General features: G+C 67.4%; 54 protein-coding genes, 1 pseudogene and 1 riboswitch (2 of these 56 cut by a window edge). Of the genes and pseudogenes, 28 read left to right on the top strand and 27 right to left on the bottom strand.

Annotated elements, in window-relative coordinates:
• Positions 1 to 815: the 3' portion of a hypothetical protein gene (locus tag ACIOHC_RS06630; RefSeq protein ID WP_351076286.1), read on the top strand. 10 nt of this gene lie to the left of the window's left edge; 815 of the gene's 825 nt are visible here — the last part of the coding sequence; its start codon lies beyond the left edge, outside the window; the stop codon is at positions 813 to 815.
• Between the two features lie 237 nt (positions 816 to 1052).
• Here ACIOHC_RS06630 and thiC read toward each other — a convergent pair whose 3' ends face one another.
• Complete coding sequence (gene thiC, locus ACIOHC_RS06625) at positions 1053 to 2828, bottom strand: phosphomethylpyrimidine synthase ThiC (protein ID WP_389636010.1); 1776 nt, start codon at positions 2826 to 2828, stop codon at positions 1053 to 1055.
• Positions 2821 to 2954: riboswitch (TPP riboswitch) on the bottom strand. Its footprint overlaps the gene before it by 8 nt.
• Positions 2955 to 3024: 70 nt before the next feature.
• Between thiC and ACIOHC_RS06620 the strand changes: the two genes are divergently transcribed.
• Positions 3025 to 4347 carry a YibE/F family protein gene (locus tag ACIOHC_RS06620; RefSeq protein WP_351076296.1) on the top strand — a complete coding sequence of 441 codons (1323 nt, stop codon included), beginning with the start codon at positions 3025 to 3027 and terminating at the stop codon, positions 4345 to 4347.
• An 80-nt stretch (positions 4348 to 4427) separates the two neighbouring features.
• Here ACIOHC_RS06620 and ACIOHC_RS06615 read toward each other — a convergent pair whose 3' ends face one another.
• From ACIOHC_RS06615 to ACIOHC_RS06600, 4 genes are all read right to left on the bottom strand, one after another.
• Complete coding sequence (locus tag ACIOHC_RS06615; protein ID WP_351076299.1) at positions 4428 to 4865, bottom strand: SsgA family sporulation/cell division regulator; 438 nt, start codon at positions 4863 to 4865, stop codon at positions 4428 to 4430.
• A 101-nt stretch (positions 4866 to 4966) separates the two neighbouring features.
• Positions 4967 to 5737 carry a helix-turn-helix domain-containing protein gene (locus ACIOHC_RS06610; protein WP_351076302.1) on the bottom strand — a complete coding sequence of 257 codons (771 nt, stop codon included), beginning with the start codon at positions 5735 to 5737 and terminating at the stop codon, positions 4967 to 4969.
• Between the two features lie 243 nt (positions 5738 to 5980).
• Positions 5981 to 6193, bottom strand: coding sequence for a DUF5326 family protein (locus ACIOHC_RS06605; protein WP_114249160.1), 213 nt, complete (start codon positions 6191 to 6193; stop codon positions 5981 to 5983).
• Between the two features lie 150 nt (positions 6194 to 6343).
• Positions 6344 to 6661: a cupin domain-containing protein gene (locus ACIOHC_RS06600; protein WP_351076305.1), complete on the bottom strand. Its 318-nt coding sequence runs from the start codon at positions 6659 to 6661 to the stop codon at positions 6344 to 6346.
• A 68-nt stretch (positions 6662 to 6729) separates the two neighbouring features.
• Here ACIOHC_RS06600 and ACIOHC_RS06595 point away from each other — a divergent pair, with 68 nt between their 5' ends.
• The 4 genes from ACIOHC_RS06595 (at position 6730) to ACIOHC_RS06580 (ending at position 9935) form a co-directional block, all read left to right on the top strand.
• Positions 6730 to 7107: a phage holin family protein gene (locus ACIOHC_RS06595; RefSeq protein ID WP_351076307.1), complete on the top strand. Its 378-nt coding sequence runs from the start codon at positions 6730 to 6732 to the stop codon at positions 7105 to 7107.
• A 65-nt stretch (positions 7108 to 7172) separates the two neighbouring features.
• A complete protein-coding gene (locus ACIOHC_RS06590; RefSeq protein WP_351076309.1) occupies positions 7173 to 8303 on the top strand; it encodes a cystathionine gamma-lyase in 1131 nt (376 codons plus the stop codon).
• Positions 8304 to 8495: 192 nt separating this feature from the next.
• Positions 8496 to 9392 (top strand): LysR family transcriptional regulator, encoded by an 897-nt coding sequence (locus ACIOHC_RS06585; RefSeq protein ID WP_351076312.1) that lies wholly within the window; start codon positions 8496 to 8498, stop codon positions 9390 to 9392.
• Positions 9393 to 9455: 63 nt separating this feature from the next.
• Positions 9456 to 9935 carry an NUDIX hydrolase gene (locus ACIOHC_RS06580; RefSeq protein WP_351076314.1) on the top strand — a complete coding sequence of 160 codons (480 nt, stop codon included), beginning with the start codon at positions 9456 to 9458 and terminating at the stop codon, positions 9933 to 9935.
• A 76-nt stretch (positions 9936 to 10011) separates the two neighbouring features.
• Here ACIOHC_RS06580 and ACIOHC_RS06575 read toward each other — a convergent pair whose 3' ends face one another.
• On the bottom strand, positions 10012 to 11190 hold the full coding sequence (locus tag ACIOHC_RS06575; RefSeq protein WP_401841696.1) for an FAD-binding oxidoreductase: 1179 nt from the start codon (positions 11188 to 11190) through the stop codon (positions 10012 to 10014).
• A 421-nt stretch (positions 11191 to 11611) separates the two neighbouring features.
• Between ACIOHC_RS06575 and ACIOHC_RS06570 the strand changes: the two genes are divergently transcribed.
• From ACIOHC_RS06570 to ACIOHC_RS06550, 5 genes are all read left to right on the top strand, one after another.
• Entirely contained in the window at positions 11612 to 12133 is a 522-nt protein-coding gene (locus ACIOHC_RS06570) for a DUF2269 domain-containing protein (protein WP_401841693.1), read from the top strand.
• A 5-nt stretch (positions 12134 to 12138) separates the two neighbouring features.
• Positions 12139 to 13008, top strand: coding sequence for a GNAT family N-acetyltransferase (locus tag ACIOHC_RS06565; protein ID WP_351076323.1), 870 nt, complete (start codon positions 12139 to 12141; stop codon positions 13006 to 13008).
• Between the two features lie 173 nt (positions 13009 to 13181).
• Complete coding sequence (locus ACIOHC_RS06560) at positions 13182 to 13649, top strand: MarR family transcriptional regulator (protein ID WP_351076325.1); 468 nt, start codon at positions 13182 to 13184, stop codon at positions 13647 to 13649.
• An 82-nt stretch (positions 13650 to 13731) separates the two neighbouring features.
• On the top strand, positions 13732 to 14184 hold the full coding sequence (locus ACIOHC_RS06555; protein ID WP_351076328.1) for a GNAT family N-acetyltransferase: 453 nt from the start codon (positions 13732 to 13734) through the stop codon (positions 14182 to 14184).
• A 28-nt stretch (positions 14185 to 14212) separates the two neighbouring features.
• Positions 14213 to 15376, top strand: a complete 1164-nt coding sequence (locus ACIOHC_RS06550; RefSeq protein ID WP_351076331.1) for a winged helix DNA-binding domain-containing protein — start codon at positions 14213 to 14215, stop codon at positions 15374 to 15376.
• Between the two features lie 38 nt (positions 15377 to 15414).
• On the opposite strand, the gene ACIOHC_RS06545 is transcribed toward ACIOHC_RS06550, so the two are convergent.
• Entirely contained in the window at positions 15415 to 16797 is a 1383-nt protein-coding gene (locus ACIOHC_RS06545) for a serine hydrolase domain-containing protein (RefSeq protein ID WP_351076334.1), read from the bottom strand.
• Positions 16798 to 17107: 310 nt separating this feature from the next.
• Here ACIOHC_RS06545 and ACIOHC_RS06540 point away from each other — a divergent pair.
• Positions 17108 to 17835: pseudogene (locus ACIOHC_RS06540) on the top strand (dienelactone hydrolase family protein).
• Positions 17836 to 18156: 321 nt separating this feature from the next.
• On the opposite strand, the gene ACIOHC_RS06535 reads toward ACIOHC_RS06540, so the two are convergent.
• Complete coding sequence (locus ACIOHC_RS06535) at positions 18157 to 18642, bottom strand: carboxymuconolactone decarboxylase family protein (protein WP_351076337.1); 486 nt, start codon at positions 18640 to 18642, stop codon at positions 18157 to 18159.
• A 199-nt stretch (positions 18643 to 18841) separates the two neighbouring features.
• Between ACIOHC_RS06535 and ACIOHC_RS06530 the strand changes: the two genes are divergently transcribed.
• Positions 18842 to 19765, top strand: a complete 924-nt coding sequence (locus ACIOHC_RS06530) for an RNA polymerase sigma-70 factor (protein WP_351076339.1) — start codon at positions 18842 to 18844, stop codon at positions 19763 to 19765.
• Positions 19766 to 19926: 161 nt separating this feature from the next.
• Here ACIOHC_RS06530 and dnaB read toward each other — a convergent pair whose 3' ends face one another.
• The gene (gene dnaB, locus ACIOHC_RS06525) at positions 19927 to 21405 is read right to left on the bottom strand and encodes a replicative DNA helicase (RefSeq protein ID WP_351076342.1); all 1479 of its coding nucleotides are present in this window, start codon (positions 21403 to 21405) and stop codon (positions 19927 to 19929) included.
• Between the two features lie 458 nt (positions 21406 to 21863).
• On the opposite strand from dnaB, the gene ACIOHC_RS06520 reads away from it, so the two are divergent.
• A complete protein-coding gene (locus ACIOHC_RS06520; RefSeq protein WP_401841689.1) occupies positions 21864 to 23198 on the top strand; it encodes an MATE family efflux transporter in 1335 nt (444 codons plus the stop codon).
• A gap of 154 nt (positions 23199 to 23352) precedes the next feature.
• On the opposite strand, the gene rplI is transcribed toward ACIOHC_RS06520, so the two are convergent.
• From rplI to rpsF, 4 genes are all read right to left on the bottom strand, one after another.
• Positions 23353 to 23799, bottom strand: a complete 447-nt coding sequence (rplI, locus tag ACIOHC_RS06515; protein WP_351076346.1) for a 50S ribosomal protein L9 — start codon at positions 23797 to 23799, stop codon at positions 23353 to 23355.
• A gap of 18 nt (positions 23800 to 23817) precedes the next feature.
• On the bottom strand, positions 23818 to 24054 hold the full coding sequence (gene rpsR, locus ACIOHC_RS06510) for a 30S ribosomal protein S18 (protein WP_003967857.1): 237 nt from the start codon (positions 24052 to 24054) through the stop codon (positions 23818 to 23820).
• A gap of 43 nt (positions 24055 to 24097) precedes the next feature.
• Positions 24098 to 24697: a single-stranded DNA-binding protein gene (locus ACIOHC_RS06505; RefSeq protein WP_351076348.1), complete on the bottom strand. Its 600-nt coding sequence runs from the start codon at positions 24695 to 24697 to the stop codon at positions 24098 to 24100.
• Between the two features lie 74 nt (positions 24698 to 24771).
• Positions 24772 to 25062 carry a 30S ribosomal protein S6 gene (rpsF, locus tag ACIOHC_RS06500; protein ID WP_015609864.1) on the bottom strand — a complete coding sequence of 97 codons (291 nt, stop codon included), beginning with the start codon at positions 25060 to 25062 and terminating at the stop codon, positions 24772 to 24774.
• A 278-nt stretch (positions 25063 to 25340) separates the two neighbouring features.
• Between rpsF and ACIOHC_RS06495 the strand changes: the two genes are divergently transcribed.
• From ACIOHC_RS06495 to ACIOHC_RS06485, 3 genes are all read left to right on the top strand, one after another.
• A complete protein-coding gene (locus ACIOHC_RS06495; protein WP_351076352.1) occupies positions 25341 to 25655 on the top strand; it encodes a hypothetical protein in 315 nt (104 codons plus the stop codon).
• Between the two features lie 237 nt (positions 25656 to 25892).
• Positions 25893 to 27011, top strand: coding sequence for a peptidoglycan bridge formation glycyltransferase FemA/FemB family protein (locus ACIOHC_RS06490; RefSeq protein ID WP_351076355.1), 1119 nt, complete (start codon positions 25893 to 25895; stop codon positions 27009 to 27011).
• Positions 27012 to 27137: 126 nt separating this feature from the next.
• Positions 27138 to 28169 (top strand): alanine racemase, encoded by a 1032-nt coding sequence (locus ACIOHC_RS06485; RefSeq protein WP_351076358.1) that lies wholly within the window; start codon positions 27138 to 27140, stop codon positions 28167 to 28169.
• 51 nt (positions 28170 to 28220) lie between these two features.
• On the opposite strand, the gene ACIOHC_RS06480 is transcribed toward ACIOHC_RS06485, so the two are convergent.
• The gene (locus ACIOHC_RS06480) at positions 28221 to 29714 is read right to left on the bottom strand and encodes a glycosyltransferase family 87 protein (protein WP_401841684.1); all 1494 of its coding nucleotides are present in this window, start codon (positions 29712 to 29714) and stop codon (positions 28221 to 28223) included.
• A gap of 119 nt (positions 29715 to 29833) precedes the next feature.
• Positions 29834 to 32182 (bottom strand): transglycosylase domain-containing protein, encoded by a 2349-nt coding sequence (locus ACIOHC_RS06475; protein WP_351072314.1) that lies wholly within the window; start codon positions 32180 to 32182, stop codon positions 29834 to 29836.
• Positions 32183 to 32281: 99 nt separating this feature from the next.
• On the opposite strand from ACIOHC_RS06475, the gene ACIOHC_RS06470 reads away from it, so the two are divergent.
• The 4 genes from ACIOHC_RS06470 (at position 32282) to ACIOHC_RS06455 (ending at position 36201) form a co-directional block, all read left to right on the top strand.
• Entirely contained in the window at positions 32282 to 32413 is a 132-nt protein-coding gene (locus tag ACIOHC_RS06470; protein WP_351072312.1) for a hypothetical protein, read from the top strand.
• A gap of 544 nt (positions 32414 to 32957) precedes the next feature.
• Positions 32958 to 33665, top strand: a complete 708-nt coding sequence (locus ACIOHC_RS06465; RefSeq protein WP_351072310.1) for a helix-turn-helix transcriptional regulator — start codon at positions 32958 to 32960, stop codon at positions 33663 to 33665.
• A gap of 61 nt (positions 33666 to 33726) precedes the next feature.
• Positions 33727 to 34809, top strand: a complete 1083-nt coding sequence (locus ACIOHC_RS06460; RefSeq protein ID WP_351072308.1) for an inositol-3-phosphate synthase — start codon at positions 33727 to 33729, stop codon at positions 34807 to 34809.
• Positions 34810 to 34932: 123 nt separating this feature from the next.
• Positions 34933 to 36201, top strand: coding sequence for an MFS transporter (locus tag ACIOHC_RS06455; protein WP_351072306.1), 1269 nt, complete (start codon positions 34933 to 34935; stop codon positions 36199 to 36201).
• Between the two features lie 161 nt (positions 36202 to 36362).
• Here ACIOHC_RS06455 and ACIOHC_RS06450 read toward each other — a convergent pair whose 3' ends face one another.
• On the bottom strand, positions 36363 to 37805 hold the full coding sequence (locus tag ACIOHC_RS06450) for a CCA tRNA nucleotidyltransferase (protein WP_401841681.1): 1443 nt from the start codon (positions 37803 to 37805) through the stop codon (positions 36363 to 36365).
• 183 nt (positions 37806 to 37988) lie between these two features.
• On the opposite strand from ACIOHC_RS06450, the gene ACIOHC_RS06445 reads away from it, so the two are divergent.
• The 3 genes from ACIOHC_RS06445 (at position 37989) to ACIOHC_RS06435 (ending at position 44344) form a co-directional block, all read left to right on the top strand.
• Positions 37989 to 40286: a DUF6049 family protein gene (locus tag ACIOHC_RS06445; RefSeq protein ID WP_401841678.1), complete on the top strand. Its 2298-nt coding sequence runs from the start codon at positions 37989 to 37991 to the stop codon at positions 40284 to 40286.
• 49 nt (positions 40287 to 40335) lie between these two features.
• Positions 40336 to 42495 (top strand): murein biosynthesis integral membrane protein MurJ, encoded by a 2160-nt coding sequence (gene murJ / locus ACIOHC_RS06440; protein WP_401841676.1) that lies wholly within the window; start codon positions 40336 to 40338, stop codon positions 42493 to 42495.
• A 127-nt stretch (positions 42496 to 42622) separates the two neighbouring features.
• The gene (locus ACIOHC_RS06435) at positions 42623 to 44344 is read left to right on the top strand and encodes a protein kinase family protein (RefSeq protein ID WP_401841674.1); all 1722 of its coding nucleotides are present in this window, start codon (positions 42623 to 42625) and stop codon (positions 44342 to 44344) included.
• A gap of 436 nt (positions 44345 to 44780) precedes the next feature.
• Here ACIOHC_RS06435 and ACIOHC_RS06430 read toward each other — a convergent pair whose 3' ends face one another.
• From ACIOHC_RS06430 to ACIOHC_RS06420, 3 genes are all read right to left on the bottom strand, one after another.
• Positions 44781 to 45698 carry a hypothetical protein gene (locus ACIOHC_RS06430; RefSeq protein WP_401841672.1) on the bottom strand — a complete coding sequence of 306 codons (918 nt, stop codon included), beginning with the start codon at positions 45696 to 45698 and terminating at the stop codon, positions 44781 to 44783.
• A 72-nt stretch (positions 45699 to 45770) separates the two neighbouring features.
• A complete protein-coding gene (locus ACIOHC_RS06425; protein WP_351072294.1) occupies positions 45771 to 46253 on the bottom strand; it encodes a hypothetical protein in 483 nt (160 codons plus the stop codon).
• A gap of 190 nt (positions 46254 to 46443) precedes the next feature.
• Entirely contained in the window at positions 46444 to 46617 is a 174-nt protein-coding gene (locus tag ACIOHC_RS06420; protein ID WP_365689433.1) for a hypothetical protein, read from the bottom strand.
• Positions 46618 to 47147: 530 nt separating this feature from the next.
• On the opposite strand from ACIOHC_RS06420, the gene sigM reads away from it, so the two are divergent.
• The 4 genes from sigM to trxA all read left to right on the top strand — a co-directional run bounded on the left by sigM (position 47148) and on the right by trxA (position 50282).
• A complete protein-coding gene (sigM, locus tag ACIOHC_RS06415) occupies positions 47148 to 47852 on the top strand; it encodes an RNA polymerase sigma factor SigM (protein WP_351072293.1) in 705 nt (234 codons plus the stop codon).
• Positions 47849 to 48805, top strand: a complete 957-nt coding sequence (locus tag ACIOHC_RS06410; protein WP_401841670.1) for a hypothetical protein — start codon at positions 47849 to 47851, stop codon at positions 48803 to 48805. The genes sigM and ACIOHC_RS06410 overlap by 4 nt, the downstream gene beginning before the upstream one ends.
• A gap of 132 nt (positions 48806 to 48937) precedes the next feature.
• Positions 48938 to 49900: a thioredoxin-disulfide reductase gene (gene trxB, locus ACIOHC_RS06405; protein WP_365689435.1), complete on the top strand. Its 963-nt coding sequence runs from the start codon at positions 48938 to 48940 to the stop codon at positions 49898 to 49900.
• 49 nt (positions 49901 to 49949) lie between these two features.
• Positions 49950 to 50282, top strand: coding sequence for a thioredoxin (trxA, locus tag ACIOHC_RS06400; RefSeq protein ID WP_351072285.1), 333 nt, complete (start codon positions 49950 to 49952; stop codon positions 50280 to 50282).
• A 75-nt stretch (positions 50283 to 50357) separates the two neighbouring features.
• Here the strand turns inward: trxA and ACIOHC_RS06395 are convergent, their stop codons facing one another.
• The 8 genes from ACIOHC_RS06395 to rnpA form a co-directional block, all read right to left on the bottom strand.
• Entirely contained in the window at positions 50358 to 50975 is a 618-nt protein-coding gene (locus ACIOHC_RS06395) for a GNAT family N-acetyltransferase (RefSeq protein ID WP_351072282.1), read from the bottom strand.
• A 303-nt stretch (positions 50976 to 51278) separates the two neighbouring features.
• Complete coding sequence (locus ACIOHC_RS06390) at positions 51279 to 52379, bottom strand: ParB/RepB/Spo0J family partition protein (RefSeq protein ID WP_351072279.1); 1101 nt, start codon at positions 52377 to 52379, stop codon at positions 51279 to 51281.
• Positions 52376 to 53452 (bottom strand): ParA family protein, encoded by a 1077-nt coding sequence (locus ACIOHC_RS06385; RefSeq protein WP_351072340.1) that lies wholly within the window; start codon positions 53450 to 53452, stop codon positions 52376 to 52378. The genes ACIOHC_RS06390 and ACIOHC_RS06385 overlap by 4 nt, the downstream gene beginning before the upstream one ends.
• A gap of 292 nt (positions 53453 to 53744) precedes the next feature.
• The gene (gene rsmG / locus ACIOHC_RS06380; RefSeq protein WP_351072276.1) at positions 53745 to 54461 is read right to left on the bottom strand and encodes a 16S rRNA (guanine(527)-N(7))-methyltransferase RsmG; all 717 of its coding nucleotides are present in this window, start codon (positions 54459 to 54461) and stop codon (positions 53745 to 53747) included.
• A gap of 109 nt (positions 54462 to 54570) precedes the next feature.
• Positions 54571 to 55080, bottom strand: coding sequence for a R3H domain-containing nucleic acid-binding protein (locus tag ACIOHC_RS06375; RefSeq protein WP_114245516.1), 510 nt, complete (start codon positions 55078 to 55080; stop codon positions 54571 to 54573).
• A 14-nt stretch (positions 55081 to 55094) separates the two neighbouring features.
• A complete protein-coding gene (gene yidC / locus ACIOHC_RS06370) occupies positions 55095 to 56345 on the bottom strand; it encodes a membrane protein insertase YidC (protein ID WP_365689436.1) in 1251 nt (416 codons plus the stop codon).
• A 3-nt stretch (positions 56346 to 56348) separates the two neighbouring features.
• Positions 56349 to 56708, bottom strand: coding sequence for a membrane protein insertion efficiency factor YidD (yidD, locus tag ACIOHC_RS06365; RefSeq protein WP_351072271.1), 360 nt, complete (start codon positions 56706 to 56708; stop codon positions 56349 to 56351).
• Positions 56705 to 56761 carry the final stretch of a ribonuclease P protein component gene (gene rnpA, locus ACIOHC_RS06360; protein ID WP_351072269.1) on the bottom strand. The gene runs 315 nt beyond the window's last position, so only the last 57 of its 372 coding nucleotides appear in the window; its start codon lies off the right edge, out of view; it ends in the stop codon at positions 56705 to 56707. The genes yidD and rnpA overlap by 4 nt, the downstream gene beginning before the upstream one ends.

The following is a 56761-nucleotide window of genomic DNA, read 5'->3' as shown; positions in this document are numbered from 1 at the left end:
AAAGCGCTCCGCACCTGCTGACCGAGGACCGCCCCGAGTACGAGCGGATCCTCGACGACGCACTGCGCCACGCACATGAACGACCGGATCTGGCCGCGGTCGGCGAGCGGCTCAATGCCGTCCAGTTGCGCACCATGGCGCTGGACGCCACGGCGCTGATCACGGCCACGGCCGCCACCGAGTACGAGCACTATGTGAAGGCCCGGCAAGAGCTGCGTGGACCGGTCGAAGGAGCGGGCGAGGATTCGGGTGTCGGTCCCGGCACGGGCCGTCAGAACCGGTCGGGCGCCGGCATAGGGGCTGTCATAACGGTTCTGGCGCCTGTGCTCGCCGGCACCGCCGCCTTCATATTCCTGCTGGCCGGCTATCTGCTGAAACTGCTCAGCCCGCCGCCGTCCTTCGCCTCCACCATGGTCACCGCGGGCTGGTTCTTCGCGGCGGTGATGGCCGCCGCGATCCTCGCCGCCGCCGTCGGACTGCTCATCACCGCGCTGCGCAACGGCTCGACGTCGCAGCCCTCCGAGGACGCCGAGGACGAGCTGCCGGAGGATGTGGCACGCGCCCGGGAGGCATGGCGCCACGCGCTGCTGGAACGCGGCATCCTGCCGTTCCTCAGGGACGCGCTCGCCGACCCCGAGGCCGGCCGCGCGTCGCGCACACCGCATCGCTCGGCGAACCGCATCCCGAAGATCGGCTACAGCAGACCGGACTTCACGAGCCCGGACGAGGGCCCGGCGGCAGGCCCACGCCCGACGTTCACCAGCCCGGACTTCACCAGCCCCGACTTCGGCGGGCCCGAGCACGAACCGGACTGACCGGGTCCGGTCGTATCGACGACCACCGGTAACGGCCTGATCGACCCTCTATCGTGCACCAGGCCGTAAGTCCCTTACTACAGCGCGATCCTGATGATCAGTCGCCTCCTGCGCCGCCCCGTTCGCCGACTCTCCGACGCCACCGCGCCCCGGTCCCGCCGCGCGCCCGGAGAGCGGCGGACGGGTGGCGAAAGTCCGCGAGAAGACCTTCGCCACCCCCGGCGCCGTGCGACGGGCTCAGTCCGCGATCGGCAGATAGACGCGGTTGCCCGCCGCCGCGAATTCCCTGGACTTCTCCGCCATGCCCGCGTCGATCTCGGCCTGGGAACCGCCGTGTTCACGACGGATGTCCTGGGAGATCTTCATCGAGCAGAACTTCGGGCCGCACATCGAGCAGAAGTGCGCCGTCTTCGCAGGCTCGGCCGGCAGCGTCTCGTCATGGAACTCCCTTGCCGTGACCGGGTCGAGAGCCAGGTTGAACTGGTCCTCCCAGCGGAATTCGAAGCGGGCGTCGGAGAGCGCGTCGTCCCAGTCCTGCGCCCCCGGATGCCCCTTGGCGAGGTCCGCCGCATGGGCCGCGATCTTGTACGTGATGACGCCGGTCTTCACATCGTCCCGGTTGGGCAGGCCCAGGTGCTCCTTGGGCGTGACGCAGCAGAGCATCGCCGTGCCCCACCAGGCGATCATCGCCGCGCCGATGCCCGAGGTGATGTGGTCGTACGCCGGAGCGACATCGGTGGTCAGCGGGCCGAGCGTGTAGAACGGCGCCTCCTCGCAGATCTCCTGCTGCAGGTCGATGTTCTCCTTGATCTTGTGCATCGGGACATGGCCCGGCCCCTCGATCATGGTCTGCACGCCGAACCGCTTGGCGATCGTGTTCAGCTCACCGAGCGTGCGCAGTTCGGCGAACTGGGCCTCGTCGTTGGCGTCGGCGATCGACCCGGGGCGCAGCCCGTCGCCCAGCGAGTACGTCACGTCGTACGTGGCGAGGATCTCGCAGAGCTCCTCGAAGTGCTCGTACAGGAACGACTCCTTGTGGTGCGCGAGGCACCACGCCGCCATGATCGAGCCGCCGCGGGAGACGATGCCGGTCTTGCGGCGGGCGGTCAGCGGAACGTACAGCAGGCGCACGCCGGCGTGGACCGTCATGTAGTCGACGCCCTGCTCGGCCTGCTCGATGACAGTGTCCTTGTAGATCTCCCAGGTCAGCTCCTCGGCCCTGCCGTCGACCTTTTCGAGGGCCTGGTAGAGGGGGACGGTGCCGATCGGCACGGGGGAGTTGCGCAGAACCCACTCACGGGTGGTGTGAATGTTGCGTCCGGTGGAAAGGTCCATGACCGTGTCGGCGCCCCAACGCGTCGCCCATGTCATCTTCTCCACCTCCTCCTCGATGGAGGACGTCACCGCGGAGTTGCCGATGTTTGCATTGACCTTCACCAGGAACCGCTTGCCGATGATCATCGGCTCGGTCTCGGGATGGTTGACATTGGCCGGCAGCACGGCCCGGCCCGCGGCGATCTCTTCGCGCACCACCTCTGGTTCGACGTCCTCCCGGATCGCCACGTACTCCATCTCCGGAGTGATCTCGCCCCGGCGGGCGTACGCGAGCTGGGTGACCGGCCGGCCGTCCCGGCTGCGGCGGGGCAGCCGCGGGCGGCCGGGGAAGACGGCGTCGAGGTTGCGCAGCCCGCCACGCGGCGAGGTGTGCTTGAGCCCGTCGTCCTCGGGGCGGGCCGGGCGGCCCGGGTACTCCTCGGTGTCGCCGCGCGCGATGATCCAGTTCTCCCGCAGCGGTGCGAGACCGCGACGGACATCGGTCTCGGTGGTGGGATCGGTGTACGGCCCCGACGTGTCGTACAACGTCACGTCCTTGCCGTTGGTGAGGTGCACCTGACGGACCGGCACCCGGAGGTCCGGGCGTGAGCCCTGGACGTACCCCTTGTGCCAGCCGATGGACTTCCCGGCCTCGTCGCTCTGGTTCGAGGCAGGCGTGCGTGCGTCCGATGTGGTCATGAGACCTACTCCCTACGCCGGCATTACCCGGTAACAGGTTCGGCGGTCGGCGCAGCCTGTCCCGTACAGATGTACGGATATCAGCGCCCTCTCAGCCCGGTGCTCCGAGCTCCCGCGTGTGCAAAGGTCCCCCCACGCTAGCGCCCTGTCCGGCGGAATGAACAGAGGGCCCTTTCCTTCTTGCGATGATCGGCCGGTGACGTCCCCCCAGCACGACCCCGACCCGCAGGGCCATCAGCACGGCCATTCCCACGGCCACGGCCCTGCAGCGCCCGTCTCCAAGCATCTGCGCAAGGTCATCGCCGCCGTACTGATCCCGTTCGCCACCGCGGTCGTCGTCGGCCTGGTGGCGCTCTGGCCGGGAGGTGCGCCCTCGCACGAGCGGACCGGTGTCGGTTTCGACCGGCAGACCCAGCAGGCCAAGGTGGTGAGGATCGACAAGGTGGACTGCAAGGAAGTGAACGCCGCCCAGATGCCCACCAGTGGCGACACCACGACGCCGCCGGGGAACGGGGCGGGGTTGTGCGAGAAAGCCACCGTCGAAGTGACGACCGGTCATGACACGGGCCGGACTTTCCTCGAGATCGTCCAGCCCGACGCACCGCGTCAGTTGCGCGAGGGACAGGGAGTGGTCGTGGCGTACGCCCCCGACGCCCCCCGTGATCTGCAGTACTCGGTGACGGATGTGAACCGGAAGTTCCCGATGACGCTGCTGGCCGGGATCTTCGCCCTGGTGGTGGTCGCGGTGGGCAGGATGCGCGGCGTGATGGCACTGGTCGCGCTCGCCGTGTCGTTCGCCGTGCTGACCCTGTTCATCCTCCCGGCCGTCCTCCAGGGCTCGAATCCACTGCTCGTCGCAGTGATCGGGGCCAGTGCGATCATGCTGATCGCGCTCTACATGTGCCACGGCCTGACCGCCCGCACCTCGGTCGCCGTCATCGGCACCCTGATCTCCCTGCTGCTGATCGGGCTGCTCGGATCACTCTTCATCGGCTGGGCCGCCCTGACCGGCAACACCGATGACAGCACCGGCCTCATCCACGGCCTGTACCCGCACATCGACATGAGCGGTCTACTGCTGGCCGGTGTGATCATCGGCTCGCTCGGGGTGCTCGACGATGTGACGGTCACCCAGACATCAGCGGTCTGGGAACTGCACCAGGCGAACCCGACGATGGGTGCGCGGGGTCTCTACCGGGCAGGGATCAGGATCGGGCGCGATCACATCGCCTCGGTCGTCAATACGCTGGTGCTGGCCTACGCGGGTGCCGCGCTGCCGCTGCTGCTGCTGTTCTCGATCGCCCGGAGCAGCGTGGGGACGGTGGCCAACAGCGAACTGGTGGCGGAGGAGATCGTACGAACGCTGGTCGGCTCGATCGGACTGGTCGCCTCGGTACCGGTGACGACCGTGCTCGCCGCGCTGGTCGTCTCCGCGGACCGCACGGGGCTCGGCGCGGAAGCCGTAGCTCCAGCACCCGTACGGACCGGGAAGGGCCGCCGTCGAAGGGCGAGGGCTTGAACGCCTCCACACGGAGAGCGATTCACCCATTCGGCGGGTGTCGTGTTCGACCGGCGGGCCGACCTGCGGCGCCGCGCTCTTCAGCCGGCGTTCTGTTCCTCAGTGAGGATCCGGCCCAGAGCCTCTTCCAGATTGCCCTCGAAGTCACCCAGCGTGCACTCCTGCCCGAGAGGCACGAGTTTGTCGGTGCGGTCGAGAAAGGCCACGAGCGGCGCCGTACCGGCCCTGAAGAGGGCGCGATCCGTGCCCACCTGGAGACGGATGTGTACATCGGACAACCCTTCGGGCTCCGTGGGCCCGATGTGCACATCGCCGTCCCCACTGGGGCTGTTGAGGCCGTCGAGCAGCAGCTCACGGCCGAATGCCCAGGTGACGGGGGCGTCGCCGGGCAGATGGAAGGTCATCCGGATCGCATATGGATCGCAGACTTCGTACCGGAGCTCCACCGGGATCCTAAAAGAGAGCTCCTCGGAAACGAGGAAGCTCATCATGACCTCAGCTTGAACCGACTCGCGCATCGTTCAACCCCGCAGTAGATGAATCTGGCCAGGAATGATCCCCCGTGGCCCTATTGACGCCATCGTGGTGCACGCGATAGCAGATCACAAGGAGTGATTTTTCAGATACTGATAGAGAACACGAACGAGCGCAAGAGGCTGGCCACTTCGCAACGTAGTTGTTCGACTGCGGGGAGCAACCGATCTTCTTGCTCCAGGGGTACGGAAATCGCCATCGCTGCGGCGGTGAAACCGGCGGCGATCGGGATGGCCGCACAGACCGTCCCCAGGGCGTACTCCTGTCGTTCGATGACAGGTTCCATTCGTTCCAACGACCGCAAGCGCTCCAGAAGCGCCGCGCGGTCCCGCACCGAATAGCGGGTCAGCGGCCGCACCGGGTGCCGGTCCAGATGATCCTCGCGGGCCCTCTCGTCGAGCCGGCTCAGCAGACACTGGCCGATCGCATGGGCGTGGCCGGTCTCCCGGAAGGATGCCCACTCGTCCACCGCGGGTGTGGCGGGGTCGTCGGCGACCGCGACGAGTTCGATCTCGCCCTCGCGGTAGACGGCGCAGTACACCGGTGCGCCGATGGTGTCGCGCCAGCGGCTCAGCGACTCCGTCATCCGGCTGCGACGATTCCGCAGCGCTCCCCGGCCGACCAGGCGCTCCGCGGCGGCGCCGAAGAGGAAGACGCCGCTCTCCCGGCGCAGATAGCCCTCATGGGTCAGGGTGCGCAGCAGGTGGTAGGCGGTGGGAAGGGGAAGACCCGCTTCCCTGGCCAGCTGCTTCGCGGGCGCCCCGTCTCGATGGGCGCCCACAGCTTCCAGCAGCCTCAGCGCTCGCTGTACCGAACCGATCAGCGTCGGGACAGCAGTGCTCGATGCCGTGGTCAACGGTCACCCCCAGGCATGGTGACGGACTGTCAGCCCGCCTGTGGGGGCCGCCCCCACGAACCGCCGCATGTCTGGGGTCCGGAGACCGAACGCCGTACAAACCACTGGCCAGAGTGGTGACGAACAGTCAATTCCCAGGTGGCGGCAGCGGATTTCCACCATATCCGCCGTATCCGCCAGAAGTGTCGTTTCGTCTTGTACTTAGCTCAGCTGGGCTAATCCTCCGCCCGGTTTCCGATCTTCCTACCAGTCGCCGCGCGAGGAGGAGGACGACATGAACTTGCGTACGACGAAGACGAGTCCTCCGACCAGGATCACGAAGACCAGAACCTTGAAGAGCAGGCCGATCACGAACCCGACCACGCTGGCGATCAGACCGCCGAACACGACGATCGCGATGACCGGCACCGCGATCCACTTCACCCACCAGGGCATCCCAGCGAATATCTCCCGCACCGCCATCGTCCTTACCTCGTCTCTGTGAGTTCCTGCTTTCGATGCTAGAGGCGCGGAGGGGGCCGGCGGGGGTTCCGCAGCCCTTGAAGTCCCCTGATCGACCCCCTAGGGACCCCTGAGACCGGAGTCCGGCCCTCCGTAGGAGCGGGCTCAGCTCTCCGGCGGGGAGAAGACAACCATGACCCGCAGGTCCTCGGTGATGTGGTGGAACTTGTGGGCCACACCGGCGGGCACGTACACCACGCTTCCTCTGCCCACCTGCGTGGTTTCCATGCCGACCGTGATCGAGGCGCGGCCACTGACGACGAAGTAGACCTCGTCCTCCTTGTGCGGCTGCTGCGTGTCCAGTTCACCGGCGTCCAGCGCATACAGGCCGACGGACATGTTGCGTTCCTTCACGAACTGCAGGTACGCGCCGTTGTTGGCGGCCCGCTCCGCCTCCAGTTCGTCCAGTCTGAATGCCTTCATGGCCCGTCCGCCCCTTGCCTCTGCTCTGCCGGTGTCAGCCACCGATCGTGTCTGCCACGATCAGACACATGAAGAATTTCGTAGTCAAGACGATCGCCAACGCAGGTGCGCTGGCCGTGGCCATCTGGTTGCTCCAGGACATCACGCTGAACGGCGGCGGCACCGGGCGCAAGGCGCTCACACTAATCCTGGTCGCCCTGCTCTTCGGCCTGGTGAACTTCGTGGTCAAGCCGATAGTGAAACTGCTCACCTTCCCGCTCTTCATCCTCACGCTGGGTCTGATCACCCTGGTGGTCAACGCGCTCATGCTGCTGCTGACCTCCTGGCTGGCCGGTCTGTTCGATCTCAGCTTCCATGTCCATGGCTTCTGGACCGCCGTACTCGGCGGCCTGATCATCTCGATCGTGTCGTGGGCGCTGAACGTGGTCCTGCCCGACGAGGACTGACCCGACACCTACTGAGACAGTGCAGGTCGGACCGGTGGCACACCGGGGGAGAAGCAAGGAGCGGTATGAGCACCATGGGTGACGGGACCCGGGCGGTACGGGCGGGGCTGCCCGAGCCGGAGCAGTTCGAGCCCACCCTGCCCGGGCCGGTCTTCGCCGCACATTTCCACCTCTCCGGTGAACCGGCCGGCCCGTACACCTACGGTCGGGACACCAATCCGACCTGGACCCATCTGGAACGCGCCATCGGCGAGCTGGAGGCGCCGGGGGAGCAGGTCGAGACCACCGTCTTCGCCTCCGGAATGGCGGCGATCTCGGCGGTTCTGCTGTCCCAGGCGCGCACGGGCGATGTGGTCGTGCTCCCCGACGACGGATACCAGGCGCTGCCGCTGGTGCGCGAGCAGTTGGAGGCGTACGGCGTCGAGGTGCGGACCGCGCCGACCGGCGGCGATGCCCAGTTGGCGGTCCTGGAGGGTGCCAGGCTGCTGTGGATCGAGACCCCGTCCAACCCGGGGCTCGATGTCTGCGACGTGCGCCGACTCGTCGGGGCCGCTCACGCGGCCGGCACCCTGGTGGCCGTCGACAACACTCTCGCCACGCCTCTCGGCCAGCGCCCGCTGGAACTGGGGGCCGACTTCTCGGTGGCCAGTGACACGAAGGGCATGACCGGGCACGGCGACATCCTGCTCGGCCATGTGACCTGCCGCGATCCCGAGCTGGCAGCGGGCGTGCGGCGCTGGCGCAAGGTCGTCGGCGCGATTCCCGGACCGATGGAGGCCTGGCTCGCACACCGTTCGCTGGCCACTCTGGAGCTGCGGCTCGACCGGCAGTGCGCCACCGCCCTGACCCTGGCCGAGGCGCTGGGCAGGCGCGAGGAGGTGACCGGGGTTCGGTATCCCGGCCTGCCCACCGATCCTTCGTATCCGAACGCCGTACGGCAGATGCGGCGCTTCGGCTCCGTGGTGTCGTTCGTGCTGCCCGACCGCGAGCGGGCCGAGCGCTTCCTCACCGAGCTGCGGCTGGTCGACGACGCGACGAGCTTCGGCGGCGTGCGCTCCACCGCCGAGCGGCGGGCACGTTGGGGCGGTGACGCCGTACCGGAGGGCTTCATCCGTTTCTCGGTCGGCGCCGAGAGCCCGGACGACCTGGTGGCCGATGTCGAACGGGCACTGGACGCCGCGCTGCGCAAGAGCTGAGCCGGCCAGTGGGACGGACGGTCCGAGCCTCCCCCCTCGTGGCTCGGACCGTCCCGGTTCCGGGTGTGAAGAACCGTCTGAACAAGGCTAATTGACTCTCTGTCAGAGTCCAATCACGCTAGCGACAGCGACCTATCGACATATTTATAGTTGTACGGTTCGAAGCATCGCGAGTGTGGGAGGCGGCGGGACATGGACCTGGCCCTGCTGCGTACATTCGTCACGGTGCACCGGGCCGGCTCCTTCACCCGGGCCGCTGCCCTGCTCGGCCTCTCCCAGCCCGCGGTGACCTCGCAGATCCGCACCCTGGAACGGCAGCTGGGTCGTCCGCTCTTCCTGCGCAGGGCCCGTGGTGTGACCCCGACGACCATCGGCGACGAACTCGCGCACCGGGCGGCGCCCCATCTGGACGCACTGGTCGAGATCGCCGAGACCGAGCTCGACGAGGAGTCGGGCGTCCGGACACTGCATCTGGCCGGGCCGCCCGAATTCACGTCGATGCGGGCCCTGCCCGCGCTCACCCCTCTCATCGCCCAGGGCCTGGCTGTGCGCAGTTCGTTCTTCGCAGGCGCCGAGAAGACTCTGGAGGGGCTGGCCGCCGGACATCACGATCTGGCCCTTGCGACGGCCCGTCCGCGCGGCGGGCTGCTCACCGCGACCCCGCTCTGCGACGAAGAGCACGTCCTGATCGCCGCACCGCGCTGGGCCGGGCGCCTGGGGCCCGGGGCCTTGCGGCACAAAGGGCCCGTGGTGCTGAACGAGCTTCCGGTCGTGGAGGTCCACGAGAGCCTGCCGCTCGTCTCGCGCTACTGGGCCGCCGTCTTCGACCGCCGGCCCGCCGTTGCGGGAACGGTCATTGCACCGGATCTCCGGGCGGTCCTGGAGTGCGCGGTGGCGGGTGCCGGGCTCGCCGTACTGCCGCGCTATCTGTGTGAGGCCGCACTGGAAAGGGGCGAGGTGGTAGCACTTCTCGACCCTCCCGTACCTCCCCTGCGCACCTATTTCCTGGCCGTGCGGACCGGCACCCTCGCGCTGCCCCACATCGCGCGGGCGCACGAGTGGCTGCTGCGCGCCGCCGCCGACTGGTGAGCGCAGGACGGCCCGGCACCGCTCCGGTGTTTCAGAACCGGTTCGGTGGGCCACGCTCTTGCCATGACCGAACGTCCTGTGGTCAAGCGCACCGCACGCGCCATCCTGCTCGACGGCGACGACCTCGTCCTCATCAAGCGCACCAAGCCCGGAGTGGATCCCTACTGGCTCACACCGGGCGGCGGGGTCGAGCCCGAGGACGCGACGGTCGTCGACGCCCTGCACCGCGAGCTGGACGAGGAGCTGGGCGCCAAGATCACCGATGTGGTCCCCTGCTTCGTCGACACCGTGGAGCACATCGAGGGCGGCGGGGTGAAGGGCGTCAAAGTCCAGCACTTCTTCGTCTGCCGACTGGAGTCGATGGACCTGTCCCGGCGCCACGGGCCCGAGATCGACGACCCCTGTGGGGAGTACGACGTCGTTCGGGTGCCGTTCAGCCGGATGGGGATCGCTGCGGTCCATCTCGTACCGCTGTCGCTGCGGCACTACCTGGACGGCAACATCGAGGGTGTACGGGCGATGCACGCACCCGACCTGGGCTGACCCCGCCGCTCCCGCGGGGCAGGGCTCAGCCGTCGTTGCTCCTGCGGGGCAGGCCCTGCCGGCAGCACGCCCGCGATCAGGCGGGGCCGGTGGCCGCCAGTTCCTCGACGGCATCGTGTCGGATGTTCTCGGCGGGCATGCCGATGCCCCTGAGTACGTCCACGCCGCTGCGGATCATGCCGGGCGGGCCCGAGAGATAGGCGTCGTATTCGTACCACGGGCCGCACTCGCGCACAGCCTCGGGCAGCAGTCCCTTCAGACCGCCCTCCGTTCCCGGGCCGGTGGAGACCACTGGCCGCACCGCGAGCCAGGGATAGGTCCGCTGGAGCCGCATCATCGTGTCGATGTCGTACAGGTCGTGACCGCTGCGTGCCCCGTAGAAGACCTCCACCGGACGCCGGTCGCCGTGCTCGGCGACATCCTCGACGAGCGCCTTGATGGGCGCGATGCCCGTGCCACCGCCCAGGCAGAGCAGACTGCTGTGGGTGGAGTGGTCGACCGTCATCGAGCCGGTGGGCGGGCCGAGGCGCAGGATGTCACCGGGCCGGGCCCGGTGCACCAGGGCGTTGGAGACCCAGCCCGCCGGGACCGCCTTGATGTGGAAGGTGAGCAGACCGTCCGGACGGGGCGCCGAGGCGAAGGAGTAGTGGCGCCAGTTCCGGGGCCACCACGGGGTCTCCATCGCCGCGTACTGGCCTGCGCGGAAGGGGTAGGCCTGGTCGGGACGGACCGTGAGGACCACTATGTCGCGGGTCCTGAGGTCGTGGGAGACGACCTCCGCGTGCCACCGGGCGGGGGTCCGCACCTCGTCCTCGGCGGCAGCATCGATCATGATCTGCGACATCGCGGTGTAGGCACGGACCCACGCCGCTTCGGTCCCGGTGTCCCAGGTGCTGTTCGCGTAACGGCTCAGCGCACCGAGGAGCGCCTCCCCCACGGCGGGATAGTGCGTGGGCAGCGTGCCGTACTTGCGGTGTCCCCGGCCCAGTCCGCCGAGGTACTCGGCCAGCGCACGAGGGTCGTCCAGCCGGTCGGCCGCGGTGAGGATCGCGCGGAAGAGAAGGTCGCGCTGAACATCCATGGCGACCGGGAACAGATCACGCAGGTCGGGGTGCCGGATGAAGAGCAGGGCGTAGAAGTACGAGGTCGCTTGGTCTGCGACCGGCGAGATCTCGGTCAGAGTGCGGTGGATCAGAATCGCGTCGGGGGATCTTCCCGTTCCGTCTTCGGTCCGCCCGGTGGCCGGAGCATCCATACTGTGCCTCGCCTAGAACGTCTTCTGGTCGCCTTGTGCACCCGCACGGCTGCGGCCCCCGTCCACGGACGCAGTCGGGTCCCCCCTGCGGTCGCCGACCGGTTCCTGCTCGCGGTTCCCTGCCCAGCATGCCCTGCCGTGGACGCAGGCCGGACAGACAGCGGGAACCCCGAGTATCCGAACCGGCTCGGCCATGACGTTCCATTGCCCCATGTCCGAGCCGTGAATCCACGGTCGTCCGCCTCCCGCGTCCACGCGGGACCGCGTACCGGCCGGCCCACCGAGAAAGCCGCCGCGGGGTGCTTCCCAACGAGTCCGGCCCACAAAGCCGCTGGAGCGCGCGTCGTACGCCGAGGCTAGTACGTGCGATTACTCCCGCTGTCAGACGCTCGACTTCCTCGTTCCCGGCACCGTGTTTCACGTGAAACCACTCAACCGCTCCGCCCGCCGCGGCCTCCTCGTCGCGCATGTTTCGATATCCGTGAGCTGGCTGGGACTGACCGTCGGCCTGCTGGCGCTCGGAATCACAGCCTTCCTCACCGACGACCCCGCCACCGCACAGGCCACCACCCGCGCCATGAAGGTTTTCGGAGACTGGCTGCTCGTACCCGTCGCCCTTCTCTCCCTGTCCAGCGGACTCGTGCTGGCGCTCGGCACGCCCTGGGGGTTGGCCAGACACCGGTGGGTCTGGACGAAGTACTGGCTCACCCTGATCACCACGGCGCTGTCGATCTTCTCGTTGCGCCCCGGCATCAACGAGGCGGCGCTGCGCGGCTCCCTCGACATCGACTTGGTGGTCGCTCCGTCGGTGGCGACGGCGACGTATCTGTTCATCACCGCGATATCGGTACTGAAGCCCTGGGGACCGACCCGGCGCGGCCGGAGGTTGCGAGTCTCGGTCGGTAAAGGGGTGGACGAGCGATCGCCGCGTCGGACAGCCTGACCCTCATGTCCTCCCCACTGCCCCGTCCGCTCACCGATCTGCCTGTCCGACGCCTCACCCTGGGCGACCTGGTCGCCTGCGCCGACCTCTGCGAGGACCGCGGCTGGCCACGCGACGAGCACAGATGGGGACTGCTCCTCGCCGCGGGAACGGGCTACGGCGTGGACGACCCCGAGGGCAAGGGACTGATGGCAGCCTGTGTGGTGACCTCCTACGGTCCGAGCCTGGCTGCCATCGGCATGCTGCTCGTCGCCGAACGGCATGCGCGACAGGGAGTCGCCCGGCGTCTGATGCGTCATGTCATGGCCGAGGCCGACGGGACGCCCCTCAGTCTGTACGCGACCTCCGCGGGACGACCACTCTATGAGCAGCTCGGTTTCGCGGTCGTGGGCCGCGTCGAGCGGGTCACCGGGTTCTTCCGGCCGACCGGTGAGAGAGCGTCCGCCGTGACCGTTCGTCCGGCCGCGGCAGAGGACCTGCGATCCATCGTCCGGCTGGACTCGGACGTCTTCGGCTCCGACCGGACACACGTCCTTGCCCGGCTGCCCGCGTACGCCGACCACATCCGGGTCGCGGAGCTCGAAGGAAGACTCACCGGTTACGCGGCGGCCTGGCCGAGCGACCGTACGCATGTGGTCGGCCCTCTGATCGCGCCCGACACCGCCACGGCTCAGGCACTCATCACCTCACTCGCGGAAGCGACCGATCTGCCCTTGCGCGCGGATATCGACGCGCGCCATGCGCAACTGCTCGATTGGTTCGGGCAATGCGGTCTACGGAGCGGTTCCGAAACCACGGTGATGACGTACGGGACCCCGGACCTGCCGGGCGACTGGACCCGTCGCTACGCTCCGCTGACCGTGGCGACGGGCTGACTCACTCAAACCTCGCCCCGCAGGCGGTGAAGGCGTCAGTCGAGTGCCTTCACGGCAGCCGTCACGAAGCCGCCGACGGAACAGCAATTGCGCGCGCGGGTTAATTACATGCGCTGGCTATTGCGGTAGTCGCCTACCCTGGACACAAGCGGCTCCACAACGGAGGAGAGACCATGACAGCGACGGACCCCGCACTGACCGCCCTCTCCCAGGGCTGGTGCGCCCTCTCCTTGCTTCACGGGAAGATCGAGGCCCGTATCGAGCGGGCGTTGCAGAGCGGGCACGGACTCAGCGTGCGCGAGTACTCCCTGCTCGATGTCCTCAGCAGGCAGCACAGCGGTCCGGGTGGTCATCTCCAGATGAAGCAGGTCGCAGACGCCGTCGTGCTCAGCCAGAGCGCCACCACCCGCCTGGTCACCCGCCTCGAGGACCGCGGACTGCTGACCCGGTATCTCTGTGACACCGATCGCCGCGGCATCTACACCGATGTCACCGAGGCCGGACTCACGCTGCTCTCCGAAGCCAGGCCGACCAATGACGCAGCGCTGCGCGCCGCACTCGACGAAGCCGCCAAGAACCCTGAACTGGCCCCGCTCATCAGAGCGGTCGAAGAGCTGAAAGTCCCCGTCAAGACCGCCTGAATCGCCGCGCAGCCGCGGCCGGTCACCGCACGGTCTCGACGATCTCCCGCGCCACCGTCACGGACTGCGTACTCTGCCGATCATGAGCGATCTGGAAATACGCCCTGCGACACTCACCGACATCATCGCGATCGTGGCCATGCTCGCCGACGATCCACTGGGTGCACAGCGTGAGTCGCCGGATGACCTCACCCCGTACCGCGTCGCGTTCCAGCGCCTGGCGGATGACCCGAACCAGCACCTGGTCGTGGCCGTGCGCGAGGGCCGCGTCGTCGGGACCCTGCAGCTGACAGTGATTCCCGGGCTCTCGCGGCGCGGCGCGACCCGTTCGCTCATCGAGGGCGTCCGCGTCCACGCCGACGAGCGCGGCAGCGGCCTCGGTACCCTGCTGATCGAATGGGCCGTGGACGAATCCCGGCGGCAGGAATGCCAGTTGGTCCAGTTGACGTCCGATGCGACCCGGGTCGATGCCCATCGTTTCTACGAGCGGCTGGGGTTCACGGCCAGCCATGTGGGCTTCAAGCTCGCGCTCTGACCGAGGCCCGGAACCGGAGAGGATGTCTGTGCACCACATCAGTGACGAACAGCGCAGGATCAGGCTCGGGCGGCGACACCTCCTGGCCCCGTCGGTACGGGCCGTGTCCCCGGTGTCCGTGGCCGACGCGATCGTCGCTCTGCACGCCACGGATGCCGCCACGGTCTTCCTCTCCACGTGTGCCCGGATGTCCGAGGCAAGCGTCGCCTCGGTCGAGCGGGCTCTCTACGAGGACGTCTCCCTGGTCCGGCAACTCTCCATGCGCAACACCCTCTTCGTCGTACCGCAGGAACTCGCTCCCTGCGTCGACGCGTCGAACGCCCGGGCCGTGGCCGCCAAGGAACGCCGTACCTTTCTCAAACACCTGGCAGATGACGGCAATGGACTGGACGAGCGCTGGCTCGCCGACACCGAACTCAAGGTGCTTGCCGCCCTGACAGCCAACGGTCCCGCCACCGGCAGCGAACTCTCCGCCTCCGTGGCCGCTCTGCAAACCAAGATCACGGTCTTTCCCGGCAAGAAGCAGGAGACGGTGCAGGGCGTCGCCTCCCGTGTCCTCCGGGTCCTGGCAGCCGAGGGCCGCATCCGGCGGGACCGGCCGCGCGGTTCCTGGACGTCCAGCCAGTTCCGCTGGACCGCGTCCGAGCCCTGGCGCTCCGAGGACCCGACACAGGCGCAGGCCGAGCTGGCCCGGCGCTGGCTCCGGTCGTACGGTCCGGCGACCGAGGCCGATCTCAAGTGGTGGACGGGCTGGGGGCTGGGCCCGACCCGCAAGGCCCTGGCAGCCGTCGAAGCAGAGGAGGTCCGGCTCGACAACGGTTCCGTGGGACGGGTCCTGCCGGAGGACCTGGAACCTGAACCGGCCCCTGAGCCCTGGGCCGCGCTGCTTCCGGCTCTGGACCCCAGCGCGATGGGCTGGGCCGATCGTGACTTCCATCTCCCGGCCGAACACCGGAAAGCACTATTCGACCGGTCCGGCAATATCGGCCCGACCGTGTGGTGGAACGGCGAGATCGTGGGCGGCTGGGCGCAGCGTGCCGATGGCGAGCCGGTCTGGCGACTGCTGTCCGACGTCGGCCGGGATGCCACCACCGCGGTCGAGGCGGAAGCGTCCCGGCTGTCGCAGTGGGTGGGTCGAGCGCGGATCACCCCGCGCTTCCGAACCCCACTGGAGCGGGAGCTGACGGCCTGAGCCGGCCGCCCTCTGCCGTTTCACGTGAAACGCGGCACTCAGGCCCGAAGGCCCCGCCAACCGCCCTCGTCCACACCACCGGGAACGGCCGCAGCGGGGTCGTAAGGCTCCCGCGTGAAGACGAACGAACCCAGATCGAGATGGTTCACGCTGCCGTCGCCGTTTCGGACGATGCGCAACGTCTCCCCCGCGTAATACCCGTCGAGACCGGTCCAGGTGCCGTCGGGCTGTGCCGTGAACCGGGCGCCGCGGCCACTGCCCCGCAGGGGCTGAAGCTCCAGCCCGCCGTCCGCAGTCAGTCTCAGGATGTTCGCGCGCGTGCCCCAGTACCAGGGACCGGTCAACGCGAGCAGTTCGGTGTCCACCTCGGGCAGCGGTCGCCAGGGCTCCGGAATACGGGGCTCGGCCTCGGCGACGATCTTGACGAGGTCGGCGGCCACGTCACCGATCATCAGCCCCGACGTGGTGTTGGTGAGGACAACAGCCGTCACATCGTCCGCGACGCTGATCCACAGGGCGGCCAGGAAGCCGGGCAGCGAACCCGTGTGCCCGAAGAGGCTGCGGCCATCGTTCCGTGCACACTGCACGCCCAGGCCGTACGCGGAATCCCAGGCACCGGACTCGGTCGGCGCGGACGGTTCACGCATCTGCTCCACGGAGGCCTCGCAGAGCACTCGGTCATCCCCCTCCGTCAGAAAGGCCGCGAAGCGGAGGAGGTCGCCCGTGGTGGACCAGAGCTGGCCGGCCGGAGCCATCAGCCCGAGATCCTCGGCCGGTTCGGGCAGCATGGCATCGGCCCAGGGGTGCACGGCCCAGCCGCCTGCGTGCGGTGCTTGCGGCTGGGGGCTCGTACGGTGCATGCCCAGCGGTTCGAGGATCTCGCGCCGTAGCACCTCCGCCCAGCTCTCCCCGCGCACCTTCTCGATCAGCGCGCCCAGCAGTGTGTAGCCAGGGTTCGAGTAGTGATGGAGGCGGCCCGGAGTGTGCATCCTCGGCTGCTCACCGAGTACATCGGCAAGCTCGGGCCGCAAGGTGCCCGGAGTCCTCTCCCACCAGGGCGCAGGTGACTCGGCAGCCAGTCCTGCGCTGTGACCCAGGAGTTGGTGGACAGTGACTCCACCGACGCCCGTACCGGGCAGGTGCTTCTCCAGCGGGTCGTCCAGGTCCAGAAGGCCCTCGTCCCGCAATCGCAGGACCAGCACTGCCGTGAATGTCTTGGTGATCGAGCCGATCCTGAACTGCGTGTCGGCATCGGGCGCGTGGCCGTCCACGCAGCTGCGGGAGCCGCTCCAGACGGTCCGCCCCTGCCTCTGTACCGCGGCGACGAGTGAAGGCGCCCGGCCTTCCGACTGTGCGGTGGCAATGCGGTGCAGCAGGGCGCGCCGCGTACCGGGGAGCAACTGTTCAGATGGGGAGGTCATCCTCAACAACTACCCGGAGAGCCCGAGCCGTGGCGAACGCATTTCACATCCCCGGGCCGCTCGCGCCTGCGATCAGGACGCGAACACGAGACCCAGCGGCGGCCGAGCCCGTGTGGGTTCTCAGGTCCTTTGTCCTGTGGCGGTGTTGTGACCTGCGGCGATGACCGGCGGCCTGGTTCGCATCGGTGTCGATGTGCTCCGTCAGAACCAGAACCTTCCACAGTGCCCACCCACGGGCCCACACCTGCGATGTTCTGCCGACGGTGAAGACCGGCCCGCTCGGGCGCGACGATCACTACAGTCCGGTCTCATGACGACGGTCACAACGCGCACGGTCGAATACCCGGGGCCGACGGCCTGACGATGATCGGGCACCTCGCGCTCCCCGCCGGTGTCGACCGCCGGCCCGCAGTCCTGATCGGGCCCGAGGGGCCGGGGCTGAACGACTTCCAGCGCCGCCGGGCCGACGCCCTCGCCGAACTGGGTTACGTGGCGCTGGCCTTCGACCTCCACGGCGGGCGCTGGTTCACCGACCCACAGGAGATGCCGGCGCGCGTGACTCCCCTGCTCGCCGACCCCGACCGGATGCGGGGCATCGGCCACGCGGCACTCGACGTGCTGCGTGCCGAACCGCGGACCGACCCCGACCGGATCGCCGGTATCGGCTACGGCACCGGGGGCGCGATCGTGCTGGAACTCGGGCGCGACGGCGTCGACCTGCGGGCGATCGGGACGGTCAACGCACTGACCACGGGCCGACCGGGCGAGGCGGTGCGCATCCGTTGCCCCGTGTGGGCCGGGCTCGGATCGGAGGACCCGATCATGCCCGCTGAGCAACGGGACGCCTTCGTCGCCGAGATGCAGGCCGCGGGCGTCGACTGGCGCCTCGTGGTCTACGGCGGAGCCCTGCACGCCTTCCACCACCCGCCGGTCGACCAGACCGTGCTCCCCGGCGTCGGCTACCACCCGCAGCACGCGCAGCGAGCCTGGCGCGACGTCGTCGACCTGCTCGCCGAGTGCCTGCCCGTAACGGAGTGAGCCGGGACCTCTCGACTGCCATTGTCATGACACGACAGCGGAGAAGATGACATGGAGCCTGAGAACCCACAGCCCGCGTGGGAACTCGCGGCTCATGCCCCAGGGAGCGGCCCCTGGCCGGTGGGATTCGGGTGGTCCCACACCGTGGCCGGATGCTCTTGTCTCAGGACGGGTGCTTTTTCTCGCGTCCCGTCAGAAGTCACGACGGCCGGGCTGTGATCCTCCGACGGGCCGTGTCCCGGAGCTCCTCGGTGACCTTGTGCCGGGCCGGCCCCATACGTTCGATCGGGGCCGGCCCAGCAGCGTCGATGGCCGCCGTGATCAGACGGCGATGGCGGCGAGATCGCCGGGCTCGTAGGCGCCGCCCCGGTTGTTGAGGATCACGCCGAGCCGGTTGGTTGCGTTGATCATGGCGATCAGAGAGACCAGAGCGATGACCTGGTCGTCGTCGTAGTGCTTGCGCACCCTGTCCCAGGTCTCGTCGGAAACACCCTCGTAGCCGTCGATGATGCGGGTGCCCTCCTCGGTGAGGGCAAGCGCGGCCCGCTCGGCCTCGGTGAACACGGTGGAGTGGCGCCAGACGGCGACCAGGTTCAACCGGGCCGAGGCCTCACCAGCGGCCGCAGCGTCCTTGGTGTGGATGTCGACGCAGAAACCGCAGCCGTTGATCTGGCTGGCGCGCAACTGCACCAACTCCCGGGTCGGCTTGGGCAGCGACGACTCCTGGATCACCTGGCTGACGGCGAAGATCCGCTTGCCGATCTTGGCGCCGATCTCGCGAGCGAACAGGTTCATACGAGGTTCCATCACAACGTCCTCGCTTGTGAAGTCGTGTGCCGCGCGGATCGTCCGCGCAGCGTCCTGACGCTCACGAGGCGCCGGCCGCCGCGGCCCTGTGACACCCCGGTGGTGTGATGAAGGCCACCGATTCTCTGTGTCACAGGAGAAGTGAGGGCGGCGTCTTGTGCGCGACACGGATGAAAGACGCAACAGGCAGGAGCCGACCATGGACGAGCGCCCAGAGCGGGCGAAGGGCGAGACCGGACACGGCCCGCGCGCCGGGGGGACGGACTTCGCCACCGAGGCGTTCGTCGCCCACCGCAACCTGTTGTTCACCGTTGCCTACGAAATGCTCGGCTCCGCCGCCGACGCCGAGGACATCCTTCAGGAGACCTGGCTGCGCTGGGCGGAGGTCGACCACGCCACGGTGCGGGAACCGCGTGCCTTCCTGGTCCGCATCACCACGCGCCAGGCACTGACCCGTCTGCGTACGCTGCGCCGGCGCAAGGAGTCCTACGTCGGCCCCTGGCTGCCCGAACCCCTGCTGACCGCGCCCGATGTCGCCGAGGACATCGAGCTGGCCGACAGCGTCTCCATCGCGATGCTCCTGGTACTGGAGACACTCGCGCCGACAGAGCGGGCCGTGTTCGTGCTGCGCGACGTCTTCGATCTCGGGTACGACGAGATCGCGCAGGCCGTCGGCAAGACCCCTGCCGCAGTCCGGCAGATCGCCCACCGCGCGCGGGCCCACGTCACAGCGCGCCGGCCACGCGAGGTCGTGTCCCCGGCCCAGACACGCAGCGCTCTCGCCGCCTTCCAACAGGCCGTCGAAACAGGCGATTTGCAGCGCCTGCTCGACATGATCGCCCCGGACGTCGTGCTGCTGACCGACGGCGGCGGAGTCGTACGGGCCGCACTGGAGCCCGTCGTGGGCGCCGAAGCGGTGGCCGACGTGCTCAGCAGGCTCGCGTCCGCGACCTTGCGGCTGGCACAGGTCAACGGCCATCCGGCCCTGATCCTGCGCAGGGGCGGCCAGATCGACACCGTCCTGGCGGTACGCCTCGAAGGCGGCCTCATCAGCGGGCTCTACGCCGTCCGCAACCCCGAGAAGCTGTCACGCATCGACCGGGAAACCGCGGTGGGCCGATGATCCGGCCACGGCCCATACAGCCAAGGTATCGGCGCCGCATCCCTCGAAGGGACGGACAAGAACCACCGTCGGCGAGTCTCACAACGGCGACATGAGTACCACCGTTGTGCCATCGCGGCTGAGTTCGTGCCGCGAAATTTGAGGCCCCACAACACGGCCGCTCAGGTCTGTGCCATGTCCACGAAGCGCGAATAGTGGCCCTGGAAGGCCACGGTGATCGTCGCCGTCGGGCCGTTACGGTGCTTGGCCACGATCAGGTCCGCCTCGCCGGCCCGGGGGGACTCCTTCTCGTACGCGTCCTCTCGGTGCAGCAGGATCACCATGTCGGCGTCCTGCTCGATGGATCCGGATTCACGCAGGTCGGAGACCATGGGCTTCTTGTCCGTGCGCTGCTCGGGACCACGGTTCAGCTGGGAGAGCGCGATCACGGGGAGCTGCAGCTCCTTCGCGAGCAGCTTGAGGTTTCGGGACATGTCCGAGACCTCCTGCTGGCGGCTCTCGGCGCGCTTCGACCCACCGGACTGCATCAGCTGGAGATAGTCGATCACCACGAGCTTGAGGTCGTTGCGCTGTTTGAGACGACGGCACTTCGCCCGGATCTCCATCATGGAGAGGTTCGGGGAGTCGTCGATGTACAGGGGAGCGGCCGAGACGTCCGGCATTCGGCGGGCCAGCCGTGTCCAGTCCTCGTCGGTCATGGTGCCGGAACGCATGTGGTGGAGCGCCACCCGTGCCTCGGCCGAGAGCAGTCGCATGGCGATCTCGTTGCGCCCCATTTCAAGGGAGAAGATCACGCTGGGCAGGTTGCTCTTGATCGAACAAGCGCGAGCGAAGTCGAGCGCCAGCGTGGACTTACCCATGGCCGGACGAGCCGCGATGACGACCATCTGGCCCGGGTGCAGTCCGTTCGTCAGGGCGTCGAGGTCGGTGAAACCGGTCGGAACCCCGGTCATCTCGCCGCTGCGCGAACCGATCGCCTCGATCTCGTCGAGAGCGCCTTCCATGATGTCGCCGAGCGGCAGGTAGTCCTCGCTGGTGCGCTGCTCGGTGACGGCGTAGATCTCGGCCTGTGCGGAGTTCACGATGTCGTCGACATCGCCGTCGGCCGCGTATCCCATCTGCGTGATCTTCGTCCCGGCCTCGACGAGCCGCCTCAGGACCGCCCGTTCATGAACGATCTCCGCGTAGTACGAAGCGTTGGCCGCGGTCGGCACCGACTGGACGAGGGTGTGCAGATACGGGGCCCCACCCACCTTGCTGATCTCACCGCGCTTGACCAGCTCGGCCGCCACCGTGATCGGGTCGGCCGGCTCGCCCTTGGCGTAGAGATCGAGGATCGCCTGGTAGACGGTCTCGTGCGCGGGGCGGTAGAAGTCGTGCCCCTTGATGATCTCCACGACATCGGCGATGGCGTCCTTGGACAGGAGCATGCCGCCGAGGACCGACTGCTCGGCATCGAGGTCCTGGGGCGGGACCCGCTCGAAACCGGGGGGACCGTCCTCCCACCCGCCGCGTTCCCTGCCGCGTTCGTGCTGCTCGCCGCGGTCCCGGCCTTCACCTCGGCGCTGGCGGGTGACGGGCAGACGGTCACTGGGACCGGTGTCGGCCCAGGGGTCGTCCAAAGGCTCGGGAATGCTCACCGGGCCACCTCCTCCCGTCCGCTCCGCGGACCTCGCCGTGCCACTCTTTCTTACGGCACAGCACCGACAAACAAGACGCCCGACTCCGGTTCCGGCGCATCGAGTTCTACGGGTTCCAGGGCCGGAACGGGCTGCGGGCGCCGGACCACGGTAGGCCGCTATGCACCGTCAGCCAATCTGGTTATCCACAGGGCATGTGGACGACAGACCAGATGCTGTGGAGAACTCCGCAGAACCTGTGCACGGAGCGGGGGACAGCACTGTGGACAAACTCATAGCACCCTCCCCATCAGCCCCCTGACCTGCACTTTCTCCGTCCACGGGCTGTGGGGGAGAAAAACTTTTCAACTCAGCTCAAGATCACGACAAACAGCACGCAGGAGAACCCCGCCCGCTAGCAAATGTAAGGATTGCCAGCGCATTGCATCCATTACCTGTGGAAGATTAGATTGGCCCCCATGACCCAGGCCCCGGCAACCTCGCCGCCCAGTCGTCGACGGCACGACCGCGAGATCATCTCGCTCGCCGTCCCTGCCTTCGGCGCACTCGTCGCCGAGCCTCTCTTCGTGATGGTCGACAGCGCCATCGTCGGTCATCTGGGCACACCGCAGTTGGCCGGTCTGGCCGTCGCCGCGGCGCTGCTGACGACCGCCGTCAGTGTCTTTGTCTTTCTCGCGTATGCCACCACCGCGGCAGTGGCGCGTCGGGTCGGAGCGGGCGATCAGGCCTCCGCGATCCGACAGGGCATGGACGGAATCTGGCTGGCCCTTCTGCTCGGCACAGGTGTCATCGCCGTCGCGCTCCCCACGGCCCCGTGGCTCGTGCACGTCTTCGGCGCCTCCGACACCGCCGCCCCTTACGCGATCACCTATCTGAGGATCTCCAGTCTCGGTATCCCGGCCATGCTCGTGGTGATGGCCGCGACCGGCGTACTCCGTGGCCTGCAGGACACCAGAACCCCGCTCTATGTCGCCGTCGGGGGCTTCGCGGCCAACGGGGCCCTCAACGCGGGACTCGTCTACGGTGCCGGGCTCGGCATCGCAGGATCGGCCTGGGGAACAGTGATCGCCCAGATCTCCATGGCCGCCGCCTATCTGATCGTGGTGGTCCGGGGGGCACGTCGACATGGGGCCTCTCTGCGTCCCGATGCCGCCGGCATCAGGGCCAGCGCCCAGGCCGGCGTCCCACTGCTCGTCCGCACGCTGTCGCTCCGTGCCGTCCTGATGATCGCCACAGCAGTGGCCGCCCGCCTCGGCGACACCGAGATCGCCGCGCACCAGATCATTCTCTCGCTCTGGAGCCTGATGGCCTTCGCGCTCGACGCCATCGCCATCGCAGGGCAAGCCATCATCGGTCGCTATCTGGGAGCCGACGACGCCCGGGGCGCACGAGAGGCGTGCCGCCGCATGGTGCAGTGGGGCATCGCCTCCGGAGTGGTGTTCGGGGCGCTCATCGTCCTTGCCCGACCACTGTTCGTGCCCCTGTTCACGGATGACCAGTCCGTTCAGGGCACCCTGCTCCCGGCGCTGCTGGTGGTGGCGCTGTCCCAGCCGATCGCCGGCGTGGTCTTCGTCCTGGACGGGGTGCTGATGGGCGCCGGGGACGGTCGGTATCTGGCATGGGCCATGCTCGTGACTCTGGCCGTCTTCGCCCCGGTCGCCCTGCTGGTACCAAGCTTCGGCGGCCTGACTGCCTTGTGGTGGGCGATGGCGCTGATGATGGCCGTCCGCATGATGACGCTCTGGCTGCGCACTCGGTCGGGCAAGTGGATCGTCACCGGCGCCACCCGTTGAGCACCACCGAGCGGCACCCCCGTTTCACGTGAAACCGCCGAACCGCCAGACTGCAGAACCGTGCAAGAGCGGAGACGCGCACCAACGAAGCCGAACAGTGAAGGGCCGCACCCCGCGGGGTACGGCCCTTCACCTGCTCTGGTGAGCTGTGCCCTTAGGCAGCAACAACCTCGATGCCGAGGTTCGCAGCGACCTCGGGGTGCAGACGCACGGACACCTGGTGCCCGCCGAGCGTCTTGATCGGCGAGCCGAGCTCGACGCGACGCTTGTCGACGTCCGGGCCACCGGCAGCCTTGATCGCCGAGGCGATGTCGGCCGGGGTCACGGAGCCGAAGAGGCGACCGGCTTCGCCGGAGCGAACGGCCAGGCGGACCTTGACGGCCTCAAGCTTCGTCTTGACCTCGTTGGCCTGCTCGATCGTGGCGATCTCGTGGATCTTGCGGGCGCGGCGGATCTGCGCCACGTCCTTCTCGCCACCCTTGGTCCAGCGGATGGCAAAGCCACGCGGGACCAGGTAGTTACGGGCGTACCCGTCCTTGACGTCGACGACGTCGCCCGCAGCGCCGAGGCCGGAGACCTCGTGGGTGAGGATGATCTTCATGTTTCTGTCACCCTTCCCTTATCGCGCGGTGGACGTGTAGGGCAGCAGCGCCATCTCACGGCTGTTCTTGACTGCCGTGGCGACGTCACGCTGGTGCTGCGTGCAGTTGCCGGTCACGCGGCGGGCACGGATCTTGCCACGGTCGGAAATGAACTTCCGCAGCATGTTCGTGTCCTTGTAGTCCACGTACTGGGTCTTGTCCTTGCAGAACGCGCAGACCTTCTTCTTAGGCTTGCGCACAGGCGGCTTCGCCATGGTGATTCTCCTGTGTGATCAAGAAGTGGGGGTACGAGCTGCCCTAGAAGGGAGGCTCGTCCGAGTAGCCGCCGCCGGAGCCGCCGGAGCTTCCGCCCCAACCGCCTCCTTGCTGGCCCCCGCCCTGCTGACCGCCGGACGGCGCGCTCGTGGCCCACGGGTCGTCGGCGGGAGCGCCGCCACCACCCTGCTGGCCACCGCCGCTGGGACCGCCGCCCCAGCCGCCTCCGCCCTGCTGGCCACCGCCGTATCCACCCTGGCCGCCCTGACCACCGCGACCGGTGGTCTTGGTGACCTTGGCCGTGGCGTTCTTGAGGCTGGGGCCGACTTCCTCGACGTCCAGCTCGTAGACCGTGCGCTTGACGCCCTCGCGGTCTTCGTACGACCGCTGCTTCAGCCGGCCCTGCACGACAACGCGCATGCCTCGCTGGAGCGACTCGGCGACGTTCTCCGCCGCCTGCCGCCAGACCGAGCAGGTGAGGAACAGGCCTTCGCCGTCCTTCCACTCATTGGTCTGCCGGTCGAAGATGCGGGGAGTGGACGCGACACGGAACTTCGCGACCGCCGCACCGGACGGGGTGAAGCGCAGCTCGGGGTCGTCGACGAGATTGCCGACGACCGTGATGACGGTCTCGCCTGCCATGGGTGAACCTCTCGGCGGGGATTGCTTCTGGCTGCTTGCTGCTACTCGAACCCGATGACCACTGAGCTAGATGCTCAGTGGATCTCGGGACGGAGGACCTTGGTCCGGAGGACCGACTCGTTCAGGTTCATCTGGCGGTCGAGCTCCTTGACGACCGCAGGCTCGGCCTGCAGGTCGATGACCGAGTAGATGCCCTCGGGCTTCTTCTTGATCTCGTAAGCGAGACGACGACGGCCCCAGGTGTCGACCTTCTCGACCTTTCCGTTGCCCTCACGGACGACGGAGAGGAAGTTCTCGATCAGCGGGGAGACAGCGCGCTCCTCGAGATCGGGGTCGAGGATGACCATCACCTCGTAGTGACGCATGTGGAACCCACCTCCTTTGGACTCAGCGGCCACGGTCGTTCCGTGGCAGGAGGGTCGTGATGCGTGAGCAACAGTGTCTCCGAGTAGAACAGCCACCACTGACAACGCCCTCCTCCTGGAGGGGGCCGCAGTGCTGGCCTGGGCAGACACCGGTGCAGACGTTACAGACTACCCGCACACCCGCTTCCGGTTGAAATCCGGTGCTCAGGAGACGCAATCTGGACACATCGGGTGTGAGCGGCGCCACAGGGCGCCGCCTTTCGGCCAGGAGGTACTCCATGGCACAGGCAGTTCGACCCCGTCCCCGCGTCTCCCTTCTTGCCACGGACGGCAAGAAACATCCGCTCCAGGAGACCCTGGTCGCGGTGACCCTGGTGCTCGGTGCGCTCGCCTTCGTGACGGCGATGTTCTACAACCTGCACCTGATCAGTTCGTGGGCCGGGCTGATCGGAATCCTCACCGCCGCGTACGGGCAGTACGTGTCGGCAACCACGCGCGAGAGGTTCCCGCTGATCATCGGCATGGGCGCGTCCGCCATCGGGTTCTTCCTGGGCATGGCTCACGGCGGCCTCTTCGGCGGCATAGTGGGCTGAATCAAGAAAGAAACAACCACACACAACCAGACAGATCCGGACAGATGAGTCGGCGCGAGGGCCCTCGCAGGGACTTGGCGCCGCTCCCCGTGCGAGGGCCCGGCCACCCGGGTTCCGGCGGGACGAATCGGCAAGGTCGTACAGGGCCAGACGGGGCGCTCCCCGGTCGCAGTAGGCTTCGGCGCGAGAGCCGGAGCCCCTGACCGATGGGGACACACCTGCCGAGGAGCGCCCCGCATGAGCCTGACCCTGAGGACCATCAGCCGAGAGCAGCATCTGGCTTACATCCAGAATCTGCCCGCGGCGAGTCACATGCAGGTCCCGGCATGGGCAGATGTGAAAGCCGAGTGGCGCTCGGAGAGCCTGGGCTGGTTCGACAAGAACGAACAGCTCGTCGGCGTCGGCCTGGTGCTCTACCGGCAGCTGCCCAAGATCAAGCGGTATCTCGCCTATCTGCCCGAGGGCCCGGTCATCAACTGGTACGCCCCGAACCTGGACGACTGGCTGCAGCCGATGCTGACGCATCTCAAGCAGCAGGGCGCCTTCTCCGTGAAGATGGGCCCGCCTGTCATCATCCGTCGCTGGGACGCGGCCGCCATCAAGTCGGGGATCCAGGACCCGGACGTGAAGCGGCTGCGCGATGTCGAGGCCACCCACATCGAACCGCGTGCCTTCGAGGTCGCGGACCGGCTGAGGAAGATGGGCTGGCAGCAGGGCGAGGACGGCGGCGCCGGATTCGGTGACGTACAGCCGCGCTACGTCTTCCAGGTGCCGCTGGCGAACCGGTCGCTCGAAGACGTCCACAAGGGCTTCAACCAGCTGTGGCGGCGCAACATCAAGAAGGCCGAGAAGGCCGGCGTCGAGGTCGTGCAGGGTGGCTACGCGGAGCTCGCCGAGTGGCAGCGGCTGTACGAGATCACAGCGGAGCGCGACCACTTCCGGCCGCGGCCCCTGGGCTACTTCCAGCGCATGTGGACCGCCCTCAACAACGAGGACCCCAACCGGATGCGGCTGTACTTCGCCCGGCACGAGGGCGAGAACGTCGCGGCCGCGACCATGCTGATCGTCGGCGGCCACGTCTGGTACTCGTACGGCGCGTCCGCCAACCACAAGCGCGAGGTCCGGCCCTCGAACGCGATGCAGTGGCGGATGCTGCGCGACGCGTACGCCATGGGGGCCACCGTCTACGACCTGCGCGGCATCTCCGACTCGCTGGACGAGACCGACCACCTCTTCGGTCTGATCCAGTTCAAGGTGGGCACCGGTGGGCAGGCTGCCGAATACCTCGGCGAGTGGGACTTCCCGCTCAACAAGCTGCTGCACAAGGCGCTCGACATCTACATGTCGCGTCGCTGATACGCGTCGTCCCGCTGACGAAACCGGCTTCATTCGTTTCAATGGGGACTTCGGCCCGACAGGCACCCCACAAAGCCCCGCACACCTCTGATCCACCGCAGCCACCAGAAAGGTTCCGGACCGGCCATGGCGCTCTCCCTCTACGTCGACACCGCGCGCTGGCGGGCGCACCAGAAATCCGTCCTCGACCAGTTCCCCGGCCTCGTCCCGGTCTGCAAGGGCAACGGATACGGTTTCGGTCACGAGCGTCTCGCCGACGAGGCCATCCGCTTCGGCTCCGACACGCTCGCCGTCGGCACCACCTACGAGGCGGCCCGCATCAAGGACTGGTTCAGCGGCGATCTGCTGGTCCTCACCCCGTTCCGCCGGGGCGAGGAGCCGGTGCCGCTGCCCGACCGTGTCATCCGGTCCGTCTCCTCCGTGGACGGAGTGCACGCCCTGGTGGGCGCGCGGGTCGTCATCGAGTGCATGAGCTCGATGAAGCGCCACGGTGTCAAGGAGGAGGAGCTCGGGCTGCTGCACGCCGCCATCGAGGACGTACGCCTCGAAGGCTTCGCCCTGCACCTGCCGCTGGACCGCACGGACGGCTCGGACGCGGTCGAGGAAGTGATCGCCTGGATGGACCGGCTCCGCGCCGCCAGGCTGCCGCTGCACACCATGTTCGTCAGCCATCTGCGCGCCGAGGAGCTGGGCCGGCTGCAGCAGCAGTTCCCGCAGACCCGCTTCCGCGCCCGCATCGGTACCCGGCTGTGGCTCGGCGACCACGAGGCGACGGAGTACCGGGGCGCCGTTCTGGACGTCACACCGGTCGTCAAGGGTGACCGCTTCGGCTACCGCCAGCAGAAGGCCGCCTCGGACGGCTGGCTGGTGGTCGTCGCGGGCGGTACGTCGCACGGTGTGGGGCTGGAGGCCCCGAAGGCCCTGCACGGTGTGATGCCGCGCGCCAAGGGCGTCGCACGGGCGGGTCTGGCCACGGTCAACCGCAACCTGTCCCCGTTCGTCTGGGCGGGCAAGCAGCGCTGGTTCGCCGAACCGCCGCACATGCAGGTGTCGATCCTGTTCGTTCCCTCGGACGCGCAGGAGCCGAAGGTCGGTGACGAGCTGGTGGCCCATCTGCGGCACACGACCACCCAGTTCGACCGCCTCGTCGACCGCTAGGAGGGTTCCGACGGCTCTCTCCGTGGGTTCCGGACCCCGGAGAGAGCCGGATCAGTCGGCGGCGGGGCCGTGCGTCGCGCCCCAATCCACCCGCGACCCTTCGACGGCGGGCTGGGCAAGCCGCGGCGGATGCACCGCCCGCCCCAGCACGAATACGTCCGGGGAGCCGTCGAGCACCCCGCCGGACGGATCGTCCGACCCGTCGCGCCGTACGACGTCCCGCTCCGGCACCAGAATGTCCCGTACGACCACGGCGCAGAGGTACAGCGTGCCCAGCAGATGCAGGGCGATCGCCAACTGATACCCCTCCGTGGGCAGACCCTGGTGCTTGTCCCCGCTCGTCGTGTAGGCGAGGTACATCCAGATGCCCAGGAAGTACATGACCTCGCAGGCCTGCCAGATCAGGAAGTCGCGCCACCGCGGCCTGGCCAGGACGGCCAGGGGAATCAGCCACAGCACGTACTGCGGTGAATAGACCTTGTTGACGAGGATGAACGCGGCGACGACGAGAAAGACGAGCTGCGCGAGGCGCGGCCTGCGCGGAGCCGTCAGCGTCAGTGCGGCGATGCCCGCGCACAGCAGGACCATCACCAGTTCGGAGACGTGGTTGACCGTCGATGTCTCGATGGACATGCCGGTGCGCTGGGTGATGATCAGCCAGAAGGAGCCGAAGTCGACGCCCCGTTCCTCGCTGAACGTGTAGAACTTGCTCCAGCCCTCGGGCGCGGAGATCATCACCGGCAGGTTCACCACCAGCCAGGAGCCTGCCGCCCCGAGCGTCGCCAGGCCGAACTCCCGCCACTTGCCCGCCCGCCAGCACAGCACGAGGACGGGCCCCAGCAGCAACAGGGGATAGAGCTTGGCGGCCGTGGCGAGCCCGACGAGGACGCCGAACGCCAGCGCCCGCTTCCGGGACCACATGAGCATCGCCGCGGCCGTCAGTGCGACGGCCAGCAGGTCCCAGTTGATCGTGGCGGTGAGCGCGAAGGCGGGCGCGAGGGCGACCAGCAGCCCGTCCCAGGGGCGGCGCCGGTGGGTACGCGCGACACAGACGGCGATGATCACGGCGCAGACCATCAGCATGCCGGCGTTGACCATCCAGTACATCTGCTCGCGGTGCTGAACGTCTCCGCCCGGCGTCAGCCAGGACGCGATCTGCATGAACACGCCCGTCAGAACGGGGTACTCCAGGTACTGCATGTCGCCGGCCAGCCGGTCGAAGTACGGGACGAGGCCGTCGGAGAAGCCGCGTGCGACATAGAGATGCGGAATGTCCGAGTAGCAGGCGTGCGTGTACTGCGAACCAGCGCCCCTGAACCACGCCCAGTCGTAACAGGGCAGCTTCTGCACCATGCCGAGCGCGAACATCCCGACAGCCACCAGCGCAATGACGCCCACGGGCGTGAGTGCCGTGGCGCCGAGCCGTGTCCAGCGCCCCGACCGCCCGCCGATCAGCTCGCTGCCGGCCTCGGCGATCTCGTCCTGGTGCGTGGGCCGCACAACGGGCCGTGTCTGGTCCACACTCGTGTCTTCTCGGCTTGGCATGCCGCTCATCCTGCCGTACGGGGCTGTGGAAACGTCGAGGGCCGCCGCACCATGGGGTGCGACGGCCCTCGACGGGAATCCAGCCGGCTGGATCGCCTGTCTACCCGGCAGAGGAGCCGCTAACCGGCCGGGCCTCCGAAGATTCCACCGTTCCCGTTCCCGTTGCCGTTGCCGTTCCCATTACCGTTCCCGTTGCCGCCGACCGGTGGCGTGGCGGATGTCGACGGGTCGGGACCGGGGTCGCCGCCGTCTCCGCCGTTCGCAGCACCGGTACTGGTTCCGCCGTTGCTGTTCTGGCAGTTCGGGTCCCATGCGCTGCAGGTCTCGCTGGGGTCGGGCGCGGGCGGGGACGGGGTGTTCGAGGGCGACTCGGACACCTCCGTGGTCGGCGTGGGCGACGTCTCCATCGTGGGCGTCGGCCTGGGGCTCGGCGCGCCGCCACCGTAGACCGTCTCACCGATCGGCGTCGGCTCCGGGAAGGTCAGGACCGGCTGACCCTTCAGCGCGCCCGCCATGTAGTCGTGCCAGATCTGCGCCGGGAACGAGGCACCGTGGATCGTCTTCTCACCACCCGTCCCGTACATCTTCTCGAACTTGCGGTTCGCGTTCTTCTCGTCGTCGTCCAGCCGGTACATGCTGATGGCCGTCGACAGCTGCGGGGTGTAGCCGACGAACCAGGCCGACTTGTTGTCGTCCGTCGTACCCGTCTTGCCCGCCACGTCGCGGCCGGGGAGCTGGGCAGGGGTACCGGTTCCCTTCTCGACGACGTTCTTCAGGACGTCGGTGACGTTGTCGGCGATCTCCGGAGCGAAGGCGCGCTTGGGGGCATCCTTGTGCCGGTAGATGACTTCGCCCCGGTGCTTCACCTCGGTGACCGAGTAGGGATCGCGCTGCATACCGCTGTCGGCGAAGGTCGCGTACGCGCCGGCCATGCGGATCGCACTGGGCGAGGACGTACCGATGGAGAACGACGGCACATTCGAATTCGCCATGTTGTTGTCGTCCTTGAGCCCCGCGGCGATGGCGACGTCCTTCACCTTGTCGGTGCCGACGTCCATGCCGAGCTGTACGTAGGGGGAGTTGGCGGACACCTGCATCGCCTCACGGAGGGTGATGTTGCCCTCCGACTTATGGCCGTCGTTGGCCTGCAGCCACTCCTTGCCGTTCTCGTCCGTCCAGATCTCGCCGTTGTATTTCTTGATCTTCAGTTTGTCGTCGCCGTTGTAGATGCTCAGAGGCGAGACCTTCTCACGCTGCGAGTCGGTCTGGTCCGCAGGGAGCGAGGGGTCGCGCCTGCCGTACTCCATCGCCGCCGCCAGCACGAACGGCTTGAAGGTCGAGCCGACCTGCGCACCGGTGGGGTCGGCGTTGTTGGTGTAGTGCTTGGTCGCGTCCTCACCGCCGTAGATCGCCACGATGGCACCGGTCTTGGGATCCACCGACCCGCCACCGAACTGGACGTGGGTGTCCGTCTCGGGGCGCTGCTTCGGCTTGATCTTGCTGTCGTAGACCTTCTGGACCGCGGCGTCGAGCTCCTTGACCTTCTTCTTGTTGAAGGTGGTGTGGATCTCGTAGCCGCCCTGGGCGAGCTTTTCCGCTGTGACGCCCTGGTCGTTGTTGTTGAGGAAGTACTTCTTGGCGAGGTCGACCAGGTAGCCGGTCTGACCGCCCAGCTGGGCGTTCTTCTGCGGCGGCTTGGGCATCGGGAACTCGGTGTACTTGTCGCGCTCCGTCGCCGAGAGACGGTTGTCCTTCACCTCTTCGTCGAGGATCCACTTCCAGCGCTTCACGGCCCGTTCGGTGTTCTTCGCCTTGCTGGCCTGCACTTCATCGATCTCGGGAACACCCGCCGGGTCGAAGTAGGTCGCGCCCTTGAGCAGCGTGGCCAGGAACGCGCACTGGCTCGGGTTCAGGTCCTTGGCGTCCTTGTCGTAGTACGTACGGGCCGCCGCCTGGATCCCCCACGCACCTCGCCCGTAGTACGAGATGTTGAGGTAGTCCCTGATGACGTCCTTCTTGTCCATCTCGTTGGCGACCTTGAGCGTGATGAAGAGTTCTTCGAACTTCCGGCTCAGGGTCTGCTCCTGGGACAGACGCGAGTTCTTCACGTACTGCTGGGTGATCGTCGAACCACCCTGGGTCTGGCCGCCACTGGCCATGTTGTACAGGGCACGGGCGATGCCCATGGGGTCGATGCCGTGGTCGTGGTCGAAGGACTTGTTCTCGGCCGAGATGACCGCGTTCCGCATGGCTGCGGGGATCTGCTCGTAGCCGATCTCCTGACGGTTGACCTCACCGCCGGTGGCGACCATCTGCGTGCCGTCGTCCCAGAAGTAGACGTTGTTCTGCGCTTTCGCGGTGGCCTTCACATCGGGCATGCCGACCATGGCGTAGGCGAGACCGGCGACCCCCATGAGCAGACCGAGGAAACCGACGCAGAGGCCGGAGACCAGCTTCCACGACGGCATCCAGCGCCGAAAGCCGTACTTCCCGGCGCGCGGGTAGTCGATGAAGCGCTTCTTGGCAGGACCCTGGCCGCCCCGGCCACGTCCCCTGCCCGGGCCCTCGTGTCCACCGTCGCCGCCACCACGACGACGGCCACCGCCGCCGCCACGGCTCCCGCCGCCGCGCTGGGCGGCTCGTCTGGCCGCTGCGCGCCCGCCGTACGGGCTGTCACCACCATCCGCACCGGAAGGTGATCCTGATGTTACTCCGCGTGACGGAGCGGCGCGGCGTCCTGAGGACTGCTGGGCGGCTCGTCTGGCCGCTGCGCGCCCCCCACCTTGCGGTTGCGGCGTTTTGCGACGGTGCTCGCTCATGGAACGACTACTCCTCGGGCAGGCGAGAGCGCCTGGAAGCGGCAGTTGAGATCCGGTCCCCCGAATTGCGGACCAGCCCTGCGACGGGCTCGTCCACAGTGCATCCGGCTAGTCCGCGAAAACCGACGCGTATGCGCGTCTCGCGGTTCCCGGTGGTCTGCATGCCGGACAGACTACGCACGGCCAAAACCCCCCTAGGGCCGAACTTCACCTCAAACAGCGCAAGTCGGTGCCTACGAATTCACGATGTGACGCCGTTCACGATGGCCCCTCTTGTCGCAGAGCGGCGACCGATCTATCGTCGTGATGTATCGAGTCGATACATCAGCTCGGTACATCAGCTCGGTACATCAGCTCGGTACATCGACTCGACACAGGGCTCCGCAGGAGCACTCGGTGAAGCGCGGAGAAGGAGGAGGCGAACTTGAGCAGACGCTCCGGCATCCTCGAATTCGCCGTTCTCGGTCTGCTCCGCGAATCCCCGATGCACGGGTACGAGCTGCGCAAACGCCTCAACACTTCGTTGGGGATCTTTCGCGCCTTCAGCTACGGCACCCTCTACCCCTGCCTCAAGACGCTGGTCGCCAACGGCTGGTTGATCGAGGAGCCGGGCAGTACCCCGGCCGATCTTCCGCCCGCCGCCGGCCGCTCGGTCGCCCCCGCCTCCTCACTGGCCGGGCGCCGCGCCAAGATCGTCTACCGGCTGACGGCAGAAGGTAAGGAGCACTTCGAGGAGCTGCTCTCGCACACCGGCCCCGACTCCTGGGAGGACGAGCACTTCGCGGCTCGTTTCGCCTTCTTCGGTCAGACGGAGCACGAGGTGCGGATGCGGGTGCTGGAAGGCCGGCGCAGCCGACTGGAGGAGCGCCTGGAGAAGATGCGCGCCTCTCTGGCCCGCACGCGCGAGCGCCTCGACGACTACACGCTTGAGCTGCAGCGACACGGCATGGAATCCGTGGAGCGCGAAGTGCGCTGGCTGAACGAGCTCATCGAGAGCGAGCGGTCGGGACGGGATCAGCGACGATCCTCGCCCGGGAGCGAAGCTCAGCAGAACACAGCAGGAGAGACGGACGGCCTGCCCCGGCACCGGGGTGACACCCCGCCGGATCCGTCCGACGACACCTCAAAGTGAGGTCCCCGCAGAACCGCGGGGCTTCATCGGGAACATCCATTACACACAGGGAGCAACCGGAATGGGTTCGGTTCGCGTAGCCATCGTCGGCGTGGGCAACTGCGCCGCCTCGCTGGTCCAGGGCGTCGAGTACTACAAGGACGCCGATCCGGCCGGCAAGGTGCCCGGTCTGATGCATGTCCAGTTCGGCGACTACCACGTGCGCGACGTCGAGTTCGTCGCCGCCTTCGACGTCGACGCGAAGAAGGTCGGACTCGACCTCGCGGACGCCATCGGCGCCAGCGAGAACAACACCATCAAGCTCTGCGACGTGCCGAACGCCGGCGTCACCGTCCAGCGTGGCCACACCCACGACGGCCTGGGCAAGTACTACCGCCAGACCATCGAGGAGTCGGCCGAGGCCCCGGTCGACGTCGTCCAGGTCCTCAAGGACCGCAAGGTCGACGTTCTCGTCTGCTACCTGCCGGTCGGGTCCGAGGTCGCCGCGAAGTTCTACGCCCAGTGCGCCATCGACGCCAAGGTCGCGTTCGTCAACGCTCTCCCGGTCTTCATCGCCGGTACCAAGGAGTGGGCGGACAAGTTCACCGAGGCCGGTGTCCCGATCGTCGGCGACGACATCAAGTCGCAGGTCGGCGCCACCATCACGCACCGCGTGATGGCGAAGCTCTTCGAGGACCGGGGCGTCATCCTGGACCGCACGATGCAGCTGAACGTCGGCGGCAACATGGACTTCAAGAACATGCTCGAGCGTGAGCGCCTGGAGTCGAAGAAGATCTCCAAGACGCAGGCCGTCACCTCCCAGATCCGCGACCGCGAGCTCGGTGCGGACAACGTCCACATCGGCCCGTCGGACTATGTGGCCTGGCTGGACGACCGCAAGTGGGCGTACGTGCGCCTTGAGGGCCGCGCCTTCGGTGACGTTCCGCTGAACCTGGAGTACAAGCTGGAGGTCTGGGACTCCCCGAACTCCGCCGGTGTCATCATCGACGCCGTCCGCGCCGCGAAGATCGCCAAGGACCGCGGCATCGGTGGCCCGATCCTCTCCGCTTCCTCGTACTTCATGAAGTCCCCGCCGGTCCAGTACTTCGACGACGAGGCCCGCGAGAACGTCGAGAAGTTCATCAGGGGCGAGGTCTCCAACTGACGCGACCGGACACGGCGCGTCGGCGTGAACGGTGATGAGCGGCAACGCTCCTCCCGTTCCGAACCGTTGAGGGTCCCTGGGTAATCCGCCCGGGGACCCTCAACGTATGTGACTCTTGAGCACATGCCCGTCGTAGGTGATCTGCGCGTACTTCTGCGCCTTCGGAACTTCCGTCGTCTGCTCGCCGTACGACTTCTTTCCCAGTCGGCCGACGGCGTCTACCAGGTGGCGCTGGCGGCGCATGTCGTCTTCTCCCCGGAGAAACAGGCATCGGCGGGGGCCATCGCCTCCGCGATGGCTGTGCTGCTGCTGCCCTACTCGCTCGTCGGCCCGTTCGCCGGCGTCCTGCTGGATCGCTGGCCACGACGCCAGGTCTTTCTGTACGGCAATCTGCTGCGCGCCGCACTCGCCTGCTGCACCGCACTCCTGATCCTCGGCTCCGCACCCGACTGGCTCTTCTACACCTCGGCGCTGTGCGTCACCGCGGTCAACCGTTTCGTGCTGGCCGGACTCTCGGCCGCACTGCCGCGAGTCGTCGACAGGGACCGGCTGGTGCTGGCGAATTCACTCTCACCGACCGCGGGCACGCTCGCCGCCACGGCCGGCGGCGGACTCGCCTTCGTCGTGCGGCTGGTACTCGCCGATTCCGATGCGGCGGTGGTGTTGCTGGGCGCCGTGCTCTATCTCGCTTCGGCACTGGTCTCGTTGAGCCTTGCCACCGGGCTCCTGGGCCCGGATCAGGACGGGCGCCGCATCCGGCTGGGGAAGGCGCTGGCCATCACCGCCCGGGGGCTTGCGGACGGGCTGCGCCATCTGGCGGAGCGGAGACAAGCCACCCGGGCACTGGCCGCCATGACCGTGCTCCGCTTCTGCTACGGAGCGCTCACCGTGATGGTGCTGATGTTGAGCCGGTACGCCTGGTCCGACAGCGAATCCGAGGGCCTGGCCCTCCTCGGGCTGGCGGTGGGGATCTCCGGAGCGGGATTCTTCGCGGCGGCCGTGGTGACGCCTTGGGCGGTGGGGCGGCTCGGCCGGTTCCGTTGGATGGCCGTGTGCGCGGCAACGGCGGCCGTCCTCGAACCCGCACTGGGGTTGTGGTTCGTTCCCGCACCGATACTCGCGGCGGCGTTCGTCCTCGGACTCGTCACACAGGGGGCGAAAATCACGACGGACACGGTGGTGCAGACCTGGGTGGACGACACCTTTCGCGGCCGGGTCTTCTCTCTCTACGACGTGCTGTTCAACGTGGCATTCGTGGGCGCCGCCGCAGTCTCCGCCCTGATGCTGCCTCCTGATGGGCAGTCGACCGTGCTGGTGACCGGCGTGGCCGTTCTCTATGCGGTCGCCGCCCTATTGCTCTTCCGCTGGAGCCGAGCCGATAGGACGCTCTAGTTGTTCCGGTCGCAGCGCCGGCGTTCAGGTATGACGAGGGGCGCTGTTTCACGTGAAACAGCGCCCCTCGTCATACCGGGTCCCGGTCGTGTTCGTGCTCATGTTTCACGTGAAACATGAGCACAGCCGCCGTACGGCCTCTGACTGCACCGCCACCGGCCTCAGTTCTGCCCGGCCCACCATTGCTTGAGCTTCCCGACCGCCTCGTCATGCTCCATGGGCCCATGCTCCAGTCGCAGCTCCAGCAGGAACGCATATGCCTTGCCGATCACCGGCCCGGGTCCGATCCCCAGGGTCTTCATGATCTCGTTGCCGTCCAGGTCGGGCCGGATGGCGTCCAGCGCCTCCTTCTCCTGGAGCTGAGCGATGCGCTCCTCAAGCCCGTCATAGGTCCTTGAGAGGGCAGCGGCCTTGCGCTTGTTGCGCGTGGTGCAGTCCGATCGGGTCAGCTTGTGCAGCTGCTCCAGCAGGGGGCCCGCGTCACGTACGTACCGGCGCACCGCGGAGTCGGTCCACTCTCCGTCGCCATAGCCATGGAAACGCAGATGAAGTTCCACGAGCTTCGAGACGTCCTTGACCATGTCGTTGGAGTACTTGAGCTCGGTCATCCGCTTCTTGACCATCTTGGCGCCCACCACCTCGTGGTGGTGGAAGGAGACGCGCCCGTCCTTCTCGAAGCGTCGCGTCCTCGGCTTGCCGATGTCATGAAGGAGGGCGGCCAGGCGCAGCACCAGATCGGGACCGTCCTTCTCCAGGTCGATCGCCTGCTCCAGCACGGTCAGCGAGTGCTCGTAGACATCCTTGTGACGGTGATGCTCATCACTCTCCAGACGGAGGGCGGGGAGCTCGGGCAGTACCTGCTGTGCCAGCCCCGTGTCGACCAGCAGCGCCAGTCCCTTGCGGGGGCGGGCGGAGAGAAGCAGCTTGTTGAACTCCTCCCGGACCCGCTCGGCGGAGACGATCTCGATACGCCCGGACATGTCCGTCATCGCCGTGACCACATCGGGGGCGACGTCGAAGTCCAGCTGCGCCGCGAAGCGAGCAGCGCGCAGCATGCGCAGCGGATCGTCCGAGAAGGACTCCTCGGGTGTGCCGGGAGTGCGCAGTACACGCTCGGCCAGGTCCTGAAGACCGCCGTGAGGGTCGATGAAGTCCTTCTGCGGGAGCGCGACGGCCATCGCGTTGACGGTGAAGTCACGACGGACGAGGTCTTCCTCGATGGAGTCGCCGTAGGACACCTCGGGCTTGCGCGATGTCCTGTCGTACGCCTCCGACCTGTATGTCGTCACTTCGATCTGGTAGCCGTCCTTCTGGGCGCCCACCGTGCCGAAGGCGATCCCGACCTCCCATACCGAGTCCGCCCACGGACGGACGATCTTCAGCACCGCCTCGGGGCGGGCGTCGGTCGTGAAGTCCAGGTCGTTCCCGAGCCTGCCGAGGAGCGCGTCCCGGACCGAGCCGCCGACCAGGGCGAGACTGAATCCGGCATCCTGGAAACGGCGGGCGAGGTCGTCGGCGACCGGTGACACCCGCAGCAGTTCGCTGACTGCGCGGTGCTGCACCTGGGTCAGGGCACTGGGGCTGTCTTCATTGGCGTTCGACACAACAGAAAAGGGTACGTGCCCGGACCGGCCCGGTCGTCCTGGTTTCGTCCCGCCCTGCGAGACTCTTCCGATCATGTAGCGGACTCCGCAGCACTTGGTGCCCGCGCACATCGTTACCATGCGGGGACGCAGCAACCGACAACCATCGACACCAACCGACGACGACGAGGGACGGGTAGGCGCGTGGCCGAGGCGGCAGACATCCAGGAGATCGGTCCGTCTCCTGCCCGTCGATGGCTGCGGCGCACAGCCTCCTTGATCATCGGGGCGCCGCTCGTCGCCGCACTGCTGGCCGGTACGGCGGCACCCGCCGCATCGGCCGGCGGGACGACCCGGGCCCCCACCGGCTCGGAGACGGCCAAGGTCTCCCTCGACTCCCTCGCTCCGAGCGCACCGGTGAAGGGGGACACCCTGACCGTCTCCGGCACCGTGACCAACCGCGGCAAGGAGACGATCACACAGGCGGAGGTCGACCTGCGGGTGGGCCCGAAGCTCTACAGCAGGGCGTCGATCGACACCGCCGCCAAGCGCACCGGGTACGTCCCCGGCACCGACCCTGCTCCGCTCGGCGGGAAGTACACGGTGAAGTTCGCCAAGCTCCCTGCCGGAATCAGCCAGGACTTCACGCTGTCCGTCCCGGTCGACAAATTGGGGCTCGGCGACGACGGCGTCTACCAGCTCGGTGTCTCGCTGTCGGGACAGACCTCCCGTGCCCGGTACGACCATGTGCTGGGGATCCAGCGCACCTTCCTGCCCTGGCAGGAGGAGCAGCGTGATTCCAGGACGAAGATCACCTATCTCTGGCCGCTCATCGCGTCGGCCCATGTCACTGCAGAGACCGGTTCCGACGATCAGCAGACCCCTGTGTTCGCCGACGACGAACTGGCTGCCGAGCTCGCTCCGGGCGGCCGTCTCGAGCAGCTGGTGTCGTTGGGCAGCCAGTTGCCCGTGACGTGGGTCATCGACCCGGATCTGTTGGCCAGTGTCGACGCGATGGCGCGGAACTACCGCGTCAAGTCCGGCGACACCACCGTCGCCGGGAAGAACCAGGCCGTCGCCAAGAAATGGCTCGCCTCGCTGGAGGCCGCGGTGTCGGACGGCAAGGTCGTCGCGCTGCCGTTCGGCGACCCCGACCTCGCCTCCATCGCACACCGCGGCAAGAACGTGTCGGGCACCCTCAGCCACCTGCAGACCGCCACCGAGGTGGCTGGGACGACGGTGGAGACCATCCTGCACGTGAAACCGTCGACGGACTTCGCCTGGCCCGTCGACGGGGCGATCGACCCCTCGATCGTCGATGTCGCCACCTCGGCCGGCGCCCACAAGGTGATCGCCCGCAGCGACAGCCTCCAGGAGACCGGCGGTCTGCCGTACACGCCGACCGCGGCCCGTCCGATCGGTGGCGGCACCACCGCGGTGGTCTCGGACGCCCGGCTCTCCACGGCCTTCCAGGGCAACATGTCGACGGCGGGGAACTCCACCCTCGCCGTGCAGAAGTTCCTCGCTCTGACCCTCGCTCTGACGGAACAGGACACCGACACGGAACGGAGCATCGTCGTCGCACCGCAGCGGATGCCGACGGTCGCCCAGGCCCAGTCGATGGCCACCGCCCTGCACGCCCTCGACGACGAGCGCTGGACGCAGCCCCTCGGGCTCGTGGACGCGGCCGAGGCGAAGCCCGACGCGGACGCGACGACCGGCGTCCCCGGGTCGTCCCAGTACCCGAAGAAGCTCCGCGGCCAGGAACTGCCCACCCAGGCGTTCCAGGACATCAAGTCCACCCAGGTCTCGCTCAACGACTTCCAGGTCATCCTCACCCACCCCGAGCGGGTGGTGACCCCCTTCGGCAATGCGATCAACCGGTCCATGTCGACGTCGTGGCGCGGCAGCCCGCTGAAGGCCCAGCAGTACCGGGACTCGGTACGCACCTATCTGCAGGGTCTCGTCAACGAGGTCCAGCTCATCTCGAAGTCGGACGTCACCCTGTCCGGCCGCAGCGCCACGATCCCGGTGACGGTGCAGAACCGGCTGTTGCAGGGTGTGGACCATCTGGTCCTCCGGCTGAAGTCGGAGAACGCCACCCGGCTCAAGCTGAACAACGGCGGAGCCGTGGCGGAGCAGCCGATCCGGATCGCCGGCGGTCACAGCCAGTCCGTGAAGTTCGACGCCGCGGCCAACGTCAACGGCCAGGTGCAGATGACCGCACAGCTCTACACCGAGGACGGCACGCCGTACGGCGAAGAGATGACCTTCACCGTGAAGGTCTCCGAGCTCACCCCGACCGTGCTGCTGGTGATCGCCGGCGGGCTGCTGCTTCTGGTTCTCGCGGGCATCAGGATGTACACCCACCGCAAGCGTGCCAACGCGGGCGGCGCGGCCGGAGACAACGGCAGCGGACCCGAGCAGCCGAGTGACCCGGCGCCGGACACCGGTCCGGAAAGCGGGGCGCCGTCGGGCCCGGGTGAGAAAGTGGAACGTTGAGCGATGTCTGTCGTGGCCGGTCGGCCGGGGACGATGAGGTGGGGTTTCGATGAACGCGCCGTACGACGGTGACCGCGGTCAGGGTGCGGGCGGAGCCGGGTCTGCCGATGGGCCCGCGCCGCCTCCCGGACAGGGCCAGGTTCCGCCGACGCCCGATCCGTACCTGCAGGCCGCGTACGACTACGACCCCTACCGGGCCCAGGATCTGTCCGTCCAGGACCCGGTGAACGAGGCGCTGTACGACCGCGCCGCGCACCCGCCGCCACCTCCTGGCACCTACCAGCAGCCCCAGCCGCTGTACCAGCAGCCGCCCGCGGCGCAGTACGCACCCGACCCGCGCATCTGGGCGCAGACCCCGCCGCCCGAGCCCGACGGGCCGTCGCGGCACCTGCCGTACGGCGACAACCCGGCGACCACCCAGTTCGTCGGGATCGACGACCTCGTCAGCCAGGCGTCCGACGACCGGGAGCAGCAGGACGCCTTCGCGCACCTGTTCCGGGACCAGGAGGGTCCGGCCGGACCGCCGTCCGTTCCGGCCGAGCCCGAGCCGGCCCCGGCACCCGCACCGCCCAAGTCCGGCGGCCGGGCGTCCGGCCTGCTGAAGTCCAGTGCCGTGATGGCGGCCGGCACGCTCGTGTCCCGGCTCACCGGCTTCGTCCGCAGCCTGGTGATCACCGCCGCGCTCGGTGCTGCCCTGCTGGGCGACAGCTTCACCATCGCCTACACACTGCCGACGATGATCTACATCCTCACCGTCGGCGGCGGGCTGAACTCGGTCTTCGTTCCCCAGCTCGTCCGTTCCATGAAGGACGACGAGGACGGTGGCGAGGCCTACGCCAACCGGCTGCTGACCCTGGTCATGGTCGCGCTCGGTGTCATCGTCGCCATCGCCGTCTTCGCCGCTCCGTGGCTGATCCACATGATGTCGCCGACGATCGCCGGGGACGCGGCCGCCAACAGCGTCGCCGTGACGTTCGCCCGGTACTGCCTGCCGACCATCTTCTTCATGGGCGTGCACGTCGTGATGGGCCAGATCCTCAACGCCCGTGGCAGGTTCGGCGCGATGATGTGGACCCCGGTCCTCAACAACATCGTCATGATCTTCACGTTCGGCATGTTCATCTGGGTCTACGGCACCTCCGCCGAGTCCCAGATGGGTGTGCAGACGATCCCGCCGGAGGGCGTCCGGCTCCTGGGCATCGGCACCCTGCTCGGTCTGATCGTCCAGGCCCTGGCCATGATCCCGTATCTGCGCGAGGCCGGCTTCCGCTTCCGCCCGCGCTTCGACTGGAAGGGACACGGGCTCGGCAAAACGGTCAAGCTGGCCAAGTGGACCGTCCTGTTCGTCCTGGCCAACCAGGCCGGGGTGATCGTCGTCACCCAGCTCGCGACATCGGCGGGCAAGCTGTCCGGCAAGGACGGCACCGGCTTCCTCGCGTACTCCAACGCCCAGCTCATCTGGGGCATGCCGCAGGCGATCATCACCGTGTCGGTCATGGCGGCCCTGCTTCCCCGTATCTCCCGCGCCGCCCATGACGACGACCCGGGCGCCGTCCGCGACGACATCTCCCAGGGGCTGCGGAACTCCGCCGTGGCGATCGTGCCGGTGGCCTTCACGTTCCTCGCCCTCGGCCTGCCGATGTGCACCCTGCTGTACGCCTCCGCGGGCACCGAAGCCGCCCGCTCCATGGGCTACATCCTCATGGCCTTCGGTCTCGGCCTGATCCCGTACTCGGTGCAGTACGTGGTGCTGCGTGGCTTCTACGCCTACGAGGACACCCGGACGCCCTTCTACAACACCGTCATCGTCGCCGCGGTCAACGCGGCCGCCTCGGCCCTCTGCTATGTGGTTCTGCCGGCCCAGTGGGCCGTGGTCGGCATGGCCGCCTCGTACGGGCTCGCCTACGCCGTCGGCGTGGGCATCGCCTGGCGACGGCTGCGCAACCGGCTGGGCGGTGACCTCGACGGCGCCCATGTCGTACGCACCTACGCCCGCCTGTGCCTGGCCGCCGTCCCGGCGGCCGTACTCGGTGGTGGCGTGGGCTTCGCGGTTCTTCTGGGCCTCGGCGAAGGAGCCTTCGGGTCACTCGTCGCGCTGATCTGTGGTGGGGCCGTTCTGCTGGGCGTCTTCTTCGTGGCCGCCAAGCGGATGCGGATCGAAGAGATCAACGGCATGGTCGGCATGGTCCGAGGACGTCTCGGGCGCTGAGGATCACCGGCCGCACAACCATCACCGCCCCTGGCGTGTCGTGCATAGCGTCGGAGTGTGGGCACAATTGGCGTGACTGTGCAGGGCTGGCTGGCATCGCGCAACGGATGGGGAGGCAGGAACGACGGTGGCGGAACGTAGCACGGCTGCCGTCGACGTGGCCGACAACAGCGGTGATGAACCGCTGACCGCCAAGGCGGACGAGGCCACGACCGACGGGACGGCAGAAGCTCAGGACACGACGGGCACCGAGCCGCAGGACACGGACGGAGAGCGCATCAGCTCCGAAACCACCCTGCCGACCCCTGATCTGCACAGTGGGCACAAACTTGCCAGACGTTACCGGCTCGAGGAGTGCGTCACCCGTCTGGACGGATTCAGCAGCTGGCGTGCTGTCGACGAGAAATTGCGCCGCGCGGTGGGCGTTCATCTGCTCCCGGCCGATCACCCCCGCGCCCGCTCCGTGCTGGCCGCCGCCAGATCCTCCGCCCTGCTCGGCGACCCGCGCTTCGTGCAGGTACTCGACGCGGTGGAGGAGGACGACCTCGTCTACGTCGTCCATGAGTGGCTCCCCGACGCCACCGAGCTCACCTCTCTGCTGGCCTCGGGGCCGATGGAGGCGCACGACGCGTACCAGCTCGTCAGCCAGGTCTCCCAGGCCATGGCAGCCGCGCACCGAGAAGGGCTCGCGCATCTGAGGCTGACGCCCGGGGCGGTGCTGCGGAGCTCGACCGGCCAGTACCGCATCCGCGGCCTCGCGGTGAACGCCGCCCTGCGGGGCATCACCTCCGAAAGCCCCCAGCGTGCGGACACCGAGGCGATCGGTGCCCTGCTCTATGCCGCGCTGACCCAGCGCTGGCCGTACGAGACCGACGCCTACGGCCTGTCCGGGCTGCCCAAGGGAATGGGGCTGATCGCCCCCGACCAGGTGCGGGCCGGCGTGCATCGGGGCCTGTCCGAGCTCTCCATGCGCGCACTCGCCAATGACGGCGCCACTGCCTCCCGGCAGGAGCAACCGTGCACCACCCCGGACGAACTGGCCAAGGCCGTTGCCGCGATGCCCCGCATCCGCCCTCCGGAGCCCACCTTCACGGCGCCTCCGGAGTACCAGCGCACGACCTACCAGCAGGGCTCCTACGGGCGCCCGTCCGCCCGTCCCGGCGTATCCGTGACCAAGCCCATGATGGCCGCACCCCCGGCACCGCTCCAGAGCCGCACCGGCAAGGCCCTCAAGTGGGCCGTTTCCGCATTGCTGATCGCGGCCCTGGGCCTCGGCAGCTGGCAGCTCGCCGAGACGCTGCTCAACAACGAGTCGAGTGACCCCGGCAGCACACAGACCGACCCGAAAAGCGGTGACGACGGCAAGAAGAAGCCCACGGGCCAACTGCTCACGATCAAGGACGCGGTCGAGTACTTTCCGGATGGAAAGGCACAGCACCCCGACGACGTCCACCTGACGTATGACGGCGACAGCTCGACGTACTGGCGGTCCAAGAGCTTCATAGGCGGCCCCAAATTGGCTCCCTTCAAACAGGGCGTCGGCATCGTGTATGAACTCGACTCTGCTCAGTTCATTTCGTCAGCCTCCGTAAGCCTTCAATTCGGTGGCGATCACACCACCGCCTCGCTCTACGCGGCCGACTCCCTCAACTCATCAACGCCGCTGACGTCGATGAAGAGAATCGCAACGACCGAGACGACCGGCACAGAAGCGAAACTGCAGACGAAGAACCCGGTAAAGACCCGGTTCGTTCTCGTATGGCTTACGGACATGCCGAAGTCACCCGCCGATCGCTACAGTGGCGCAGGCTACAAACAATCCATCACCGAAGTTAAATTCATGGGCTGACCGCCTGCTCGCGTGTCATCACACTCGCCCCCCTGTTCACCGATGCCGCACATTGCGAAGGTGAGGCCGATCGTGTCGGTGAGGATGCCCCGGCTTCCCGCCGACGATCGTCTTCCCGGCGTCTGCTCCCTGGCTGGCCAGGGGCACGTTGCTCGGGGTCTTCGTGCCCCTCCCCGACAACCTGCGGGACAAGGACACCGAGCTCCGACGGCACCTCACCGCCGCCTGCCCCGAGATGGCCGAACTCGCCCGTCTGATCCAGGAGTTCTCCGAACTCCTCACGACGAGCCCGGCGGCTTCCACAACCCCCGCCGCATCCAGAAACGGCTCGGCCACCTCAGCCCGCTCGAGTACGAAGAGAAGCACTGCGCCAACCAGGCAGCCACCGAACCAACGAACCTGAAGCCATGCCAACCCGCCGTGACCAGGGCTCTGCTCAGTTGCTGAGGCGCTTGATGACCTCATCGGCATTGCTCATCTTGCGCTTCTGGAAGGAGCGCAGCCTGTTCAGCGTCGAGGATTTGCTCTTGACCATGCGTGTCTGAATCTCGGTCTCGACCGCGCCCCAGGTCTTCAGCAGACCCACCTCGGTCTTGCAGTCCATGTCCGCCAGGGCCACGGCCCTCTCCCGCTGGGTCGGTTCCTCGGTGTCGAAAGCCCGATCGCTCACGGACGCCATGGGGTCTTGGTACCGGTAGCCGTGGCGCTCCACGCACGTCGACCACACACGGAAAGCCTGTCCGACTCTCTTGTCGTCCAGGGAGCGTTTGAAGCTCTCCTTGTCGATGGTCGCCGCGACGGCAATGTCTGACTCGGGGAGCGGTCCGCCGTTCAGCTGGACCTCGGCGTCCCCGTAACAGCCGCCGGGTGGAATCGTGCGGCCGTCGGAACTTGTCGTCTGTTGCTCTCCCTCGCGATTCGTTCCGAACAGGATCGCCTTCTGTGCCTCGGTGGGCTGCTTGGCAACGTCTGCCTGTCCGGCCTGTGGGGGCAGGTGGTATCCATGGTCGCGGGCGACCTCACGGTCCGCTATCCCGTAGCGCCTGCTGGATTCGACAACCAGCGGTGAAGGCTCCGGTATCCGGTAGTCGAGACCGAACCCTCGCAGACACTCGTTGGCCAGGAGCACCTTGGCACGCTCGACCGTGTGGGACTCCTGGGCAGTGAGAGCGAACTTCTCAATCGGCAGGGAAGCACTGGCAGAGGGTGCTGCCGAGGAGCGAGCCATGTCTTGACCACCGGACTTGCCGCCAGTACCTACTTGAGGGGCCGAGCAGGCGGTCGTCGCCATGAGCACGGTCGCCACGAGCGCAAGAGCACGTGACGTCACGACCGGCAAGTCCTGTCTCGCCATGGACACTGCACACTCCTCCACAAGAATGGGGCGGCCGTATGGAACACGTCCGCCCCGAATGCATGACCCTGGTCAGCTGAAGTTGACGCAGCCCTGGCTGACCTTCGCGCTCCGGAAGAGCACCGACGCGTTGTTGTTGTACGTCTTCGAGAGCTGGTAGGCAGCCGGCCGTTCGTTCGTGTGGAGCTTGTCGCAAGGGCCTGCGTAGCCGCTGTTGTAGTAGATCGTCACGCTGGAGTCGATACTCCAGATACGCGCCTTCGCCGAGGCCGCGTGGTTCTTCAGGCTCATTCCCTGCCCGGAACCGGAGCCCAGGAAGGTGTACGCGGCCAAGTCGCGGATTCCCTCGCTGCCGGTACCGGTGGAGCTGAACCTCGTGTACGAGCCCGCGTATCCGGTGTTGTAGAAGAGAACCAGGCACTGGGAGTCACAGCTGGTGCTGCTGGATGAGTCGGTCCAGACCGATGCGCTCGCCGGAGAAGCCGCGACAAAGGCGCTGGCAACGGCCGATATCGCTACTGAAGCAGTGACAAGTGCCTTACGGACAAAAAGCATTGACTCCCCATTTCAAGATCATTTTCGGCGCTCGTCAGCGTACACCCAAATGTGAACAGACCCCATGATGCAGTCCCGTTTCCATGCTCGTACCCGCGTCCGCCCCGAGTGAGCGAACGCGGAAGGTGTGTCAGAGCGGCCGAAGGGAACAGCCTTTGGACCGTCGTTGCGGCGGCGTCACTGCTTAGCGTCAATACCGGTGGCTGAAGGACGTGGGATCGGCGCGCTTACGGTCCTTCGTGACGACGATCTCCGACAGGTACGAGCTGTCGGAAAGTTCCTCGCGCGCCGGCAGGATCTGATGCGAGCAAGTCCGCCGCAGCAGGTCCGCGCCGCCGGCCGAGCCCGCCCGCCACAGCTCCACCCCCGGTGAACCCACGGTCGTCCAGCAACGGATCCCCCTCGCCGAGATGACCGAACAGCCCACGAGCCAGGGCCGGTTCGGAGGACGACAGCGGTCCCAGGGCTGCGGTGACGGCGTGGGTGCCACACTCGAGCCAGCGCCACCACCCGCGGCGTCAGCAGCCGAGCGCGCAGGCCAGAGCGGCCGCACTCAGCGAGCACCCGGTCCACCAACTCCGGTGAAAACGTGCCTGTCAGCAGCCATTGGTATGGTGTTCAGCCTCGGTATCGGCACCCACTTCCATACCCACAACCTCGACCCGGGCCGCAAGAGCCGCGGCCTCACCCGCCAGCTCAAGGCCCTCGGCCACGGCGTCACCCTAGTCCCGGCAGCCGCCCGACAGCACACGCCACCGGCGGCTGCTTGGCAAGGTCCACCTGACCATGGAGTTTTCCGATCAGGGGCACCTTCCGCTTTCCTGATCAAGCCTTGGACGACCCACTTCGCGAAAGCCCGAGGTGAAGTTACTTTTAGGCATTTAGGGGTATCGCGTGGCTGCTGAATCCTTAGAACCCGACTCTAGCGACTCAGACCTCCTCGCTCGCCATGTGGCCGGTGAACCGGACGCCTTCGGTGAGCTCGTACGGCGCCACCGCGACCGGCTGTGGGCCGTGGCGATACGGACCCTGGGGGACCGCGAGGAGGCTGCGGACGCCGTTCAGGACGCCCTTGTCTCCGCCTTCAGGGCCGCCCATACCTTCCGCGGTCAGTCCGCCGTCACCACCTGGCTGCACCGCATCACGGTCAACGCCTGCCTCGACCGGGTCCGCAAGGCGGCCAGCCGCAGGACCGCGCCGATCGATGACACCGAACGGTTCGAGCAGCTCTTGGAACCGCATGAATCAGCGGAGGCACCGGCGGAGCGCCAGGACCTCCACCGCGAGCTCCTGGCCGCGCTCGCCACCCTGCCCGCCGAGCAGCGGGCCGCACTCGTCCTAGTGGACATGCAGGGCTATCCCGTGGCCGAGGCAGCACGCATTCTCGACGTACCGACAGGCACCGTGAAGAGCCGCTGCGCGCGGGGGCGGGCCCGGCTGGCGCCGCTGCTCACTCATCTGCGCAGCGAGGTCGCGGGAGCCGACGAGTCGGCCACAAGGAACCGGACGCCGCGTACATCCGTCCCACCGGCATCGGGGCCGAGAGACGCGGCCACAAGCGATCCCGCTTCAGCGAAGGGCGGAGGTGGGCGCACATGACTTCAACGGCCGACACGACCCAGCATCCGGATGTCACGGAGATCTCCGACCTGACGGAGGAGCTGCTCCCACCATCACGGGCGACAGAGGTACGCGACCATGTGGACGGCTGCGCACTCTGCGGTGAGGTCCATGCCTCTCTCATGGAAATCCGCGAGCTACTCGGCACCGTGCCCATGCCGCAGCGCATGCCGGACGACATCGTGGACCGTATCGACGCCGCACTCGCCGCCGAAGCGGCTCTCGGCACCACGCCACCATCCGGCTCGCTGCATGTTTCACGTGAAACAGAGCCGCTGGCAGCGGAGAGGCCGAAGGCAGAGCCCAGCCTCTCGGACCGTCCCGCAGGGCGCCCCCGGGCGACCACCGGCCCCGGCCGCCGGCCGCTCCGGCGCCGTCGTCGCACAGCCATGCTCGGGGCCGCTCTCGGCGCGGCCGTGGTCGGTGTGAGCGTCTTCCTGCTGCAGAACGTCCATCCGTCCCAGAATTCCGGGAGCCTCAAAGCAGCGGACCGCAGTTCCAGCGCCGGGGAGAACGGCGGAGGGACGTTCTCGGAGTCCACTCTTGAGGACCAGGTACACGCGCTTCTTCTGAGCACCGGCTCGAAGCCGTCGAAGTCGGCAGACGGTGTGGGAGCCGAGGAGCAGACGCCGTCCACCGGGGCGCACTCGACGCCCAAGACCGCCTCCGCCGGGTCCGAGTCGCCCCAGACCCCACTGCGCGCACCCACCGTGTCCATCCCGCCCTGTGTGGAGCAGGGCATCGGGCGGAAGGCCGCGGCCCTCGGCATGGAAGAAGGCAGCTACGAAGGAAAGCATGCCTTCCTGGTCGTGCTGCCGCACCCGTCCGACGCGACGCGTGTCCAGGCGTATGTCGTCGACGCGGCCTGCGTCGGGGAGAAGCCCGCCGTCAAGGGGAAACTGCTGCTGACCCGCGCCTACACGCGCCCTTGAGAATCGCGCCGTACGCCGCTCGGCACGGCGGGAATGCATCCCCCGTAGGATCCGTTGGGTGGGGTGAGAGTCGTTGAACCGGCCCCAGTAGGCGTGGACAGTAGGCAGTCTGCAGAGACGAGGAAGAAACCCGTGAGCGACGTCCGTAACGTGATCATCATCGGCTCCGGCCCCGCGGGCTACACGGCCGCCCTTTACACCGCACGCGCCTCACTGAAGCCGCTGGTGTTCGAGGGCGCCGTCACCGCCGGTGGCGCGCTGATGAACACCACCGACGTGGAGAACTTCCCGGGCTTCCAGGACGGGATCATGGGCCCCGAGCTCATGGACAACATGCGCGCCCAGGCGGAGCGCTTCGGCGCCGAGCTCGTCCCCGACGATGTCGTCTCCGTGGACCTCACCGGAGACATCAAGACGGTGACCGACACGGCCGGGACGGTGCACCGCGCCAAGGCCGTGATCGTGACGACCGGCTCCCAGCACCGCAAGCTGGGCCTGCCCAACGAGGATGCGCTCTCCGGTCGGGGCGTCTCCTGGTGTGCCACCTGTGACGGCTTCTTCTTCAAGGACCAGGACATCGCCGTGGTCGGCGGTGGTGACACCGCGATGGAGGAGGCGACCTTCCTCTCCCGCTTCGCCAAGTCGGTCACCATCGTCCACCGCCGTGACTCGCTGCGGGCCTCCAAGGCCATGCAGGACCGCGCCTTCGCCGACCCGAAGATCAAGTTTGCCTGGGACAGCGAGGTTGCCGGGGTCCACGGTGAGCAGAAGCTGTCCGGTCTGACCCTGCGGAACACCAAGACCGGCGAGACATCGGAGCTCGCGGTGACCGGGCTGTTCATCGCTGTGGGCCACGACCCGCGCACCGAGCTCTTCAAGGGCCAGCTCGACCTCGACGACGAGGGCTACCTCAAGGTCGACGCCCCCTCGACACGCACCAACCTGACCGGTGTCTTCGGCGCCGGTGACGTAGTCGACCACACCTACAGGCAGGCCATCACCGCTGCCGGTACGGGCTGCTCGGCCGCTCTCGACGCCGAACGCTTCCTCGCTGCGCTCGCTGATGACGAGAAGGCCGCTGCGGCCACCGTCTGACCCACGACTCTCTCACCACCCCACACCCCAAGTAGTTAAGGAGGCCGCCGTGGCCGGCGCCCTGAAGAACGTGACCGACGACTCCTTCGACGAGGTCGTCCTGAAGAGCGAGAAGCCCGTACTGGTGGACTTCTGGGCCGCTTGGTGCGGTCCCTGCCGCCAGATCGCGCCGTCGCTGGAGGCCATCGCTGCCGAGCACGGCGACCAGATCGAGATCGTCAAGCTCAACATCGACGAGAACCCGGCCACGGCCGCCAAGTACGGCGTCATGTCCATCCCGACCCTGAACGTCTACCAGGGCGGCGAGGTCGCCAAGACCATCGTCGGCGCCAAGCCGAAGGCCGCGATCCTCCGCGACCTCGAAGGCTTCATCGGCGAGTAGGACCGCGGTCCTCTGTTTCACGTGAAACGGGTCCATCCCTCGGGGGGATGGACCCGTTTCACGTTTGTCCTTCGGTCACAGCGGCCGCAGCGCCGGTTCCTTCTGGACGGCACCCAGCAACCGGTCCAGCGCCAGCTCAACGTCTTCCTTCCAGGAAAGCGTCGTACGCAGCTCCAGTCTCAGCCGTGGATAAGCGGGATGCGGCCGTACGGTCTTGAAGCCCACCGCCAGCAGATGATCCGCGGGCAGCACACAGGCGGGTTCCTTCCACCGGGCATCCCCGAAGGCCTCGATCGCCTTGAATCCCCGACGCAGGAGATCCTTGGCGACGGTCTGCACCATGACCCGCCCCAGACCCTGTCCCTGGTAACCCGGCACGATCCAGGCAGTCATCAGCTGCACGGCATCGGAGGAGACGGGACTCGTCGGAAAAGCCGTCGAGCGCGGCACATAGGCCGGCGGCGCATAGAGAACGAACCCCACCGGCACATCGTCGACATAGACGACGCGACCGCAGGAGCCCCACTCCAGCAGAACGGCCGAGATCCAGGCCTCTTTCTCCAGCTCGGGCCTTCCTGCTTTTACCGCAGCATCCCCGCTGACCGGATCAAGCTCCCAGAAGACACACGAGCGGCAGCGCCTGGGGAGATCGGAAAGGTTGTCCAGTGTGAGCGGTACGAGCCGACGCCCCATGAAGGCTGTTCCTCGCTTCCTTCGCCCGCCGTATCGCGTACGGCAGTCAGTGCACTCCGTTCGAGGAGCAGGCTGCCGAAGAACCCTCCGACAGCCCCCAGGCCCAGCCCTACTGTCACCAGTCGGCTGCGGCTCACTGATCGCATGGCCCTCCCTCCGCCGAGTTGACTCAAGCCGGATGTGCCATACCAGAACGCATCGTATCCACCCAGAGATGAAGCCGACACCGAGAGAAAGCAAAGGGCGGGCCGTGTTCCGGTATGCACCCGGACACAGCCCGCCCCTCAGCCCATCCGACAGAGGTCAGCCCTTGTCACCGTCAGCGGGATCGTCGGACGGTCCCTGATCCAGCACTCGCCCCTCACCCGGTGCCAGGCTGCCGAGGATGCGGTCCAGATCCTCCATCGACGCGAACTCGACGACGATCTTTCCCTTCTTCTGTCCGAGGTCGACCTTCACCCGGGTCTCGAAGCGATCCGACAGTCGGGAGGCAAGATCAGTCAGTGCTGGCGACACCCGGCCACCGGCTCGGGGCCCCTTGGGCTTGGTGGGACTCGTGGACCTGGACCCCATGAGAGTCACGATCTCTTCGACAGCCCGCACCGACAGCCCTTCGGCCACGATGCGATGCGCCAGCCTGTCCTGCTCCTCCGAGTCGTCCACGGACAGCAGCGCCCGCGCATGACCGGCCGACAGAACCCCGGCCGCAACCCTGCGCTGAACCGGAGGCGACAGCCTCAGCAGACGCAGCGTGTTGGACACCTGAGGGCGCGAACGCCCGATCCGGTCGGCCAGCTGGTCATGCGTGCACTTGAAGTCTTTGAGCAGCTGGTCGTACGCAGCCGCTTCCTCCAAGGGGTTCAACTGAGCCCGGTGAAGATTCTCCAGGAGCGCGTCCAGGAGAAGCTTCTCGTCGTCCGTGTCCCGGACGATGGACGGGATCCGTTCCAGACCCGCCTCACGGCAGGCCCTCCAGCGACGCTCACCCATGATGAGCTCATAGCGATCCGGACCCGTCTTCCGCACAACCACTGGCTGGAGAAGACCCACCTCCTTGATGGAGGTCACCAGCTCGGCAAGTGCGTCCTCGTCGAACACCTCACGGGGCTGACGCGGATTCGGAGTGATGGAGCCGAGTGGAACCTCGGCAAAGTACGCACCGGCAGCTCCTGCCGACTCCACGCCGGCTTCGGGTGCCCCAACCGACGCACTCGGCTCCGACACAACCGGCGCGGACGCGAGAGCGGTCACCTTCGCAGCGGCCACCCCCCGCTCTGCCGTCAAGACAGGACCCGCCCCAGGAGACACTGAACCCGCCCCCGTGGACGGCACCTGCTTCTCCTGGGGAGCGGCGGGGATCAGGGCACCCAGCCCACGCCCCAACCCTCTTCGACGCTCGCTCACTGAATCCCCTCCGAAATGCTCTGCTGACTGTTCCCATTGCCCGTGTGGGCATGCTGGGCCTCGTACTGGACACCGACACCCCGCAGGGCGATCTCACGCGCCGCTTCGAGGTACGAGAGCGACCCGCTCGAACCCGGGTCATAGGTCAGCACGGTCTGCCCATAGCTCGGTGCCTCCGAGATCCGTACCGACCGCGGAATGCTCGTCCGCAACACCTCTTTGCCGAAGTGGCTGCGCACCTCCTCCGCAACCTGCGAAGCGAGCCTGGTCCGGCCGTCATACATGGTGAGCAGGATCGTCGACACATGCAGAGCGGGGTTGAGATGGCCCCGCACCAGGTCCACATTGCGCAGCAACTGCCCCAGTCCTTCCAGGGCGTAGTACTCGCACTGGATGGGAATCAGTACCTCGGCACCGGCGACCATGGCATTGACCGTCAGTAGACCGAGAGACGGTGGACAGTCGATCAGGATGTAGTCCAGCGGCTGCTCGTACGCCTGGATCGCCCGCTGCAGTCGACTCTCCCGCGCCACCAGCGACACCAGCTCGATCTCCGCACCGGCGAGATCGATGGTGGCGGGGGCGCAGAAGAGGCCTTCGACGTCCGGGACAGGCTGGACCACCTCGGAGAGCGGCCTGCTCTCCACCAGGACGTCATAGATGGAGGGAACTTCGGCATGGTGATCGATGCCCAGAGCTGTAGAGGCATTGCCCTGCGGGTCAAGATCGACCACCAGAACGCGTGCACCGTGGAGCGCGAGCGAGGCGGCAAGGTTGACCGTCGTGGTCGTCTTGCCCACCCCGCCCTTTTGATTGGCCACCACCATGACGCGCGTCCGGTCAGGACGAGGCAGGCCCTCGCCGGCGCGGCCAAGGGCCTCGACCGCCAGCTGGGCCGCGCGACCGATGGGTGTGTCGTCCATCGGCGGCGGTGTTTCACGTGAAACACCCTCCCCCGCCGATTCGGTTCGGGGACCGGGGACCGGATCGGTCATCGGTCCCGCAATGTTGGCGTCGGACCGCAAGGATTCACTCTCCTCGACTTCAGGCTCGCAATGAACAGAGCCTGCCATGCTTTCGGGGTCGTGAACCAGCGAGGCCCGCTCTTCTGTGGATGAATCCACTTCTGTGGACAACTCCGTAGTCCTATCGGGCCCGCGATGCCGCGGTGCGGCAGCCGCACGACCGCGGCTGATGATCCCATGCAGCAGAGAGCGACGTTTCACGTGAAACACGATGCCCCTGCAGCGTAGCTACAGGGGCACGACACTCCGCACGGGGCATGTAAGGCTACTTGCCGGGATCATTACCAACAGACGGCACAAACCGTACGTAGTGGTTGAGCCCACAGCGCGACCAAGCGGGTCAGCGGCGCCGCCGCGTACGGCTCGTCCTCGCGGCCTTGGCCCTCTTTGCGGCGAACCTCACACCACCCGGGCTCTCGCCGACCACCACACGCACCACCGTGGACATCGGATCGACGATGCCCTCTCCGACATGCAGCACCTCGGTCTCCACCACACCGAGCTTACTCAGGGCCGCGCGCGCCCCGGCGATCTCCTCCTCGGCGGTATCCCCCTTGAGCGCCAGCATCTCCCCGTACGGACGCAGCAGCGGAACGCCCCAGCCAGCAAGCCGGTCGAGCGGCGCCACGGCCCGAGCCGTCACCACGTGAACCGGCTGCAGCGTTCCCAGGACCTCCTCGGCCCGGCCACGCACGACCGTCACATGGTCCAGCCCCAACAGTTCGACGACTTCCTGGAGGAAGTTCGTCCGACGGAGCAGGGGCTCCAACAAAGTGATCTTGAGATCCGGACGCACCAGCGCCAAGGGGATACCCGGTAGACCCGCCCCCGAGCCCACATCGCAGACCGTGACCCCTTCGGGCACGACCTCGGAAAGCACCGCGCAGTTCAGCAGATGCCGCTCCCACAGGCGCGGCACCTCACGCGGGCCGATCAGCCCGCGCTTCACCCCGGCATCCGCCAGCAGTTCCGCGTACCGGACAGCCTCCGGGAAGAAATCGCCGAAAACCGCCCGCGCCCCTTCGGGCGCCTGGGGAAGCTCTACTTCCGCCGTCACGGGAACCGTCCTTCCATACCGCACTACCGCACTGTGGGTGGCTGACTATCAGGCTGATAAAGATCGGCCCCGCCTGCGAACAGACGGGGCCGACAGAACAAGGGTCCGGTCAGGCCGGGAGAACGACGACGAAGCGCTGCGGCTCCTCGCCCTCGGACTCACTGCGCAGACCGGCGGCCGCGACCGCATCGTGCACGACCTTGCGCTCGAACGGCGTCATCGGGTCCAGCTTCACCGGCTCACCGGTGCTCTTGACCTCATCAGCGGCCTTGGCGCCCAGCTCGGCGAGCTCGGCCCGCTTCTTGGCCCGGAAGCCCGCGATGTCCAGCATCAGCCGACTGCGGTCACCGGTCTCCCGGTGCACAGCAAGCCGCGTCAGCTCCTGGAGCGCCTCCAGCACCTCACCGTCGCGGCCCACGAGCTTCTGCAGATCACGTGCCGAATCGCTGATGATCGAAACCGCGGCCCGGTCCGCCTCGACGTCCATGTCGATGTCGCCGTCGAGATCGGCGATGTCGAGCAGGCCCTCAAGATAGTCCGCTGCGATCTCGCCCTCCTGCTCAAGGCGGGTCAAGGTGTCGCTGCCCTCAGCGGCCGTGGAGGTGGTGCCTTCCGTCACGGATGGACTCCTTCTTACTTCTTGGACGGGTGCTTGGGCCGCTGCGGACCCTTGCGCTGTCCGGACTTGGCTTGGCGTGAGGAGCCGGACGCGGACTTGCCCTCCGGCTTGGGCTTGTCGTCCTGCGATCCGTCCTGCTTCTGCAGGGAGGTCTTGGATCCCGACTCGGTGGAGCCGGCGTCCTTGGCGCCACCGGTCTGACGCTGGGCCTTGGTCTGGCGCTTGGGCTGCTGACGCCGCCCCGCGGCTCCGCCCTCGGTCTCGGCAAGAGCCGTGTCGCTCTTGATCACCGTGCCGTCCTCCTGGGCGGCGAGGCCCAGCTTGGCCAGCCCCGTGATGAACTTCCGCTCGATGTCATTGCGGTCCGGGCCCTTGGACACGATCCGCTTCACCGTATTGCGCTTGGTCCTGCCACGGACTTCACCGTGAGCGGTGACGCTCTTCAGCAGACGTCCCAGGTACTGGTCCTGCGCCTTGCTGCCCGGCGTCGGGTTCTGGTTGATCACGTACATCTGCTGACCCATGGTCCAGACGTTGGTGGTCAGCCAGTAGACGAGGACACCGACGGGGAAGTTGATGCCCATGACGGCGAAGATCACGGGGAAGATGTACATCAGCATCTTCTGCTGCTGCATGTACGGCGTCTTGACCGTCAGGTCGACGTTCTTCGTCATCAACTGGCGCTGGGTGAAGAACTGCGACGCCGACATCATCACGATCATGACCGCGGTGACGACCCGGACGTCGAGCAGAGAGGCACCGAGAGCGCTGACGTCCGACGCGCTGTCCATGAACTTGGCAGCAAGCGGAGCACCGAAGATGTGTGCCTTACGGGCACTGTCGAGCAGCGGCTGGTCGATGACGCCGATCGTCTTGCCCGAGGCGATGGCCGACAGCACGTGATACAGGGCGAAGAAGAACGGCGACTGCGCCAGGATGGGAAGGCACGAGGAGAGCGGGTTGGTGCCTGTCTCCTTGTACAGCTTCATCATCTCTTCGGACTGACGCTGCTTGTCGTTCTTGTAGCGCTCCTGGATCGCCTTCATCTTCGGCTGGAGCACCTGCATGTTCCGGGTCGACTTGATCTGCTTAACGAAAAGCGGGATCAGGCAGATCCGGATCAGCACCACCAGGGACACGATGGACAGGCCCCAGGCCCAGCCCGTGTCATCGCCGAAGATCGCTCCGTACAACTTGTGGAACTGGACGATGACCCATGAAACGGGCCAGGTGATAAAGCTGAACAGACTGGCAATCGTGTCCACTAATCAGGCTCCTTGAGCTTTGGGCGAAGTCTCTGCGGCCGGGCTCGGGGGTTCGGAAGCCGACCCCCCGGGAGGCACATCAACGACGGAGTCCCCGCCCTTGCTGCCACGTATTGCATTACGCAGCAGTTCGTGCCAACGCGGGCGTTTGCGTGGCGGAACGTGATCCACGCCGCCGGGTGACCACGGATTGCACCGAAGGATGCGCCAGGCCGTCAGCGCAGTTCCCTTGATCGCTCCGTGCCGGTCGATCGCCGTATATCCATAGTGGGAACACGACGGGTAGTAACGGCAGACAGGCCCGAGAAATGGGCTGATCGTCCACTGGTACAGCTTGATAAGAGCCAGCAGCGGGTACTTCATCGCGCGCCACCTCCCAGCAGCCGCTGCAGAGCGGCGTCCAGGTCTCGGGCCAG

The sequence above is a fragment of the Streptomyces sp. NPDC088252 genome (assembly GCF_044740965.1).
Taxonomy (GTDB): domain Bacteria; phylum Actinomycetota; class Actinomycetes; order Streptomycetales; family Streptomycetaceae; genus Streptomyces.
This window is presented reverse-complemented; position numbering and strand designations above follow the sequence as displayed.

Excerpts from the sequence above, each read along its gene's own strand:
- ACIOHC_RS06475 (WP_351072314.1), bottom strand. The coding sequence starts at position 32,182 with ATGCCGTCGTGGAAGCTGGTCTCCGGCCTCTGCGTCGGTTTCCTCGGT.
- rplI (WP_351076346.1), bottom strand. The coding sequence starts at position 23,799 with ATGAAGATCATCCTCACCCACGAGGTCTCCGGCCTCGGCGCTGCGGGC.
- ACIOHC_RS06480 (WP_401841684.1), bottom strand. The coding sequence starts at position 29,714 with ATGCCAAGCCGAGAAGACACGAGTGTGGACCAGACACGGCCCGTTGTG.
- rpsR (WP_003967857.1), bottom strand. The coding sequence starts at position 24,054 with ATGGCGAAGCCGCCTGTGCGCAAGCCTAAGAAGAAGGTCTGCGCGTTC.
- ACIOHC_RS06485 (WP_351076358.1), top strand. The coding sequence starts at position 27,138 with ATGGCGCTCTCCCTCTACGTCGACACCGCGCGCTGGCGGGCGCACCAG.
- ACIOHC_RS06555 (WP_351076328.1), top strand. The coding sequence starts at position 13,732 with ATGAGCGATCTGGAAATACGCCCTGCGACACTCACCGACATCATCGCG.
- murJ (WP_401841676.1), top strand. The coding sequence starts at position 40,336 with ATGAACGCGCCGTACGACGGTGACCGCGGTCAGGGTGCGGGCGGAGCC.
- ACIOHC_RS06575 (WP_401841696.1), bottom strand. The coding sequence starts at position 11,190 with ATGGATGCTCCGGCCACCGGGCGGACCGAAGACGGAACGGGAAGATCC.
- ACIOHC_RS06425 (WP_351072294.1), bottom strand. The coding sequence starts at position 46,253 with ATGCTTTTTGTCCGTAAGGCACTTGTCACTGCTTCAGTAGCGATATCG.
- ACIOHC_RS06615 (WP_351076299.1), bottom strand. The coding sequence starts at position 4,865 with ATGCGCGAGTCGGTTCAAGCTGAGGTCATGATGAGCTTCCTCGTTTCC.
- ACIOHC_RS06520 (WP_401841689.1), top strand. The coding sequence starts at position 21,864 with ATGACCCAGGCCCCGGCAACCTCGCCGCCCAGTCGTCGACGGCACGAC.
- ACIOHC_RS06590 (WP_351076309.1), top strand. The coding sequence starts at position 7,173 with ATGAGCACCATGGGTGACGGGACCCGGGCGGTACGGGCGGGGCTGCCC.
- ACIOHC_RS06410 (WP_401841670.1), top strand. The coding sequence starts at position 47,849 with ATGACTTCAACGGCCGACACGACCCAGCATCCGGATGTCACGGAGATC.
- ACIOHC_RS06490 (WP_351076355.1), top strand. The coding sequence starts at position 25,893 with ATGAGCCTGACCCTGAGGACCATCAGCCGAGAGCAGCATCTGGCTTAC.
- ACIOHC_RS06530 (WP_351076339.1), top strand. The coding sequence starts at position 18,842 with ATGGACGAGCGCCCAGAGCGGGCGAAGGGCGAGACCGGACACGGCCCG.
- ACIOHC_RS06395 (WP_351072282.1), bottom strand. The coding sequence starts at position 50,975 with ATGGGGCGTCGGCTCGTACCGCTCACACTGGACAACCTTTCCGATCTC.
- ACIOHC_RS06430 (WP_401841672.1), bottom strand. The coding sequence starts at position 45,698 with ATGGCGAGACAGGACTTGCCGGTCGTGACGTCACGTGCTCTTGCGCTC.
- ACIOHC_RS06580 (WP_351076314.1), top strand. The coding sequence starts at position 9,456 with ATGACCGAACGTCCTGTGGTCAAGCGCACCGCACGCGCCATCCTGCTC.
- thiC (WP_389636010.1), bottom strand. The coding sequence starts at position 2,828 with ATGACCACATCGGACGCACGCACGCCTGCCTCGAACCAGAGCGACGAG.
- rpsF (WP_015609864.1), bottom strand. The coding sequence starts at position 25,062 with ATGCGTCACTACGAGGTGATGGTCATCCTCGACCCCGATCTCGAGGAG.
- ACIOHC_RS06600 (WP_351076305.1), bottom strand. The coding sequence starts at position 6,661 with ATGAAGGCATTCAGACTGGACGAACTGGAGGCGGAGCGGGCCGCCAAC.
- ACIOHC_RS06565 (WP_351076323.1), top strand. The coding sequence starts at position 12,139 with ATGTCCTCCCCACTGCCCCGTCCGCTCACCGATCTGCCTGTCCGACGC.
- ACIOHC_RS06545 (WP_351076334.1), bottom strand. The coding sequence starts at position 16,797 with ATGACCTCCCCATCTGAACAGTTGCTCCCCGGTACGCGGCGCGCCCTG.
- ACIOHC_RS06560 (WP_351076325.1), top strand. The coding sequence starts at position 13,182 with ATGACAGCGACGGACCCCGCACTGACCGCCCTCTCCCAGGGCTGGTGC.
- ACIOHC_RS06535 (WP_351076337.1), bottom strand. The coding sequence starts at position 18,642 with ATGGAACCTCGTATGAACCTGTTCGCTCGCGAGATCGGCGCCAAGATC.
- ACIOHC_RS06585 (WP_351076312.1), top strand. The coding sequence starts at position 8,496 with ATGGACCTGGCCCTGCTGCGTACATTCGTCACGGTGCACCGGGCCGGC.
- ACIOHC_RS06385 (WP_351072340.1), bottom strand. The coding sequence starts at position 53,452 with ATGGCAGGCTCTGTTCATTGCGAGCCTGAAGTCGAGGAGAGTGAATCC.
- yidD (WP_351072271.1), bottom strand. The coding sequence starts at position 56,708 with ATGAAGTACCCGCTGCTGGCTCTTATCAAGCTGTACCAGTGGACGATC.
- ACIOHC_RS06460 (WP_351072308.1), top strand. The coding sequence starts at position 33,727 with ATGGGTTCGGTTCGCGTAGCCATCGTCGGCGTGGGCAACTGCGCCGCC.
- ACIOHC_RS06595 (WP_351076307.1), top strand. The coding sequence starts at position 6,730 with ATGAAGAATTTCGTAGTCAAGACGATCGCCAACGCAGGTGCGCTGGCC.
- ACIOHC_RS06495 (WP_351076352.1), top strand. The coding sequence starts at position 25,341 with ATGGCACAGGCAGTTCGACCCCGTCCCCGCGTCTCCCTTCTTGCCACG.
- ACIOHC_RS06455 (WP_351072306.1), top strand. The coding sequence starts at position 34,933 with ATGCCCGTCGTAGGTGATCTGCGCGTACTTCTGCGCCTTCGGAACTTC.
- ACIOHC_RS06505 (WP_351076348.1), bottom strand. The coding sequence starts at position 24,697 with ATGGCAGGCGAGACCGTCATCACGGTCGTCGGCAATCTCGTCGACGAC.